This window comes from Streptomyces sp. BE303, from assembly GCF_036290945.1.
GTDB lineage: Bacteria > Actinomycetota > Actinomycetes > Streptomycetales > Streptomycetaceae > Kitasatospora.
In genome coordinates, this window is sequence record NZ_JAQYWZ010000428.1 from 1 (window position 1) to 56,986 (window position 56,986).

49 protein-coding genes and 3 pseudogenes (1 of these 52 cut by a window edge) are annotated in these 56,986 nt (G+C 70.8%); 21 read left to right on the forward strand and 31 right to left on the reverse strand.

Going from position 1 to position 56,986, the window contains the following annotated elements; all coding sequences use genetic code 11:
- Nucleotides 1-593 precede the first annotated feature (593 nt).
- From PUR56_RS08175 to PUR56_RS08205, 7 genes are all read right to left on the reverse strand, one after another.
- Nucleotides 594-980, reverse strand: coding sequence for a hypothetical protein (locus tag PUR56_RS08175; RefSeq protein ID WP_329877291.1), 387 nt, complete (start codon nt 978-980; stop codon nt 594-596).
- A gap of 446 nt (nt 981-1,426) precedes the next feature.
- Nucleotides 1,427-4,255 carry a hypothetical protein gene (locus tag PUR56_RS08180; protein ID WP_329875441.1) on the reverse strand — a complete coding sequence of 943 codons (2,829 nt, stop codon included), beginning with the start codon at nt 4,253-4,255 and terminating at the stop codon, nt 1,427-1,429.
- A 478-nt stretch (nt 4,256-4,733) separates the two neighbouring features.
- The gene (locus PUR56_RS08185; protein WP_443034458.1) at nt 4,734-5,795 is read right to left on the reverse strand and encodes a sugar ABC transporter substrate-binding protein; all 1,062 of its coding nucleotides are present in this window, start codon (nt 5,793-5,795) and stop codon (nt 4,734-4,736) included.
- 286 nt (nt 5,796-6,081) lie between these two features.
- Nucleotides 6,082-6,786 (reverse strand): FadR/GntR family transcriptional regulator, encoded by a 705-nt coding sequence (locus tag PUR56_RS08190; RefSeq protein ID WP_329875443.1) that lies wholly within the window; start codon nt 6,784-6,786, stop codon nt 6,082-6,084.
- Between the two features lie 293 nt (nt 6,787-7,079).
- On the reverse strand, nt 7,080-8,120 hold the full coding sequence (locus tag PUR56_RS08195; protein WP_443034459.1) for an ABC transporter permease: 1,041 nt from the start codon (nt 8,118-8,120) through the stop codon (nt 7,080-7,082).
- Complete coding sequence (locus PUR56_RS08200; protein ID WP_329948405.1) at nt 8,104-9,651, reverse strand: sugar ABC transporter ATP-binding protein; 1,548 nt, start codon at nt 9,649-9,651, stop codon at nt 8,104-8,106. Before PUR56_RS08200 ends, PUR56_RS08195 begins: the two co-directional genes overlap by 17 nt.
- A gap of 59 nt (nt 9,652-9,710) precedes the next feature.
- The gene (locus tag PUR56_RS08205) at nt 9,711-10,763 is read right to left on the reverse strand and encodes a sugar ABC transporter substrate-binding protein (RefSeq protein ID WP_329875447.1); all 1,053 of its coding nucleotides are present in this window, start codon (nt 10,761-10,763) and stop codon (nt 9,711-9,713) included.
- A gap of 531 nt (nt 10,764-11,294) precedes the next feature.
- On the opposite strand from PUR56_RS08205, the gene PUR56_RS08210 reads away from it, so the two are divergent.
- The 9 genes from PUR56_RS08210 to PUR56_RS08250 all read left to right on the forward strand — a co-directional run bounded on the left by PUR56_RS08210 (nt 11,295) and on the right by PUR56_RS08250 (nt 19,461).
- A complete protein-coding gene (locus PUR56_RS08210; RefSeq protein ID WP_329875449.1) occupies nt 11,295-12,146 on the forward strand; it encodes a fumarylacetoacetate hydrolase family protein in 852 nt (283 codons plus the stop codon).
- Between the two features lie 31 nt (nt 12,147-12,177).
- Complete coding sequence (locus PUR56_RS08215) at nt 12,178-13,521, forward strand: enolase C-terminal domain-like protein (RefSeq protein ID WP_329875451.1); 1,344 nt, start codon at nt 12,178-12,180, stop codon at nt 13,519-13,521.
- Nucleotides 13,518-14,276, forward strand: a complete 759-nt coding sequence (locus PUR56_RS08220) for an SDR family NAD(P)-dependent oxidoreductase (protein ID WP_329875453.1) — start codon at nt 13,518-13,520, stop codon at nt 14,274-14,276. Before PUR56_RS08215 ends, PUR56_RS08220 begins: the two co-directional genes overlap by 4 nt.
- A gap of 11 nt (nt 14,277-14,287) precedes the next feature.
- The gene (locus tag PUR56_RS08225) at nt 14,288-15,280 is read left to right on the forward strand and encodes an aldo/keto reductase (RefSeq protein WP_329875455.1); all 993 of its coding nucleotides are present in this window, start codon (nt 14,288-14,290) and stop codon (nt 15,278-15,280) included.
- Nucleotides 15,280-16,020 (forward strand): (Fe-S)-binding protein, encoded by a 741-nt coding sequence (locus PUR56_RS08230; RefSeq protein ID WP_329875457.1) that lies wholly within the window; start codon nt 15,280-15,282, stop codon nt 16,018-16,020. Before PUR56_RS08225 ends, PUR56_RS08230 begins: the two co-directional genes overlap by 1 nt.
- Nucleotides 16,017-17,474 carry a LutB/LldF family L-lactate oxidation iron-sulfur protein gene (locus PUR56_RS08235; protein WP_329875459.1) on the forward strand — a complete coding sequence of 486 codons (1,458 nt, stop codon included), beginning with the start codon at nt 16,017-16,019 and terminating at the stop codon, nt 17,472-17,474. Before PUR56_RS08230 ends, PUR56_RS08235 begins: the two co-directional genes overlap by 4 nt.
- A complete protein-coding gene (locus PUR56_RS08240) occupies nt 17,471-18,109 on the forward strand; it encodes a LutC/YkgG family protein (RefSeq protein WP_329875461.1) in 639 nt (212 codons plus the stop codon). The genes PUR56_RS08235 and PUR56_RS08240 overlap by 4 nt, the downstream gene beginning before the upstream one ends.
- Before the next feature lie 102 nt (nt 18,110-18,211).
- Nucleotides 18,212-18,523 carry an L-rhamnose mutarotase gene (locus tag PUR56_RS08245; RefSeq protein ID WP_329875463.1) on the forward strand — a complete coding sequence of 104 codons (312 nt, stop codon included), beginning with the start codon at nt 18,212-18,214 and terminating at the stop codon, nt 18,521-18,523.
- Nucleotides 18,520-19,461: an amidohydrolase family protein gene (locus PUR56_RS08250; protein ID WP_329948406.1), complete on the forward strand. Its 942-nt coding sequence runs from the start codon at nt 18,520-18,522 to the stop codon at nt 19,459-19,461. Before PUR56_RS08245 ends, PUR56_RS08250 begins: the two co-directional genes overlap by 4 nt.
- A gap of 255 nt (nt 19,462-19,716) precedes the next feature.
- Here PUR56_RS08250 and PUR56_RS08255 read toward each other — a convergent pair whose 3' ends face one another.
- From PUR56_RS08255 to PUR56_RS08270, 4 genes are all read right to left on the reverse strand, one after another.
- Nucleotides 19,717-19,887 (reverse strand): hypothetical protein, encoded by a 171-nt coding sequence (locus PUR56_RS08255; protein ID WP_329948444.1) that lies wholly within the window; start codon nt 19,885-19,887, stop codon nt 19,717-19,719.
- A gap of 382 nt (nt 19,888-20,269) precedes the next feature.
- On the reverse strand, nt 20,270-20,857 hold the full coding sequence (locus PUR56_RS08260; protein WP_329948407.1) for an SRPBCC family protein: 588 nt from the start codon (nt 20,855-20,857) through the stop codon (nt 20,270-20,272).
- A gap of 71 nt (nt 20,858-20,928) precedes the next feature.
- The gene (locus PUR56_RS08265) at nt 20,929-22,275 is read right to left on the reverse strand and encodes a carotenoid oxygenase family protein (protein ID WP_329948408.1); all 1,347 of its coding nucleotides are present in this window, start codon (nt 22,273-22,275) and stop codon (nt 20,929-20,931) included.
- 56 nt (nt 22,276-22,331) lie between these two features.
- Nucleotides 22,332-22,772 (reverse strand): SRPBCC family protein, encoded by a 441-nt coding sequence (locus PUR56_RS08270; protein WP_329948409.1) that lies wholly within the window; start codon nt 22,770-22,772, stop codon nt 22,332-22,334.
- 1,466 nt (nt 22,773-24,238) lie between these two features.
- Between PUR56_RS08270 and PUR56_RS08275 the strand changes: the two genes are divergently transcribed.
- Together PUR56_RS08275 and PUR56_RS08280 are read left to right on the forward strand one after the other, a co-directional pair.
- Nucleotides 24,239-25,204 carry an ABC transporter ATP-binding protein gene (locus tag PUR56_RS08275; protein WP_329948442.1) on the forward strand — a complete coding sequence of 322 codons (966 nt, stop codon included), beginning with the start codon at nt 24,239-24,241 and terminating at the stop codon, nt 25,202-25,204.
- On the forward strand, nt 25,201-26,211 hold the full coding sequence (locus PUR56_RS08280) for an ABC transporter (protein ID WP_329948410.1): 1,011 nt from the start codon (nt 25,201-25,203) through the stop codon (nt 26,209-26,211). The genes PUR56_RS08275 and PUR56_RS08280 overlap by 4 nt, the downstream gene beginning before the upstream one ends.
- Here PUR56_RS08280 and PUR56_RS08285 read toward each other — a convergent pair.
- Together PUR56_RS08285 and PUR56_RS08290 are read right to left on the reverse strand one after the other, a co-directional pair.
- Complete coding sequence (locus tag PUR56_RS08285) at nt 26,168-26,554, reverse strand: hypothetical protein (protein ID WP_329948411.1); 387 nt, start codon at nt 26,552-26,554, stop codon at nt 26,168-26,170. The two genes, PUR56_RS08280 and PUR56_RS08285, sit on opposite strands and share 44 nt — an antisense overlap.
- Before the next feature lie 50 nt (nt 26,555-26,604).
- Nucleotides 26,605-27,504 (reverse strand): ribosome-inactivating family protein, encoded by a 900-nt coding sequence (locus tag PUR56_RS08290; RefSeq protein ID WP_329948412.1) that lies wholly within the window; start codon nt 27,502-27,504, stop codon nt 26,605-26,607.
- A gap of 598 nt (nt 27,505-28,102) precedes the next feature.
- Here PUR56_RS08290 and PUR56_RS08295 point away from each other — a divergent pair.
- Nucleotides 28,103-29,056 carry a helix-turn-helix domain-containing protein gene (locus PUR56_RS08295; protein ID WP_329948413.1) on the forward strand — a complete coding sequence of 318 codons (954 nt, stop codon included), beginning with the start codon at nt 28,103-28,105 and terminating at the stop codon, nt 29,054-29,056.
- A gap of 243 nt (nt 29,057-29,299) precedes the next feature.
- On the opposite strand, the gene PUR56_RS08300 is transcribed toward PUR56_RS08295, so the two are convergent.
- The 10 genes from PUR56_RS08300 to PUR56_RS08345 form a co-directional block, all read right to left on the reverse strand.
- Complete coding sequence (locus tag PUR56_RS08300) at nt 29,300-29,755, reverse strand: ester cyclase (RefSeq protein ID WP_329948414.1); 456 nt, start codon at nt 29,753-29,755, stop codon at nt 29,300-29,302.
- Nucleotides 29,756-30,409: 654 nt separating this feature from the next.
- Complete coding sequence (locus PUR56_RS08305) at nt 30,410-31,705, reverse strand: ammonium transporter (protein ID WP_329875481.1); 1,296 nt, start codon at nt 31,703-31,705, stop codon at nt 30,410-30,412.
- Nucleotides 31,706-31,806: 101 nt separating this feature from the next.
- The gene (locus PUR56_RS08310) at nt 31,807-32,430 is read right to left on the reverse strand and encodes a helix-turn-helix domain-containing protein (RefSeq protein ID WP_329875483.1); all 624 of its coding nucleotides are present in this window, start codon (nt 32,428-32,430) and stop codon (nt 31,807-31,809) included.
- Nucleotides 32,431-32,456: 26 nt separating this feature from the next.
- On the reverse strand, nt 32,457-33,542 hold the full coding sequence (locus PUR56_RS08315) for an FAD-dependent oxidoreductase (RefSeq protein ID WP_329948415.1): 1,086 nt from the start codon (nt 33,540-33,542) through the stop codon (nt 32,457-32,459).
- Nucleotides 33,539-34,858: an FMN-binding glutamate synthase family protein gene (locus tag PUR56_RS08320; RefSeq protein ID WP_329875486.1), complete on the reverse strand. Its 1,320-nt coding sequence runs from the start codon at nt 34,856-34,858 to the stop codon at nt 33,539-33,541. The genes PUR56_RS08315 and PUR56_RS08320 overlap by 4 nt, the downstream gene beginning before the upstream one ends.
- A 15-nt stretch (nt 34,859-34,873) precedes the next feature.
- Nucleotides 34,874-35,548 carry a glutamate synthase gene (locus tag PUR56_RS08325; protein WP_329875488.1) on the reverse strand — a complete coding sequence of 225 codons (675 nt, stop codon included), beginning with the start codon at nt 35,546-35,548 and terminating at the stop codon, nt 34,874-34,876.
- Nucleotides 35,536-36,411, reverse strand: a complete 876-nt coding sequence (locus PUR56_RS08330; protein ID WP_329875490.1) for a class II glutamine amidotransferase — start codon at nt 36,409-36,411, stop codon at nt 35,536-35,538. The genes PUR56_RS08325 and PUR56_RS08330 overlap by 13 nt, the downstream gene beginning before the upstream one ends.
- Nucleotides 36,412-36,459: 48 nt before the next feature.
- A complete protein-coding gene (gene glnT / locus PUR56_RS08335; RefSeq protein ID WP_329948416.1) occupies nt 36,460-37,776 on the reverse strand; it encodes a type III glutamate--ammonia ligase in 1,317 nt (438 codons plus the stop codon).
- A 530-nt stretch (nt 37,777-38,306) separates the two neighbouring features.
- Nucleotides 38,307-38,678 (reverse strand): hypothetical protein, encoded by a 372-nt coding sequence (locus PUR56_RS08340; RefSeq protein WP_329948417.1) that lies wholly within the window; start codon nt 38,676-38,678, stop codon nt 38,307-38,309.
- A 99-nt stretch (nt 38,679-38,777) separates the two neighbouring features.
- Complete coding sequence (locus tag PUR56_RS08345) at nt 38,778-40,277, reverse strand: galactose-binding domain-containing protein (RefSeq protein WP_329948418.1); 1,500 nt, start codon at nt 40,275-40,277, stop codon at nt 38,778-38,780.
- Between the two features lie 711 nt (nt 40,278-40,988).
- Between PUR56_RS08345 and PUR56_RS43320 the strand changes: the two are divergent.
- The 5 genes and pseudogenes from PUR56_RS43320 to PUR56_RS08365 all read left to right on the forward strand — a co-directional run.
- Nucleotides 40,989-41,280, forward strand: a pseudogene (locus tag PUR56_RS43320) (ATP-binding protein); the annotation flags it as partial.
- A 119-nt stretch (nt 41,281-41,399) separates the two neighbouring features.
- Nucleotides 41,400-41,522 (forward strand): annotated as a pseudogene (locus PUR56_RS43325) (IS110 family transposase); the annotation flags it as partial.
- Nucleotides 41,523-41,536: 14 nt separating this feature from the next.
- A pseudogene (locus PUR56_RS08355) lies at nt 41,537-41,677 on the forward strand (IS110 family transposase); the annotation flags it as partial.
- Nucleotides 41,678-42,062: 385 nt separating this feature from the next.
- Complete coding sequence (locus tag PUR56_RS08360) at nt 42,063-43,217, forward strand: ABC transporter substrate-binding protein (protein WP_329875500.1); 1,155 nt, start codon at nt 42,063-42,065, stop codon at nt 43,215-43,217.
- A 114-nt stretch (nt 43,218-43,331) separates the two neighbouring features.
- Nucleotides 43,332-43,496 carry a hypothetical protein gene (locus tag PUR56_RS08365; RefSeq protein WP_329875502.1) on the forward strand — a complete coding sequence of 55 codons (165 nt, stop codon included), beginning with the start codon at nt 43,332-43,334 and terminating at the stop codon, nt 43,494-43,496.
- On the opposite strand, the gene PUR56_RS08370 is transcribed toward PUR56_RS08365, so the two are convergent.
- The 5 genes from PUR56_RS08370 to PUR56_RS08390 form a co-directional block, all read right to left on the reverse strand.
- Entirely contained in the window at nt 43,474-44,820 is a 1,347-nt protein-coding gene (locus tag PUR56_RS08370) for a cytochrome P450 (protein ID WP_329875504.1), read from the reverse strand. The two genes, PUR56_RS08365 and PUR56_RS08370, sit on opposite strands and share 23 nt — an antisense overlap.
- A 253-nt stretch (nt 44,821-45,073) precedes the next feature.
- Entirely contained in the window at nt 45,074-46,087 is a 1,014-nt protein-coding gene (locus PUR56_RS08375; protein ID WP_329948419.1) for a terpene synthase family protein, read from the reverse strand.
- A gap of 575 nt (nt 46,088-46,662) precedes the next feature.
- On the reverse strand, nt 46,663-47,049 hold the full coding sequence (locus tag PUR56_RS08380) for a GNAT family N-acetyltransferase (RefSeq protein ID WP_329948420.1): 387 nt from the start codon (nt 47,047-47,049) through the stop codon (nt 46,663-46,665).
- A 16-nt stretch (nt 47,050-47,065) separates the two neighbouring features.
- On the reverse strand, nt 47,066-48,112 hold the full coding sequence (locus PUR56_RS08385) for an SGNH/GDSL hydrolase family protein (protein ID WP_329875510.1): 1,047 nt from the start codon (nt 48,110-48,112) through the stop codon (nt 47,066-47,068).
- 422 nt (nt 48,113-48,534) lie between these two features.
- Nucleotides 48,535-48,804: an HPr family phosphocarrier protein gene (locus PUR56_RS08390; protein WP_329875512.1), complete on the reverse strand. Its 270-nt coding sequence runs from the start codon at nt 48,802-48,804 to the stop codon at nt 48,535-48,537.
- Between the two features lie 361 nt (nt 48,805-49,165).
- Between PUR56_RS08390 and PUR56_RS08395 the strand changes: the two genes are divergently transcribed.
- The 3 genes from PUR56_RS08395 (at nt 49,166) to PUR56_RS08405 (ending at nt 52,971) form a co-directional block, all read left to right on the forward strand.
- On the forward strand, nt 49,166-49,927 hold the full coding sequence (locus PUR56_RS08395) for a DeoR/GlpR family DNA-binding transcription regulator (protein WP_329875514.1): 762 nt from the start codon (nt 49,166-49,168) through the stop codon (nt 49,925-49,927).
- Nucleotides 49,924-50,883, forward strand: a complete 960-nt coding sequence (pfkB, locus tag PUR56_RS08400) for a 1-phosphofructokinase (RefSeq protein ID WP_329875516.1) — start codon at nt 49,924-49,926, stop codon at nt 50,881-50,883. Before PUR56_RS08395 ends, pfkB begins: the two co-directional genes overlap by 4 nt.
- A 96-nt stretch (nt 50,884-50,979) precedes the next feature.
- Nucleotides 50,980-52,971, forward strand: a complete 1,992-nt coding sequence (locus PUR56_RS08405) for a PTS fructose transporter subunit IIABC (RefSeq protein ID WP_329948421.1) — start codon at nt 50,980-50,982, stop codon at nt 52,969-52,971.
- Between the two features lie 272 nt (nt 52,972-53,243).
- Here the strand turns inward: PUR56_RS08405 and PUR56_RS08410 are convergent, their stop codons facing one another.
- Nucleotides 53,244-53,366, reverse strand: coding sequence for a hypothetical protein (locus PUR56_RS08410; protein WP_329875520.1), 123 nt, complete (start codon nt 53,364-53,366; stop codon nt 53,244-53,246).
- A 137-nt stretch (nt 53,367-53,503) separates the two neighbouring features.
- Here PUR56_RS08410 and PUR56_RS08415 point away from each other — a divergent pair, with 137 nt between their 5' ends.
- A complete protein-coding gene (locus tag PUR56_RS08415) occupies nt 53,504-54,721 on the forward strand; it encodes a S8 family peptidase (RefSeq protein WP_329875522.1) in 1,218 nt (405 codons plus the stop codon).
- Nucleotides 54,722-54,971: 250 nt separating this feature from the next.
- Here PUR56_RS08415 and PUR56_RS08420 read toward each other — a convergent pair whose 3' ends face one another.
- Together PUR56_RS08420 and PUR56_RS08425 are read right to left on the reverse strand one after the other, a co-directional pair.
- The gene (locus PUR56_RS08420) at nt 54,972-56,162 is read right to left on the reverse strand and encodes a glycosyltransferase family 4 protein (protein WP_329948422.1); all 1,191 of its coding nucleotides are present in this window, start codon (nt 56,160-56,162) and stop codon (nt 54,972-54,974) included.
- Nucleotides 56,163-56,168: 6 nt separating this feature from the next.
- On the reverse strand, nt 56,169-56,986 hold the 3' portion of the coding sequence (locus tag PUR56_RS08425; protein WP_329875526.1) for a phytanoyl-CoA dioxygenase family protein. It continues 148 nt past the right edge of the window; 818 of the gene's 966 nt are visible here — the last part of the coding sequence; the start codon falls outside the window, past its right edge — the gene reads right to left on this strand; the stop codon is at nt 56,169-56,171.

A 56,986-nucleotide genomic window follows, 5' to 3' on the forward strand; every position in this document is an offset into this window, starting at 1 on the left:
CCCTTCATCGCCACCGCCCTCGTCGCCGGCAGCCACTCCATCACCCCCGTCGTCCTCTACGTCATCGCCGGCTGCGCCGTCACCGCACTCGCCGTCCTCACCGGCCGCGAGACCGCCCACGGCGAGATCAGAGACACCTGACCCACACACAACACTCCCTCAGCGGGGAGCGCCGGATAGTGGTCTCGGCGGCAGAGGCGCCACCCACGTCGTTCGACAACCGGGTGTCGATGAAGGCGGACCCGGTCACCGTGGCCGTGCTGGGGCTGCCCTCCGGTCATCACGCATACCTGGTCGAACACCTTGAAGGAGTTGAACAGCAGTCAACCGGAGCCGGCAGGCCGATCGAGCGGACCTGGCGCCAGGGACCGACCCGGTCGAGGGTGGCGGCCTCGTGGTGCTCATCGGGGATGCGCTGCAGACCGCCGGGGAGATTAGCGCGTCGATGCCGAACCCCTTCCACACGCTCACCACCGCGCCGTCCACAGTCACGGTCCGCACGAAGCGGGCGGACGCGAGTTCGCGGTTGGCCGCCGTCGGCGACCCCGGGGGCAACCGAACAACTCGACAACTGTCGGGCGGACAGCTCCACGTCACGCTCTCAGGTTCAATAGTGGTCGGGAAACCGCCCGGCTGCCGACCGGAGCGTCGTATCGATAGGACCACCTGGGCAGGATTTCGACCAGACGGCAGCCGAGGAGGCGCAGCCGTTCGACGGTGGCCGCGGCCTGCCGGTCGTCGAGCGCGAAGACGAAGGGACCCGGGACCAAGAGCAGATCGATCCACCCTTTCGCGATGCCGCGTTCGAGCAGTTCCAGCTGGGGCAGGCCATCGCGGTATCTGCGTCCGTTATCGAGGTACACGAGCGGCTCCGGAAGGCCGTGCCGCAGAGCGAGCCCTTCCATCGCCCGGCGGTGGAATTCCATGCCGGACGGATCGCTGGGAAAGCAGCGCAGATAGACCGCGACCTGAGGGAACATGGGAGCTCCTTGGCGTGAAAGAGTAAAGGGATCACGATATTGCTCTAAAGGCTGGATGCGACAGCGCATTTCCGGGAGCTTCCTCATGGCGTGCATCAAAGCCAAGAATTCTGTATTTATATTTATCTTTTTTGCACTCGGTGCGCCGCAGGATCTCGCGGAGGCCAGTACCGTTGGTCGTTGCGGCAGCCGGCCGTCTGCGCAATGCCGTCGAGCGCGCGGGTACCGACTGGCTGCTCTCACGACGACAGGATCTGCGAGCCCTGCCGGTCCGGCGTCTGCCCGACTCGCGCTGCGGCGGCGATGTGGTGGAACTGCGTCAGTGGGAAAAGGCTGTTCGGGGGCGTCGGCCGGATGCGCCCGGTGAAACCGGGCGCATCCGGGTATGGAGAGTTCATTTGCCTGCAGCGCCCTGCGCGGTACGCACGGCGTGGGGACGATTGCGGTCAGGGGGTGATGTCGAACCCGTCGACGGTGGCCTTGGCCCCGGTGCGCTTGACGATCTTGATGGTGTGGCTGCCCGGGGTGAGCCCGTTCACGGTGTAGATGCTCTGCTGGGCCGTACGGCTGGCGGCGTAGGTGTTGACCAGGCCCTTGGAGACGCCGTCGACGTAGATCTCGACGTTGCCCTGGTCGGGGGCCTTGGGACCGATGAACGTCACACCGGTTCCCTGGAAGGTGAGGAGTGCGTAGCTTCCGTTCTCGGGCGTGGAGTGAACGTTGTCATCCCGGTCACCGTTGCCTCGGAAGCCGAAAGCGGTCCAGATTCCGCGGTAGTCGATCCTCCTGTCGTCGTTGTCGACCTTCGTGGCCGGGGAGAGGTGCTCTTCGGTGGTCCCGGCCGCGGCGATGATGGCCAGGGCCGCAGCGGGCCATTCGCCCCTGGAGACGAGGGTGGCCGGTTGGACCGTGCTGTTGGTGCCGTTGGTGGAGTACGCGGCGATGCTGGAGTAGGTGTCGTGCACGTTGATGTCGTGGATGGTGGGCGTCCACAGGCGCGTCCACAGAGTCTTGTCCGCGTAGCGGACCACGTTCTCGTAGACGTCCCAGTAGGAGCTTCCCTCGTCGATGTAGAGGTCCTTGTTGGCGGTGACGCCGATCGCGTTGTTGTAGCCGCTCACGACGTTGCCGGCCATGACGGACCTGCTGTCCGCCCCGGCGCCCTGGCCGCCGAGGACATAGATCGGGCCGCCATCCACGAGCAGGCCCATCACGTCGTGGACGTAGTTGTTGAGGATCTTGTTTCGGCCCGAGTAGATGGTTCCCTGGGTGCACGGCGTCGAGGCGGTCCACTGGGGACTGGCGCCCGCCTGGTTGGCCTCGGCGGCCTGCATGGAGCAGTCCGAGGCGAAGCCCCAGCCCCATCCGAGGGAGATTCCGGAGTACGGGGTGTGTCCGACGTCGTTGTTGGAGATTTCGATGTCGCGTCCGTGGCCGGCCCAGATACCGACAGATCCGGCGAAGTTCCGGGCAGGGTGCTCGACCCGGTTCTGGGTGATCGTGTTGCCGCTCGTCATGAGCACGGTGTCGGTGAGGTAGTAGTCGTCGACCTCGCCGACGGCCACGGCGTTGCTGCCGGTGTCGTGGATCCAGTTCCCGGTGACGGTGGAGTTCTGCGTCCCGTCCGCCAGATCGAGGCCTGATCCGCCGAGGGCGGCGAACTCGTTGCCTGCGAAGACAATGTTCTTGCCGCGATGGACCTGGACAGCTGCGGGGACTCGGACGTTCAGGTGGGTGTCCGGGTCCCAGATGACGCCTCCCTGGCCGTCGATGAACCCCTTGGTGTTGGGCTGGGTCCATGTGGTGTTGGCGAACGTGATGCCCTGGAAGGTGATGTCGTGGACCGGCTGGACGGCCTTGGGGATCACGGTGAAGGCGTCGATGCGAACCGTGCCGGCGGCCTGGTTGACGACCTTGACGGTGTGGGTGCCCTCGGTGAGTCCTCTGGCGGAGAAGAGGACCTGCTGGGCGAGGCGGGTCGTACCGCGGTTGGAGACGATGGTCGGAGTGCCGCCGTCGATGGAGACGGCGAGGTTGCCGCCGTCCACCATCTTCTCGCCGAGGACGTCGATCCCGACGCCGGTGAAGGTGTAGCTGAACGAGGCGCCCACCTGCTGGGTTCTGAGCGCGTCATGGTTCAGGTCTCCGAAGACCTTGCCTGCGGCCTGCCCTGCCGGCGGGGTGGGCGGGGTGTCGTCGGCGAGCGTCACAGTCCCGGTGGTGGAGGTGTTCGACAGTGTGGCGTTCACCGGGGCGAGGTGTCCCGGCGTGCCGGAAATGCTCACCAACTGCTCGACCGCGCCGACCTGGACGTTGGCGGTGGCCAGGTTCTCGCCGCTTCGCGGCTTGTAGTAGAGGAATCCGCCCGCGGCGTCGACGTAGAACTCGCCGGGCTGGTCGATGAACTGGTAGGAGTTCTCGAGCCAGCTGACGTTGCTGAGGGCAGGGGCTCCGGCGCCGTTGAAGGGGTAGCCCGGGAACGGCAGGTGCTGGTTGGCCCAGCAGGCCGCGTTCGTCTTGATGCGTACCTCGGAGCTCGTACCGCCGGGCTGGAATGGCGGCACGGTGCTTGCGGTGGCCGGAATGGTGACCGTGGTCGGGGTGATGCTCTCCAGCGGGCAGCGCAGCTGCTTCCAGTAGTAGTTGTCGACCACCTCGACCCGCTCGGGGCTGGAGATCTGCGCGAAGTCGATGCCGCTGAGGGCGGCGTTCCCTTCTGCCGTGTAGTGCACGCTAGTCCAGGCGCCGCCTGTGGCCGTCGGCCAGACCGCGTTGCTGAAGGTCACGGTTCTGGCCCGCTGCGCCGGCACTCCGTCGATGGAGACGTCCCTGCTGTTCCGGGCCGCGGCGTTCAGTGCGCCGGCAGGCAGGGTCGCCCGCCAGATCCCCTTGGTGGAGTCGAACACCGAGAACCCGGTGACCTTCTGGCCACCGCTGAACACCGGCTTCTCACCGGGCGCGGCCGTGTAGACGACCTGGTGGCCGTTGGTCCCGGAGTCCCGCACGTCCAGGGTGAGCGGCTCGCTCAGCGTGTAGACGCCACCGCGGAGCAGAACGCGGATGTCGCCCGACATCGAGCCCGCCACCGCCCGGGCCTTGTCCCGCGCCGTCGTCAGAGCGCACGGGGTGCTGCTGGAGCAGGTCGTTCCGCTACCCGTGGGCGAGGCGTAGAAGTCCGTCGTCCCCGCCGCCACCGCCGATACGGTCATTCCGGTGCTGATCAGGCTGCCCACCAGCAGCCCTATGGCCGGTAGGGCCATCCGTCTCTTTCTCATGTCTCTCCTCGGGTTGATGACCAACGCCCGCCACGCGGGCGATCGGCTGCTGGGTCAGTCCACCGGAGGGCGTCGCTGCGCGGGTTGATCTGCGCGCTTCCTGAACACACATCCGATGTCTAGGTAGGCCGGTACTGTATAGGCAATACGCCTGGTGAGATAGATGTTAAGCAGAACAGCTTTCGCCGTTACGATCGGATGTCTCAGGAACCCAGGAGGCGATGCCTCGGATCGGGCATGGCGAGAGCCATGGATCCACACCCGTTGTACTGCATCTTTGTTATCGAGCAAGCCACCTGGCGTGCTCTCTGACGCAGTCAGCCGTCTGGGGCGGTCTCGCCGGAATCAGGCCGCGTGGTCACGGCTGAACACGCTTAATGACCGGCGATCTCATATCACCGAGGACCTTGAATCACTCCAGTGTCGGAATATTCATCCGATGCCTTGATGCCTCGTGGGCGGTGTGGAGCCCGCAGGGCTAGCGCGTGGCTCGCCGGTTGGCCCACAAGGCGGGGTCGTCGACGTTGTCCCGCGTGACGAGGGGCGCGGGCAGCTGGTCCTCCAGACCGTTGGGCAGGGCGACGATCACCGAGCCGTGATCCGTCGGGCCCGGGCTGAAGTGACGGCCTACCGCGCCCTCCCGCGCGTAGTACAGCGCGTACTTGGCGTAGAGGTCGGCGGGCTGGGAGACGGTCGCGTCGATCTCGCCGGAGCGGATCGCGTCGAGCTCCTGCGGAGTTCCGTCGTTCGAGACGATGCCGATATGGCCGGCCTGGCCGGCCGGTTTGAGGAGGCCCTTCTCGCGCAGGACCGCCAGCACGGGTTCCAGGAAGACACCACCGGCCTGGAGGTAGAGGCCGTTCACGTTCTTCTCCCGCGCCAGTGCGGCACGCAGTTCCTGCTCGGCGATGTCCGCCTTCCACTCCGTGGGCAGCGCGATGACAGTGATTCCCGGGAACTTGGTCCGCATGCAGTGCGCGAAGGCCTCGGAACGCTCGAAACCATTGATCGATTCCTGGCTGCCCTGCAGTTCGACGACCTTCCCCTTCCCCGCGAGCTGCGCGCCCAGGTACTCACAGGCCTTGGTCCCGTACGCACGATTGTCGGCCCGCACGACCATGAACACGGTGCCGCTCTCGGGCCGGGCGTCGACGCTGACCACGGTAATCCCCCTGGCGAACAGCGAGTCCAAGGTGAGATCGAGGTGCTGGGTCTGCTGCGGCGACACGACCAGCGCCTTCGTTCCGCCGCGCTCGAAGGCATCCAGGTTGGCGGCCAGTTTCCCGGCATCGCCCTGCGAGGTGGTGGTAGCGGCGATCCGCGCCCCGGTCCTGGCCTGCTCCTCGGTGAGGTAGCCCGCGTACGCGCGCCAGAAGTCCGTGTCGGTGCGCGGGAGATCTATGCCGATGAGGGGCTCTTGGGGTCCGTTCTGATGTGTGTTCTCACAGCCCGCCGCGTTGGCGGCGAACAGGACGGCGGCCAGGCAGGCCGCAATGTGTCTGAGTCTGGAGGGCTCCATCCGGGTCATCACCTGGGCCATTCATCCGATGTACTGAGGGAGTCATGGCCGGGACCTTACGAGATGAATCGGGCTATAACAAGGCATTCAGCAGGCCTTTCGGCAGGAACTGTGCCGTTCACCCTTGGGCTCCATTGGTTTTCGTCCGATGTATCTCGCAACCAGCCGCGAGCGCGCACCCGCGTCCGGCAGCCGGAGCGCGGGCACGGGTCCGGCAGCCGGAGCGCGGGCACGGGTCCGGCAGCCGGAGCGCGGGCACGGGTCCGGCAGCCGGAGCGCGGGCACGGGTCCGGATGCGACCGGGCCGCTACGCCAACGGCGGCAGGGCGGATTCGGCCGAGCCCAGGGTGCCGCGGAGCCAGTCCTCGACACCGGAGATGTGGACGGTGGCCCAGGCGGTGGCGAGGTCGGGCCGGCGGGCGGCGATCGCGTCGAGGATCGCCCGGTGCTGCTGGAGGGTGCGTTCCACCGCGCCCTCCTCAGTGACGCCCCGCCAGATCCGGGCCCGGGTGGTCGGACCGGAGAGTCCCTCGATCAGGGAGCAGAGCACGAGGTTGCCCGCGCCTGCGGCGATCCGCTGGTGAAACTCGAGGTCGTTGGCGATCAGTTCGTCCAGGCTCGGGTCGTCGCCGAGCCGATCGAGGATGAGGCGCAGCCCGTCGATCTCGGCGTCCGGCATGCGGCGGGCGGCCATCGCGGTGGCGGCCGGTTCCAGGATCCGCCGCACTTCCAGGAACTGCAGCACGGTGTCGTCCTGGTGGAACTCGACCACGAAGCCCAGCGCGTCCAGGAGCAGGTTCGGCTCCAGGCTGGTCACGTAGGTGCCGTCGCCCTGCCGGACGTCGAGCACGCGGATGAGGGAGAGGGCCTTGACCGCCTCGCGCAGGGAACTGCGCGACAGGCCCAGTCTCTCGGCGAGGTCGGCCTCCTTGGGAAGTCGCGCCCCCGGGCGTAGCTCACCGCTGACGATCATGGCCTTGATCCTGTCGATCGCCTCGTCGGTTACCGGCATGTGCGTCCCTCCCGTTGGTTTGGACATCTGATGTATCAGTATGGCCTGGCCGTTAATCCTGAGCAGTGGGGATGACGGTACTCCCCGGGGAAACGCCACTGGGAGACGGTAGGGCTGCGGATTCGCAACGCTGAGGCCCTGGCGGCAGCCAGTTCCGTTTTGGCGTGCTCCTCGGGCATGCGGGGACGGTGAGGGCCAGGGGTCTGATCTATGGCCCGGTGCGGGGGGACGCCAAGTCGGTACGGCGGCCGGGTGGCCGTCCGTACCGTCTCGGTGGTGATGGTGGCGGCCCGCTACTCCTGCTTCTCGCCGGAGGCGAAGCGGGAAACGATGAGCGCGAGGATGATGATGGCGCCGTTGAGGAACTGGTTCCACAGCGGTGGTACGCCGGCCAGGGTCATGACGTTGACCACGAGCTGGAGGGTGAGGACGCCGGTGAGGGCTCCGAAGAGGGTGCCGCGGCCTCCGTTGAGGCTGACGCCGCCGATCACGGTGGCGGCGAAGACCTGGAAGATCCATCCGCTGCCCTGGTCCGCGGAGACGGAACCGTAGTGGCCGGTGAACAGGATGCCGGCGAAGGCCGCCAGAACGCTGCCGGCGATCAGGACGGCCCAGGTGATCCGGTCGACCCGGATTCCCGCCGCGCGGGCGGCCTCCGCGTTGCCGCCGATGGCGTAGAGCGCGCGGCCGTGTCGCAACCAGGCCAGTGCGGCGCCGCCGAGCAGGAAGAGCGTGCCGCAGATCCAGATGGCGGCGGGGGCTCCGAGCCAGGAGGCCCGGCCGAGGTAGGTGAAGGAGGAGGGGAGGTTCACGATCGACTGGCCCTGGGAGATCGCGATCTGCAGGCCGCGCAGCAGGGTGAGGGCGCCGAGGGTGACAATGAAGCCGTTGAGGCGCAGTTTGAGGATCAGGAATCCGTTGGCGGCGCCGATCAGGGCTCCGACCAGCAGGCAGAGGGGGACGGCGGCCCAGCCGGTGAAGAGGCCAAGGCCGTTGAAGCGGTCGCCGTGAGTGGGAAGCACCAGCCAGACGGCGATCACCGGGGCGACACCGATGGTGGACTCCAGTGAGAGGTCCATCCGTCCGGCGATCAGGATGAGGGCCTCGGCCAGCACCAGCAGGCTGAGTTCGGTGGCCTGTTGTCCGACGCCGAGCAGGTTGTCCGAGGTCAGGAAGGCCGGAGAGACGATGAAGCCGATGACGCCGAGGACCAGCAGTACGGGTAGCAGTGACAGGTCCCGGTAGCGGGCGAGGTCCAGGCCCGGCCGGGCGGCCGGAGGGGCGGTGGTCGTGGCCGTGGTGGAGTGGGGGTTCAGTTCAGTCACGGGGGGCATGGCTTTCCTTCGTGTCAGTGCTGGCCATGCCCTCCATGGCGGCGACCAGCTGTTCGTCACTCCAGCCGCGGGGGAATTGCGCGACGATCCGGCCGTGGAACATGACCACCACCCGGTCGCAGACCCGCAGGTCGTCCAGCTCGTCCGAGACGATCAGCGCGGTCCTGCCGTCGTCGGCCACCTTGCGAACGCTGCCGAGCAGGGACTCCTTGGACTTGATGTCGACGCCGTTGGTCGGCCGGATGGCGACCAGGACGTGCGGGCGGGTGGCGAGTGCGCGGGCGATGACAACTTTCTGCTGGTTGCCGCCGGACAGGGCGTCCACCGGTGCGCCGGGCCCGGGGGTCTTGATGTCCAGGTCGGCGATCATGCGTTCGGCGAAGGCCCTGGTCCGGGAGGGCAGGACGGTGCCGAGGGGGCCCAGCTGATTGGCGACGGTGAGGGTGGCGTTCTCGGCGACGCTGCGGTTGGGGACCAGGCCCTGGATGTGGCGGTCCTCGGGGACGAAGCCGACGCCGGCGGCCAGTGCGGCCGGGACGTTTCCGGTGCGGACCGGTCGGCCGGCGACGGTGATCCGACCCGCGGTGGGGCGGTGCAGGCCGGCGATGCTCTCCCCCGCCTGCACGTTGCCACTGGCGGCGGCGCCGGCCAGGCCGAGGACCTCGCCGGCCCGGGCCGTCAGCGTGAGGTCCTCGTACGCTCCTCGCAGGGTGAGACGGTCGAGTCCGAGCAGGTTCGGCGCATCGGGCGCGGGGCCTGAGCGCGGCTGCGCCCCGTCGTCGGTCGTGCGGCTCTCGCCGGTCATCGCCTCGACCAGGGTGTGGTGGTCGAGGCCGGCGACGGGGGTGGTGGTGATGTGCCGGGCGTCGCGGTAGACGGTCACCGTGGTACAGAGGTCGTAGACCTCCTGGAGGTGGTGCGAGATGAACAGGAACGCGACGCCCTGGCTCTGAAGTTCGCGGAGCTTGGCGAAGAGCCGGCCGATGCCGTGGGCGTCGAGCTTGGCGGTCGGCTCGTCGAGGATGATGAACCGGGCGCCGAAGGACAGCGCCCGGGCGATCTCGACGAACTGCCGCTGCTCGACCGTGAGTCGGTCGGCGCGGGCGGCGGGGTCGACGTCCACGCCGTACTCGGCGAGCAGGTCCGTCGCGCGTGCGCGCAGGCGCCGCCAGCCGATCGGGCGCAGTGTCCGGTCGCTCTGCCGGTCCAGGAAGAGGTTCTCGGCGACGGTGAGGGAGCCGATGACGGTGGAGCGCTGGTAGACGCAGGCGACCCTGGAGCGCCAGGCGTCGGTGTCGCCCGGGGCGGGTGCCGCCTGGCCGTTGAAGCGCAGGGTGCCGGTGTCGGGGTTCTGCAGGCCGGTGAGGACGGAGACGAGGGTGGACTTGCCGGCGCCGTTGCGGCCGACGAGGGCGTGGGACTCGCCGGGGGCGACCGTCAGGTGAGCGTCGGAGAGGGCGACGGTGGCGCCGAATCGCTTGCTGATGCCGTGTGCCTCGACGACCGGGGCCGTCGGGCGGCTGTCCGCCATGGTGAGGGGTTCCTTTCCGCTGGGGATCGCGGCGGCCGGTGCGGCCGCCGCCCGCAGGTTCACTTGCCGACGCCGTTGCCCCACAGGCTCGCGTCGTCGACGTTGTCCTTGGTCACCAGGGGGGCCGGGAGCTGGTCCTCGAGGCCGTTGGGCAGTTCGATGATCGTGGAGCCGTGGTCGGTGGGGCCGGGCTTGAAGGTCTTGCCCTGGGCGGCGGCGTTCGCGTAGGAGAGGGCGTACTTGGCGTAGAGGTCGGCGGGCTGGGAGACGGTGGCGTCGATCTGGCCCTGCCGGATGGCGTCGAACTCCTGCGGGATGCCGTCGTTGGAGACGATGGCGATGTGACCGGCCTCGCCGACAGGCTTGAGCAGGCCCTTCTGCTGCAGCAGGGCAAGGGTGGGCTGCAGGAAGACGCCGCCGGCCTGCATGTAGATACCGCCGAGGTCCGGGTGGGCGGCCAGGGTGGACTGGAGCTTGGCGGAGGCGACGTCCCCCTTCCAGTCGGTGGCCAGCTCGATCACCTGGATCCCGGGGAAGCTGGTCTTCATGCAGGCGGCGAAGGCCTCGGAGCGGTCGCGGCCGTTGATGGAGTCCAGGGCTCCCTGGAGTTCGGCGACCTTGCCCTTTCCGCCGAGCTGCTTGCCGAGGAACTCGCAGGCCTTGGTGCCGTAGGCCTTGTTGTCGGCGCGCACCACCATGAAGACCTGGCCCTTGTCGGGGCGGGTGTCGACGCTGACGACGGGGATCTTCTTCGCGGCTAGCTGGTCGAGGGTGGAGGCGATCGCGCCGGTGTCCTGGGGGGCCATCACGACGGCCTTGGCTCCGGTGTTCTGGAATACCTGGACGTTGGCGACCAGCTTGGTGACGTCGTTCTGCGAGTTGCTGACCGGCAGGGCGTTCAGGCCCTGGGCCGCCACGCCCTGCTTCACGTACTGGGCGTAGGAGTTCCAGAAGTCCGAATCGGCGCGCGGGAGGTCGATGCCGATGGCCGGCTTGGCGGTGCCGTCGGCGGAGGGCGTCACTTCGCTGCCGCGATTGCAGGCGCTGCCGAGGCCGCCCAGCAGGAGGACTACGGCTGCGGTGGCCGTGGTGCGGGGGATGCGAGCGTTCATGGTGCAGATCTCCTTGGCTGAGCTGGCCGCGCCACTGCGGGTGGCGTCGGGGAAGAGGGGTCGGATGCCCGCGCTGCGGGCGGGAGGCGGCGTCGGCGTGTGGGGGGGGCGGGCGGGGCCGGTGGCCCAGCCCTCACGCGGGTACCGGCGCCGCCGCCCGGCGCGGTGCCGGTGTCAGGGCGGACCCGGACCGCGTCGGCGGGGCCGAAGCCCCGGGCTGCCGAGAGCTCCAGCAATCCAGACGGATTCATCGGATGGCTTTCGGTGGAGAGGACTCTAAGAGCAGGTCGACATCGTTACAAGGGACGTGCTTCGACGAATCCCAACCGTAACCTCGACACCAGCGAAGATCTTCAAACTTGAGCCAACCCAGGGGCGAATTGCCCCGATGTGCCCGTTTCCTGCTCACGCGGTGCGCACAGGTTCTTGCGCTCACCGAGGGGCGATCGTATGGTCAGGCATCCACCAATTCATCAGATGTATTGAGGTCGCAGGTATGTAGGCCCGCCACCTCTGGAGGGGGTTCCTGTCGTGCAGTTTCTCCGTCTTGGTCCCACAGGCGACGAGACACCCGCGGTCCAGGCCGCCGACGGCCGCACGTTCGACCTGCGTGGCCTGACTTCGGACATCGACGCCGCATTCCTGGCCGGCGACGGCATCGCGCGGGTCCGCCGTGCGCTGGCGGAGGAGGCGTTGCCCGCGATCAACGCGACGGGTCTGCGGATCGGGGCTCCGATCTCCCGCCCGGGCAAGATCGTGTGCATCGGTCTGAACTACCGTGACCACGCCGAGGAGACCGGCGCCGCGATCCCCACCCGCCCGGTGGTGTTCATGAAGGATCCGACGACCGTGATCGGGCCGTACGACGAGGTGCTGATCCCACGGACCTCGACACGGACGGACTGGGAAGTGGAGCTCGCCGTGGTCATCGGCCGCCGAGCCCGGTACCTCACGGACGACGCGCAGGCCACCGATGTGATCGCCGGCTACACCATCAGTCACGACGTGTCCGAGCGAGAGTTCCAGCTGGACTTCTCCTCGCAGTGGGACCTGGGCAAGTCCTGCGAGACCTTCAACCCGCTCGGCCCCTGGCTGGTCCCCGCCGACGAGATCGCCGACCCGCAGGCACTCGGCCTGCGGCTGTCCGTCAACGGCGAACTCCGCCAGGACGGCAACACCAAGAACATGATCTTCGGCATCCCGTACCTGATCCGCTATCTCAGCCAGTACCTGGTACTCAATCCCGGGGATGTGATCAACACAGGCACCCCCGCCGGCGTCGCCCTCGGTCTGCCAGGCGCCCCCTACCTGCGCCCCGGCGACACCGTCGAGCTCACCATCGACGGTCTCGGCCTGCAACGCCAGACCTTCGCCCAGGCCTGACCTCCATCCTCCTCTCCCGAAGGGACCGACCGTGCCCCGGCCGATACCGCGGATCACTGCCGTCGACACCTACGACATCCGCTTCCCCACCTCGCGCGAGCTCGACGGCTCGGACGCGATGAACCCCGACCCCGACTACTCCGCCGCCTACCTCGTCCTGCGCACCGACGCCGGGGACGGGCTCGAGGGCCACGGCTTCACCTTCACCATCGGACGCGGCAACGAGGTCCAGGTCGCGGCGCTCGACGCACTGCGCCACCACGTGGTCGGGCGACCCGTCGCCGACCTGTGCGCCGACCCCGGATCGCTCAACCGCGACCTCATCGGCGACAGCCAACTGCGGTGGCTCGGCCCCGAGAAGGGCGTGATACACATGGCCATCGGCGCCGCCGTCAACGCCGTATGGGACCTCGCCGCCAAACGCGAGGGCAAGCCACTCTGGCAGCTGCTGGCCGACGCCGAACCCGAATGGCTCGTCTCCCAGATCGACTTCCGGTACATCGCCGACGCCCTCACCCCCGAGCGGGCCCTGGAACTGCTGCACGCCGCCCGGCCCGGGCGCGCCGAACGGGAAGCCCGCCTGCGCCTGCGCGGCTACCCCGGCTACACGACCTCCCCCGGCTGGCTCGGCTACAGCGACGAGAAGCTCACCCGGCTCGCCCTCCAGGCCATCGCCGACGGTTTCACACAGATCAAGCTGAAAGTCGGCGGCGACCTCGAGGACGACATCCGCCGATGCCGTGCCGCCCGCGCCGCGGTCGGCCCCGGTATCCGCATCGCCATCGACGCCAACCAGCGCTGGAACGTCGGCGAGGCCGTCGCGTGGACCAAGGCGCTGGGCGAGTTCGACCCGTACTGGATCGAGGAGCCCACCAGCCCCGACGACATCCTCGGCCACGCCACGATCCGGGCGGCCGTCGCCCCGGTCAAGGTCGCCACCGGCGAACACGTCCAGAACCGCATCGTCTTCAAGCAGCTGCTCCAGGCCGGCGCCATCGACATCCTGCAGCTGGACTCCACCCGGGTCGGCGGGGTCAACGAGAACCTGGCCATCCTGCTGCTCGCCAGGCACTTCGGCGTGCCGGTCTGCCCACACGCCGGCGGCGTCGGCCTGTGCGAGCTCGTCCAACACCTGTCGATGTTCGACTACGTGGCGCTCTCGGGCACCACCGAGAACCGGGTCATCGAGTACGTCGACCACCTCCACCAGCACTTCGTGAATCCCGCCACGATCAAGGACGGGCATTACACCGCTCCCTCCGAACCCGGCTTCTCCTCGACGATGTACCCGGAGTCCATCCACACCTACAGCTACCCCAGCGGCACCTTCTGGGCCGCCGACCGCCCCGAGCGTCGAGCGGAGAGCTCCTCATGACCAGCGCACTGCAGGGCCTGCGGGCCATCGTCACCGGCGGCGCCTCCGGCATCGGCCTCACCACCGCCCACCTGCTCACCGAACGCGGCGCCCACGTTGCCGTGCTGGACCTCGCACCGACCGGACTTTCCAGCCCCTTGACCGGCTATGCCGCGGACCTGGCCGACGACGCCGCGGTCCAGTCCGCAGTGGCCGACGCCACCGCCCGGCTTGGCGGACTCGACATCCTCGTCAACAGCGCCGGGATCGGCGCCGTGGGGACGGTCGAGGACAACCCGGACGAACAGTGGCGGCACGTGCTGGACGTCAACGTGGTGGGGCTCGCCCGCGTCACCCGCGCCGTCCTGCCGCATCTGCGCGTCTCCGCGCACGCCTCGGTCGTCAACGTCTGCTCCATCGCCGCGACCGCCGGCCTCCCCCAACGCGCGCTCTACTCGGCCAGCAAGGGCGCCGTCCTCGCACTCACCCTGGCGATGGCGGCCGACCACATCAGGGAAGGTGTGCGGGTGAACTGCGTCTCCCCGGGAACGGTCGACACCCCGTGGGTGGGTCGGCTGCTGGACAGCGCCGCCGACCCGCAGGCGATGCGAGCAGCGCTCAACGCCCGACAGCCCACCGGACGCCTCGTCACACCCCGCGAGGTCGCCGCCGCCATCGCCTACCTCGCGAGCCCGGAGTCGGCATCGGTGACCGGCACCTCCCTCGCGGTCGACGGCGGCATGGCGGGCCTGCGCCTACGCCCGGCCGGACAGTGAGGGGGCCGGTGATGGAGCTGGTCCCGCTCGGACGCACCAACACCGCCGTCACCCGGCTCGCATTCGGCGCGGCCGGCCTCGGGAACCTGTTCACTCCGGTCGGAGACGAGGAAGCGAACGCCGCCCTCGCCGCAGCATGGACAGCCGGCATCCGCTCCTTCGACACGGCCCCGCACTACGGCCTCGGCCTGTCCGAACGACGACTCGGCCGGTTCCTCCAGGAGCACCCACGGGACGGATTCCACCTCTCCACCAAGGTCGGCCGGATCCTGGAACCGGTCGAACCCGTAAGCGGGTCCGACGCGGCGAACGGCTTCGCGGTACCCGCGACCCACACCCGCCGCTGGGACTTCACCGCCGACGGAATCCGCCGCAGCCTGGAGGAAAGCCTGACCCGCCTCGGCGTCGACCGAGTCGACACCGTCTACCTGCACGACCCCGACGACCACCTGGACCAGGCACTGGGCGAGGCCTACCCAGCTCTGGAACGCCTGCGCACCGAGGGCCTCGTCGGATCGATCGGCGCCGGGATGAACCACTGCGAACCACTGGCACGCTTCGTCCGCGACACCGACGTCGACGTCGTCCTGATCGCCGGCCGCTACACGCTGCTCGACCAGACAGCGCTCCAGGAGCTGCTTCCCGCAGCCCTCGAACACGACATCTCGGTCGTCATAGGCGGGGTGTTCAACTCCGGGTTGCTCGCCGACCCGCACCCGGACGCCACCTTCGACTACACCACCGCTCCGGCCCCCCAGGTGGAACGCGCGCTGCGGATGCAGGAGGTCTGCGCGCGACACGGCGTGCCGCTGCGCGCGGCCGCGGTGCGGTTCGCGCTCGCGCACCCGGCGGTGGCGAGTGTCCTTGTCGGCGCCCGCACCGCCGACGAGATCACGGACGCCGGGCGGCAGTACGCGCGACGCGTCCCGGCCGCGCTCTGGGTCGACCTGCGCACCACGGCCCTGCTGCCGGACAACGTCCCCGTACCGGAAGGCGACCACTGATGCGCATCGCCCTGTTCCTCACCTGCATCAACGACACCCTGCTCCCCGACACCGGCCGCGCCGTGGTCACGGTCCTGGAACGGCTCGGCCATACGGTCGACTTCCCACAGGAACAGACCTGCTGCGGGCAGATGCACTTCAACACCGGCTACCGCACCGACGCGATGCCCCTGGTGCGGCACTTCGCCGACACCTTCTCCCACTACGACGCCGTCATCACCCCCTCCGCGTCCTGCGCCGGCATGGTCCGCGAGAACCACCCCCTCCTCACCGACCGGTACGCCTCGCCAGACCTCCGGCGCAAGGTCGCCGGACTCGTTCCCAGGGTCCACGAGTTCACCGAGTTCCTGACGGACGTCCTCGGCGTCACCGATGTCGGCGCCCGGTTCCCGCACAAGGTCGCCTACCACCCCACGTGCCACTCGCTGCGCGGGCTGCGCCTGGGCGACCGCCCCGAACGGCTGCTGCGCGCCGTGGACGGACTCGAACTCCTCGACCTGGGCGGCCGGGAGGAATGCTGCGGTTTCGGAGGCACCTTCGCGATGAAGAACGCCGCGACCTCCGCCGCGATGCTCGCCGACAAGACCGCAGACGTCACCGCCACCGCCCCCGACGTGCTGTGCGCGGCCGACAACTCCTGCCTGCTGCACATCGGCGGCGGCCTGTCCCGGCAGAACTCCCCCATCCGCACCATGCACCTGGCCGAGATCCTCGCCACCATCGAGGAGGACCCGCGATGAAGGACAACCACGGCCTGGTCTGGCTCGGCACCCCGCCCTTCCCCCAGGCCGCACGCACCGCCCTCGCCGACAGCCAACTGCGCGAGAACCTCAAACGCGCCACCACCACCATCCGCGACAAACGCGTGGCAGCAATCGCCGAACTCGACGACTGGGAGCAGCTGCGCGAGACCGCGGCCGCGCTCAAGGCCCGCACCCTGCGCCATCTCGACCATCACTTGGAGCGCCTGGAGTCCTCGCTGACCGCTGCGGGCGCCACGGTGCACTGGGCGGCGGACGCTCAGGAGGCCAACCGGATCGTCACCGAGCTGGTCCACGCCACCGGCGAGCGCGAGGTGGTCAAGGTCAAGTCGATGGCCACCCAGGAGATCGGTCTCAACGAGGCACTCGCCGAGGCCGGCATCACCGCGTACGAGACCGACCTCGCCGAACTCATCGTCCAGCTCGGCAAGGACAGGCCCTCCCACATCCTTGTCCCGGCGATCCACCGCAACCGCGCCGAGATCCGTGACATCTTCACCCGAGAAATGGCACGCTGGGGCCGTCCCGCCCCCGACGGTCTGAGCGACGATCCGGTCGCCCTCGCCGACGCCGCCCGACTCCACCTCCGCCAGAAGTTCCTCACCGCCAAGGTCGCCGTCTCCGGAGCCAACTTCGCCTGCGCCGACACCGGCACGGTCGTCGTCGTCGAATCCGAGGGCAACGGCCGAATGTGCCTCACCATCCCAGAAACCCTCATCACGGTCATGGGCATCGAGAAGGTCATCCCCTCGTTCGCCGACCTGGAAGTCTTCCTCCAGCTCCTGCCGCGCTCCTCCACCGGCGAACGGATGAACCCCTATACCTCCCTGTGGACCGGGGTCACGCCCGGCGACGGCCCCCGCCGCTTCCACCTCGTCCTCCTCGACAACGGCCGCACCGCCACCCTGCGCGACACCGTCGGCCGCCAGGCCCTCGCCTGCATCCGCTGCTCCGCCTGCCTCAACGTCTGCCCGGTCTACCAGCGCACCGGCGGCCACGCCTACGGCTCCGTCTACCCCGGCCCGATCGGCGCCGTCCTCACCCCGCAACTGGTCGGCGTCGAGCACGCGGCGTCGCTGCCCTTCGCCTCCACGCTGTGCGGCGCCTGCTACGACGCCTGCCCCGTCAAAATCAACATCCCGGAGGTTCTCGCCCACCTGCGCGCCGAGGCCGTCGAAGGCAAGCGCCGCAGTCGCCGCACCCCCACCGTCGAGGCACTCGTCATGAAGGCCGCGACCGCGGTACTCTCCTCCCCCGGCCGCCTGACCGCCGCCCAGAAGGCCGGAGCCCTCGGCGCAAGCGTGCTGGCCAGGGGCGGCAGGATCAGACGGCTCCCCGGGCCGCTGCGCGGCTGGTCGGACTCGCGCGACACCCCCGTACCGCCCGCCGAGTCCTTCCGTTCCTGGTGGCGCCGGAACCGGGAGACACCATGACGAGCCGCCACGAGATGCTGGCCCGGATCCGCGCCGCACTCACCGACGTCCCCTCCGACGAACGCCCCGAGGACGTCCCCGTCCCCCGGGCCTACCACCGCAGCCACGCCGACAGCGACCTGACCGAACTCTTCCTCGAACGCGCCGCCGACTACCGCGCCACCGTACGCCGCTGCGCACCGAGGTCGTTGCCGGAAACCATAGGCGCGGCCCTTGCCGCACACGGCGCCACCAATATCGTCGTGCCGGACGGCTTTCCCGCCGACTGGCTTCCCCACCTGCCGTGGCGATCCGACCGGCCCGCACTCACCCTCCCGGAGCTGAAAACCCTCGGCGGCGCCCTCACCACCGCGACCATCGCCATCGCCGTCACCGGCACCCTCGTCCTCGACAGCGGCCCCGGCCAAGGCCGACGCGCACTCACCCTCATCCCCGACTACCACCTCTGCGTCGTGCGGGCCTCGCAGATAGTCGCCGACGTCCCGGACGCCCTCGCCGCGCTCGACCCCACCCGCCCGCTCACCTGGATCTCCGGACCGTCCGCCACCAGCGACATCGAACTCGACCGCGTCGAAGGCGTTCACGGCCCCCGCAGCCTCGACATCCTCATCGTCGAGGACACCCCGGAGCATTGACCGCACCGACCCGCAGACGCAAGTCGCTCACACCCCCACCACCCGCGCACAGCCTTCGGCACGTTCATCGCGCGGGCCACCCCACACACCCATGGAGCCCGAATGAGGGTCGCCCTGCATACCCGCGTCCGCGCTGACCAGATCTCCGCCTATGAGCTGGCCCACCAACAGGTGCCCATCGAACTCACCGCCGCCATCCGGACGGCCGGCGCCACCTCCTGGACCATCTGGCGCAGCGGCACCGAGCTGTTCCACCTCATCGAGTGTGCCGACTACGCCGCACTGCTTGCCGGGCTGGAGGGTCTGCCGGTCAACATCGCATGGCAGGCCAGGATGGCCGAGCTGCTCGATGTCGTCCACGACTACTCCGTCGACGGCGCCGCAGCCGGCCTCCCGGTGGTGTGGGAACTATGACCGGCCCTGGGATCGTCGACGCACACCACCACCTGTGGGACCTTGCTGTCCGCGACCAGGAGTGGATCACCGGCGAGGCACTCGCCCCGATCCACCGCGACTTCTCACTCGCCGACCTGCACCTACCCGCCAGTCGGGCGGGCGTCACCGCAACCGTCCTGGTGCAGACCGTCTGCCTTCCGCAGGAGACCCCTGAGATGCTGGCACTGGCCGCCTCCGACGACCTGGTCGCCGGCGTCATCGGCTGGACCGACCTCACGGACCGCGGCATCGCCGACACCATCGCCCGGCTGCGTGAACTTCCGGGCGGCCGGAAGCTGGTGGGCCTGCGCCACCAAGTCCAGTCCGAACCTGACCCCGAGTGGCTGCTGCGCCCCGACGTCCTGCGTGGCCTGGCAACGGTGGCGGCCTCCGGGCTCGCCTACGACCTGCTCGTCCTTCCCCATCAGCTGCCTGCCGCCACCGAGGTCGCCACCCGTCTACCGGAACTGAGCCTCGTTCTCGACCATCTCGCCAAACCGCCCGCAGCCACCGGCGAGACCGAGCCCTGGGCCACGGCGGTCCGCGCACTGGCCTCCAGGCCCAACACCTTCTGCAAACTCTCCGGCCTGGTCACCGAGGCCGACTGGCAGCACTGGACCCTCACCGACCTGCGTCCGTACTCGGATACCGTGCTGGCGGCTTTCGGGCCCGAGCGGCTGATGTTCGGCTCAGACTGGCCGGTCTGTACCCTCGCCGCCTCCTACCAGGAGGTGGTGGACACCGCCCGGGCCCTCACCGCCGGCCTGAGCACCGCCGAGCAGCACGCGGTGTTCGCAGGTACAGCAGCCGTCGCGTACGGGCCCGCCTTGGCCGCACGCCCGACCGGCTCGGACCCGCGACCTCCGCCGAAGAGTGCGAGGGCACGGCGAACACAGTGTCGGGATGAGTGCATCTGACGTACGGGTTGGTCTCGGCCGAGCGGCGGCGGGCGAGAGGGGCGTCGTGCTGCGCAGCTCGATGACGGCCCGGACGCAGAGCAGCACCACCGTGACGACGGCGAGGCCCGCGGCCACGGCGAGGTGCCGGCTCCACGGATTCCGAGCGCCGGCGAGGAACAGCGCCAAGAGCAGCGCAGCGGCCAGGACCGCGGCTGCCACGTCCACGTGGGCGGAGCGGCCTTCGGGGGGTTTCGGGCATGGAGCGCCACGCGGTCACGAGGGCGGCGGCGGTGACGACCAGGCCGAGGCCGTAGGCGGCCCGTACCCCGCCGAGCTCGGCGTGCGGGCCAGCGGGTAGCCGACGCCGGCCCCGATGGTCGAGACCACCGAGATCAGGGCGATCACGGCCGCACTGCGCTCCTCGGGGAGGTGGGCCGGGGCCACGCCCATCATCAGCGCCGTCGGCCCGAGCCCGACGCCCCTCCATCACCCGGACCAGGGCGGTCGTCGCGGGCTGGGTGACGCCCCCGACCGCGGCCAGATCGGTGATGCGCCGCGGGCCGGTCCGGTCCAGGGTGGCCAGGGCGGCCTCGACCGCCGGGAGCCGGTGACGTCCCATTCGCCCCGCTCGTGGACACCCTGGAGATCCAGGACGCGGTGATCACCGCCGACGCCCTCCGCCTCCGGCACGATCACGCCCGCCACCCGCACGCCCACGGCGCCCACTACCTGGTCATCGCCAAGGGCAACCGGCCCGGCCTGCTCCAGGCCCTCCCGCGGCCCGGACCGGGTCTGCTGCCGGATCCGGGCGCGGGAGTTGCGTGGGCTATCGGGCGGCCTGGGCCTCGGCCTCGTGCTTGAGGTTGGTGACCCAGTTGTGCAGGGAGGTGTCGAGGGCGGCCTGCAGCACTGCCTTGTTGGCCAGGACGGGCTTGCCGGTCCAGGACTCCTCGGTGTGGACGAGGACACCGTCGCAGGTGGGGGTGAAGGTCCAGACGTGGACGGCGGTGATGCCCTGGGCCGGGCCGCCCCAGACCAGGCGCCTACCGGGCTCGACCTGCTTGACGGTGGAGGTGATGTCGAGGCCCTCGGTGCTCCAGCGGAACACCGAGCCGGGGCGCAGGCGGCCGGGGGTGTCCTTGGCCATCCTGGCGACGTTCGGCTGCCAGGTGGGCCAGTTCTCGACGTCGGTCTGGATCCGCCAGACGGTGTGCAGCGGGGCGTGGATGAGGATGTCGGTGCGGGTGATGACCGGGGCCTTCTCGTCGATCCGCACGTCCGCGGGGTGCCTCGCGGCCGATTCCGCCACCGTGGTGGGGCGACGGTCGGCGGTGAGGGCGGAGGCGGTGTGGGACGTGGTGAGGAGGAGTGCGGCGGTGGCGGCGGCGGTCATGACCGCGGTGAGTGTACGCATGGCAGTGCTCTTTCGTGGAAGGGTGGTGGTCTGCCGGGGCTCCTGGGCGGCGCGCGCGCCGGGACGGCCGGTCACAGGGCGCTGTCGGGGATCCAGGAGCCGTGGATGCCGGCGGTGACCCGGCGCGGGAGGTGGACGGTGGCGACCTGCTCAAGGCCGGAGGCGTCCAGGACCAGGAGCTGAGAGGCGTCCTGCTTGAGGTCGGAGACGACGGTGAGCAGGTAGCCGTCGTCCTCGCGGGTGGCGCCGGCGGCGGGGACGAAGACCGCTTCGCTGGGCAGCCGGGCGTCGCCGACCTGGTGGATGCGGCGCTCGCCGGTGGTGCGGTCGTACTTGACCACGCCGTAGCCGCCGAAGCCCCGCTGGTCGGGGAAGGAGACCGCGTACTGGTAGCGGTGCTCGGCGCCGAGGAAGTCCTCGTTGAGGGTGGGGAACTCGACGGCGAGGTCGTCGACAGCCTGCTCGTCGACGGTGCCTGCGGCCGGGTCGACGACCCAGCGACGGGTGTAGGAGCGGGTGTTGGGCTCGGTGCCGCGGCTGGGTGCGCCGATCCACCAGTTCCAGGAGAGCTGGAAGCCCTCGCGGTCGACGGTGGGGCCCTCCAGGACGATGCGACCGGCGGCGTCCTCGTAGGCGTTGGCGGCGTGGAGCATGTTGCCGGGTTCGATCGGGAACCAGCGGATCTTGTCGGCACCGTGCGGGCCGCGCGGCATGACGCCGATCCTGGCCGGCTGCGCGTCCTGCCAGGAGTAGGGGATGCCGGAGTGCTCGGTGGGGTCGAAGGTGACGGTGCCCTCGACGAACACCACGTGGTGGCGGGTGACGGCGAAGTCGTGCTTGAGGGAGGCGGTGGCGCCCGGGACCTCGGCGCTGTGCGTGATGTGCCCGTTCGGGTCGGCGACGTAGTAGACCAGGTAGGGCGGGAACGGGGAGGAGCCGAAGAAGTGGAGTTCGCCGGTGACCGGGTCGCTCTTGGGGTGGGCGGTCATGGCGCTGCGCAGCTTGCCGTCGAAGTCGTAGGGGCCGACGGTGTCGAGGTCGGGGGTGAGTTCGAAGGGGAGGTTGGCCTCACACAGGGCGAGCAGGCGCCCGGCGTGCTCGATGACGTGGGTGCCCGCGGTGCTCGCCGTCATGTCGGGGCCGTGCTCGGTCATGTAGGGCGCGCCGTCCAGGGCGGGGGTGTGGACCCAGCGATTGCGGTACCACTCGGCGCGGCCCTCGTGCAGCCGGATGCCGTGGACCATGCCGCTGCCCTTGAACCAGTGGGTGGGGGTGACGCCGGGCTTGGGGTTGTGGCTGTTGCGGATCAGCCGGCCGCTCAGCTCGGGCGGAAGGGTGCCCTCGACGGTCAGTCCGGTGGCGGTCAGTTCGTCGACGGCGGGGGTGTAGTGGCCCAGCAGGTAAGGCTTGTCAGTCATGATCGGGTCCTCTTGGTCTTCGGAGCGGCGATACGGCCGGAGCGGGGTTCAGGTGGTCAGGAGCGCTTTTCGGCACGGTTCTTGAGACAGGTGAGCCAGTCCTCCAGGGAGGTGCGCAGGGCGTGGCGGAGCTGGTCGGCGGCGGCGTCGACGGGGGCTCCGCTCCAGGACTCCTCGGTGTGGACGGTGACCCGGTCGCCGGTCTGCTCGAAGGTCCACACGTGGATGCCCTCGATACCGTTCGCGGGGCCGCCCCAGGCGATCCGGGTGCCGGGCACGAGCTCGTGGACGGTGGAGGTGATGTCCAGTCCGTGGGTGCGCCAGGTGAAGGAGGCGCCTTCGGCGAGCGGGCCCTCCAGGCGGGCCTGGTCGACATCGGTGTTCCAGACGGGCCAGTCGTCGATGCCGGTGTGCAGGGACCAGACGGTCTCCAGCGGGGCGTCGATCTCGATGGCCAGGCGGACGATGACGGGCGCGTTCTCGTCGATGGTGAGCACGGGTGGTTCCTCTCGGTCGGTGTACTGGTGGAGTGCGCGTTGGTCGGGTGGTCGGTGGCGGCCTCGGGCGGCCGGCCCGGGGAGCGGGCTGGTGTTCGGCGGCGGGGCCGCATGGGCCGCGGCGGGTCGGTGGGAGCGCCGACAGGGCGTGCCGGCCAGGACGGGCGTCGGAGAGTCCGACGCCGTCACGGATCTGCGGCAGCGCGACGTTCGCGATCGAGGTGGCGAGCAGGACGGTGAACCGGGCGCCGCTGCCGTGGCCGCGAGCGCGGCGCCGGGCCCGGCGGTGGCCCCGCAGTACTTCGTCACCGTGAACTCCCCCGCAGGGCGGGGAGGGTGCGGCTTCTCGTCAGACTGGTGTCCCGGGCTGTGGCAGGGTGCGGATCGAGGTGAGGCACCTGCTCGGCCACTCCGCTGGCCGGCAGTTCCTTGCCGTTCGGTTCATGTGGACAGCCTCCCCGTGGGCGGTGTCCATTTTCTCGGCCACCTGCTGTCCAGCGCTGCTCACCGCTGTCCGGCGGCGGCCGGCCCCGCAGATCGGTGCCGTACGGCTTCGGCCGCCGTGGTCGGCTGCGGCACGCAGGGTCGCGGCGCGGGCTCCTGAGGAGTGGGAGTTGGGTATCGGGTCGCGGGCCGGCGCGCGGTACCAGATCTTGCCGGCCCTGTCGTTGCCGATACCCGTGACCGCAGGGGCTCCACCACAGGTCGGGCTGCTCCCCCACGGGGCTCGCCGCTGCCCACGGCCAACTGACAGCCCCAGGTCCGCGCGGCCGCGACGTAGGCGTCCGTGTCGAGGGTCTGCCGGTCGTCCTGGGCTCCGTCGCCCCAGCCATGGGCGGCGTCCGAGGACGGCCTGCCGTAGTCCCGGCCGCTGTAGTCGTCGTAGGCCAGGTGGCGCACCTGGAGAGCGCAGCGCCCCGGTTCCACCGGCCCGAACTCACCCCCGGGTGGTCGCGGCCGGCGGTTGACATACCCCCGCCGCACCATCCACCATGCTTTCACTAATCAAGTAGTGAAATGGTGGTGGGGTGGAGTTCCACATCGACCGTCGCAGCGGGGTCGCGACAAACCTGAAGATCGTCCAGCAGACCACACAGGAGCTCCGGCTCGGCCTGCTGATGCCGGGCGACCGGCTGCCGACGGCGAAGGACGTCTCCCTGCTCTGCGCGGTCGATCCGAACACGACCCTCAAGGCGTACCGGGGACGGGAGCGGGAGGGGTCGGTCCAACTCAGGCCCGGTCCCGGCACGTTCGTCCTGCGTCCGCCGGCCCGACCTCCGGGGGCCGCGAACTCGCCGCTGCGCGAGGAGCCGGTCTCCCGGGCGTGGCGGGCGGCCACGGCAGGGCTGGAGCGGGAGGACGTGACCGCGCTGGTCGACTCCGTCCTCGGGGAGGCGTACGCCTCCCCGCCGGAGCCCGCCTCGGCGGCGGCCACCACCGCGGAAACCCCATACCGAGGAGCGGCGATGCATGAAGGTGCGGGTCAAAAAGTGTTCACGGGCGAGGCGGACGACGAGTCCGCCATCGAGGCGCGGGGGCTGGGCCGCAGGTACCGACGGGGTTGGGCGCTGCGGGACTGTTCGTTCCGGCTGCCGGCCGGCCGGATCTGCGGCCTGGTGGGCCCGAACGGGGCCGGTAAGACGACGCTGATGGCCATGGCCGGCAATCTGCTGGAGCCCACCGAGGGCAGTCTGCGGGTGTTCGGTTCCGCCCCGGCATCGGCGCAGGCAGGGGTGCGTACGGCGTTCCTGTCCCAGGAGAAGCCGCTGTTCGGCCGCTTCACGGTGGCGGAGACCCTGCGCCTGGGTCGGGAGCTCAACCCCACCTGGGACCAGCGCGCCGCCGAGGACATCGTCCGGGCCGGCACCATACCCCTCGCCGCCAGGATCAACACCCTGTCGGGCGGGCAGCGGACCCGCGTCGCGTTCGCCCTGGCCTTCGGCAAGCGCCCCGACCTGCTGCTGCTCGACGAGCCGATGTCCGACCTCGATCCCCTGGTCCGCCACGAGCTGACGGGCACCCTGCTGGCCGAGGCGGCCGAGCGCGGCACCACCATCGTGATGTCCTCCCACATGCTCGCCGAGATCGAGACCGTCTGCGACTACCTCCTGGTCGTCTCCTCCGGCATGCTGCGGCTGGCCGGCGAGGTGGACAGGCTGCTCGACGCCCATGTCCTGCTCACCGGGCTGCACGACGGGGGCGGGCCGCCCGCCGACCTCGCCCAGCACACCGTCGTCGAGTACCGCACCAGCGGCCGCCAGGCCAGGGCCCTGATCCGCCACGGCGGTGTGGTCGACGCGCGCTGGCAGTGCGATGCCCCCACCCTTGAGGAACTCCTCCTCTCCTACCTTCGATCGCCCGACACACCGCCCCTGCTCACCGAGAGCGCCCAGGTCCGCGGGCTGGCCCGGGACGGGGCGGTGGCGGCATGAGCACCATGGCCGGCACCTCTCCCTCCCCCCGCCCGACCGGGGCCGCGACCGGGGCGCGCCGCCGTCCGGCGTTGCACGGCCTGTCCTGGCTGGTGTGGCGCCAGCACCGGGCAACACTGCGGACCGTGCTGGCGCTGACCGTGGTGGGGGTCGCGTTCATCGCCTACCGGCGCGCCGGGATGATGGACCACCTGGCACGGTTCGACTGGCCCCACCCGACGGGTGACGAGTGGCGCAACGACTTCGGTCCGTTCAGCGGTCAGCTGAACGACACCGGCTTCCAACTCGGGCTCGTCCCTGTGGTCCTAAGCGTCTTCCTCGGTGCTCCGCTGTTCGCGTCCGACCTGGAGACCGGCACCGCCAAACTCGTCACCGGGCAGTCCGTCAGCCGGATGCGCTGGCTGACCGCCAAGCTCGGACTGGCCCTGGCGGTGAGCGCGGTCGCCACCGTGGCGCTGTCGGCCGCCTTCACCTGGTGGTACCACCCCGTCAAGGCGACCTCCTCGGACTGGACGTCCGGCGCCTTGTTCGACGCCACCGGACCCGTCCCCGTCGCGCTGACCCTCTTCACCGTGACCGTCGGCGCCCTGATCGGGATGCTCCTGCGGCGCTCCCTGGCCGCCATGGTGGTCACCCTCGGCGCGGCCGTCGCCATCAAGGTGGCCTGGTCGGCGGTCCGGCTGCCGCTGGGCACCGCCACCACGGTCGTCACCCGCGACGGGGTCGGCACCGACGCCTTCCCGGAGCTCCCGACGGCCGCCTACACCCTGGACCAGTCCTTCGTGACCTCCTCCGGGAAGCTCCTCGGCTGGGGCACGTGCAGCAGCCCGACGGAGGCCGCGCGTGACGCCTGTGTGAGCCAGAAGGGCATCGTCGGTTGGTCGGTGGACTACCTCCCCGTCTCCCAGATGCCGGTCATGCAGTGGCTCGGCGCCGGGATCCTGCTGGCCCTGGCCGCCGCCGTCACCACGTTCGTCGTCCTCTGGGGACGCAAGCGCCTGCTCTGACCGCGGATTCGGCGCGATCCGGCAGGCCGTGGCCCGTCCGCGCAGGAGCGCGGGCGGGCCAGGCGGTGGTAAAGGCCTGCAACACGTCGGTTTCCTTGTCCCGCCGCCGGTCGGGCCGGGTGAGCATGAGGCCGGCGAGGCGGCGTGGGCCGATCACCGGGCGGTCCCCGTCGGCGCGGCCCCGGATGAGGTAGCGGTTGAGGAGGTTGAGGCCGGCGCTGTAGCTCAGTTCCTTGATTTCCTGGAACAGCCGGCGGACCGGGACGGCAGGGTCTCTCCTCTGCTCGACCGCACGCCCCACGCCGCCCTCGGCCACCGCGCACGGCCGGGACTCGCCGTCCACTCGGCCGGCAGGACGGCCGGTGTCCGGCGCCCGGCGCCCGGCGTCCGGTGTCAGCCGTTGCGTTTGTGGCCGTTGAGTTCGATGTATCCGAGGTTGGCGATGAGGGCCGCGACGGTGGCGTAGTACCTGCTGTATCCCGGGGCGCCGATGGTGAATCCGTCACCGGCGGGATTGTTGAGCCGGGCGTAGACCCAGGCCGAGAGCTGGCCCCAGCTGGTTTCGAGGTCCGCGCCGAAGGCGCCGATCGGGGTCGACGAGCCGGACCTGATGTTCTGCCGCACCGTGTCGAAGATGTAGCCGAAGCGGGCCGCTTCGGCTGTCGCGCCGATGATGTCCACGAGGTAGGACCCGAGGGTCGTGGTGCCGGCCGCCGAACCGAGGAGCTCCTGGGTCCGGCGCAGCGTCAGCAGCCCGTTCTGAAGGTTCTGCGGGGTGAGCTGGCGACTCGCGCGGTTGCCGCCGCCGGGCAGGTTGGCGTAGCTGCCGTTCCACGGCAGCGGCTGGGCCTGCACGCCCAGGACCTGGTTGAAGGCGCCGGGGTAGCCGTCGGGGAAGACGTAGTGCCGGTTGCCGGTACCGTCGGGCTGTCCCGGCTGGTAGATCCCGGCCAGGTAGAGGGTGTTGGCCCAGTAGTACAGCGAGACGACGTACTGCCCGGCGTAGGTCACCCGGATCTGGATCAGCTGGTTGTAGGTCGTCGTGGTCTCGTCCAGGACCTGGTAGAAGTCGTGTCCGCTGACCCGGTGGACCTGATCGATCAGGTTCCAGTACCGGTCGTGGTGGCCTTGGCCGCCGTGTTCGAGGCCGCTGATGTCCCAGTCGATGACCGTCAGGGGACGGTCGGGGTCGGCGTGCGCGGCCGTGCCCAGCATGCCCAGGGAGAGGGCGAGTGCCGCGAGGACGCCGGCGAGGCGCCGGCCTACCCGTTGCCACTGAATGACGTTGAACACGCAGAGCTCCTTGTCGATGCGCGGGTCGGACCCACCACGGCCTGCGGTGGGGTGGGACCACGGGCGGCGATCACGCCGAGATGGTGCGGGACCATCGGGGTGCCGCAGGGCCGGGGCCCGTACGGATGCCGGTCGGGGCCGTGTCGTCGGGAATGCGGAGGGCTGCGGCGGGTTCGGAAGCGCCGCGACGAGGGCGGGCACGGTCACGGCCCCGACGGGAGCCGGTCGGCGTCGAGGGCCTCGACCTCCGCCTCGAAGCCGGGGTTGGCGGGGGCGATGACGCGAAAGCTTGGCCCGGTCGTGGGTGATCCGGTGTTCCCAGGCCCACGGGGTTCACGGCCGTCAGCCCGCGCGCACCGGAGCCCGGCAGGTGGGCCACGTGTGAAGCAGCATGGCAGAGTGCCCGTTCCCCGGCGTTGCCCTGGCTGCCAACGGTTTGCTCCTGGCTGCTGGATCCACAGCCCCACCCCCGGCGGCCGACCCGGCACGGCCGGTGCCCGGCATGCCCCGGGAACCGGGCGGGGCGGGAAGGCCCGGCTGACACGGAGCGGCCGGACGAGGATGATGATTCGGGCAGGGGTGCGAAGGGGGAGACGGTGTGCTGGTCCTGGACACGAACGACCTACCGCGCGGCGACAGAATCGCGGCCTACCGTGCCGTGGCCATGGACGAGGGCGGGATCGACGCCGTCGAGGAGGAACAGCCCGAGGAGACGGTCTGGAGGCGGGTCGAAGTCTGGGGCATCGGGTCCCTCACCCTGTTCGACAGCCGGGGCACGGGCATCGGCATCACCCGCTCCCTCAGGCAGGCGCGACGGGACTCGCTGGAAGCCGTCGCGGTGGTGCTCCACGTCCGGGGCGACGGCGCCTTCGCCTCCAGCGACCATCAGCGCCGCCTCGCGCCCCACAGCCTGTCGCTCCTCCACATGCCCGACGGGTACGCCTACTCATGGTCCGGGACCGGGGGCACGCTGGCCTTCATGCTCGACACCGCAGGGCTCACCGTTCCGACGGACACCGTGCGGGCATCGGTCCCCCTCCTCCACCACAGCCCCGTCGGCACGCTCCTCGTGAACCACCTCCACGGCCTGCACACCATTGCCGACCGGCTCACCGGCGGCCCCGAGACCGAGGCCCTGGTCAACGCCACCACCGAACTCACCCGCGCATGGATCGCGTCCGTCGCCGGCGACGACCGCACGCGCCGCCGGACCGCGCAGGAAACCCTTCTCACACGCGTCCTGGCCTACGTCCGGCTGCACCTGCGAGAGCCGGACCTCACACCGCAGCGCGTCGCCCGGGTGCACAACACCTCCGTCAGAACTCTGTACCGGCTGTGCGGGAGCAGCGGGTTCAGCCTCGAACAATGGATCATCCGACGCCGCCTCGAAGGAGCTCGCAACGACCTGGCGGCACCGGTCCACCGCCACCGGACGATCGAATCCATCGGCCGGTCCTGGGGGTTCACGAACGCGGCACACTTCTCACGCCGTTTCAGCCGTACCTTCGGCGTGACACCCAGCCAATGGCGCCGGATCTCCCGGACCGGATGAGCGGCACGGGTCCGGGCCACGGCCCCGGACCTCACCGCGCGATCGCTGCCTCTCCCCCCGCCGGTCGCCACCCCGCAGGGCACGGATCGGGGTACCGGTCGAGCAGTACAGGAGAGCACGAGGTGAGGTGTTCGCTGGCCTGGCCGACGAAGGCCATGTCGTCGTGGTCGTGCACGGCGTCTCGTCCCCGGCCCAACCGCTCAACCGCTGTCGCCGGGTGACCGTCGCGCGATGGGTGCAGATTCAGGCGGCTGCCCGTTCGCCGGTCTCTGCGGTGAACTCGTCGGGGTTGGCGTAGTCCGTCTCGCGCAGAATGAGGCCGTCGGGAGCGAGTTCGAAGAGCGCCATGTATTCGACCGAGTACTCGATCGGGTCGGTTCGGTTCTCGGGGAGAGCGATGTAGCCGGGGAAGTCCTGTTGCGGTGTTCCACTCGCCGTGAAGGTGACGGCTACCGCGTCCCCTTCAATGATGATCCTGTGGAGTTCGCAGTGCGTGTCCGGAGACGCTTTGTACCAGCCCTCCAGGTATTCGCGCAGTTCGGGGCGTCCCTGCAGCCGGGCTCCTGACGCGTGCTCTTCGAGGACGTCGTCTTCGGCGTAGGAGTCGACGGTCTCCTCCAGGTCCTCAAGATGGTTGTTGAACGCCTCGAACAACCGGGTGGTTGAGGATCTCGCGTCGGTTTGCCGGTTCTTCGTCATGACATCGTTCCTTTCGTGTCGGCCCCGTTGATGGCGTCCGCCGATCACGGCCAGCCCAGGGGTGGCGGTGACGCCTCCACCCCTGGGAGCACTGGCTCGGGCAGGGCCGACGGAAAGGGCGGCACCGCCGGGGCAAGCCGGTGCGAGGGCACCGAGCGCACCGTAAAGCCTGGCAATGCCGGCGGGACCGGCGGGACCGGCAACCCGGGACGACGTAACAACGGTGGTAGGGGCGGCGGGTCCGGCCCGGCTGCGGAGTTTCCCATCGACGGCTCTCTCCCCTCGGCGGGCGGTGTGGGAGGGACCGGCGCCGGCCGCGTCGGATCCGGCAGCGTGGGTGGAGCGGCGCCTGCTGAGGCCGGCGAGAAGGTCTCAGCAGGGATCGTGATTCTGACCTACTGACCACAGCGCTCTCGCCGCTTCCTCCTGGCATCGCAGGCCGACGCCACAGGTCAGCACGAGCATGGTCGGCGGGTGCGTGCGAGACCGACCGCCGCCCGCCGTTCCCCACCAACGCCGGAGTCCTGACAAACCCCGTGCCCCCAACCCGATTCCGTTGACGACCCCGGCTTGGGGCAGGCCCCGGCCTCCCCTCGGCGAGCCAACGACGTTCGGCACCTGTCGTGCCGCGAGACGGGTCAGGGGCGGGCCGCACTATCCCCTGGTGGCAGGCTCGGAGACCGGGGCCGCGCTCGGTGCGTGGGTGAGGTCGTAGGCGCTCTCCGCGTGCAGGTGGACGTCGACGCCTTCCTGCTCCACCTCGGGGCGGACCCGCAGGCCCATCGTCTTGTCGAGCGCCTTGGCGATCAGCCAGGTCACACAGAAGGAGTACGCCAGTACGGACACGGCCCCCATCGCCTGCTTGCCGAGGAGGGAGAAGCCGCCGCCGTAGAGCAGGCCGTCGACGGCGTTGGGGGCGTCCGCCGTGGCCAGGACGCCGACCAGCAGGGTGCCGGTGATGCCTCCGACGAGGTGGATACCCACGACATCGAGGGAGTCGTCGTAGCCGAACCTGTACTTCAGGCCGACAGCAAGGGCGCACACCGCGCCGCCGATGGCGCCGAGCGCGAGGGCGCCGAGCGGGGAGACCGCACCGCAGGACGGCGTGATCGCGACGAGGCCGGCGATCGCACCGGACGCGGCGCCGAGGCTGGTGGGGCGGCCGTAGCGGAGCTTCTCGACGAGGAGCCAGCCGAGCATCGCGGAGCAGGTGGCGGTGAAGGTGTTCAGCACGGCGACGGAGGCGGCGTTGCCGGAGGTCAGCGCGGAGCCGCCGTTGAAACCGAACCAGCCGAACCACAACAGGCCCGCGCCGAGCAGCACCAGGGGGAGGTTGTGCGGCCGCGCCTGGCCCCCCGTCTTCTGCCAGCCGATGCGTCTACCGAGGACGAGGATCACGGCCAGGGCCGCGGCGCCCGAATTGACGTGGACGGCGGTACCGCCCGCGAAGTCGACGGTGCCGAGCCTGTTGACGATCCAGCCGCCCACGACGTCCTTCCCGTCGAAGGCGAAGACCCAGTGGGCGACGGGCAGGTAGACCAGCGTCACCCAGATGCCGGTGAAGGCCATCCAGGCGCCGAACTTGATGCGGTCGGCGATCGCGCCGCATATCAGGGCGGCGGTGAGGGCCGCGAAGAGCGCCTGGAAGGCGGCGAAGACCGCAAGCGGGATGACCGCGTCCGGATCGTCCGCCGTCACCCCGCTCAGGCCGACATACTCGGTGACGTCACCGAGGATCCCGGCGCCGCCGATCGAGTCACCGAAGGAGGCCGAGAAGCCGTAGAGCACCCAGATGCAGCCCACCAGGGCCACTGACCCGAAGGTCATCATGATCATGTTGAGGATGCTCTTCGCGGCGACCATGCCCCCGTAGAAGAGCGCGAGGCCCGGCACCATCAGACAGACGAGTGCCGTGCTCGCGAGCATCCAAGCGGTACTTCCGGTGTCCATGCGCACGCTCCACAGAGAAGTCCAGCAGAAGGAAACTACGTTTCACGGCAGTAGACACACGGTGCGTTACGAATCCCTCCGCGGCCGATTAAGGCCGGGTTTCAGTGCTGGGGACTGTCCCCGAAGGCCGTCACCGCCAGGAAGCGGATGGGCAGCTCGGCCAGCCGTTCCGGGCCGTGCGGGGCCTCGCCGTCGAACTGCAGCGCGTCGCCGGGGCGCAGGGTGTAGGTGGACTTCCCGTGGCCGTAGACCATGACACCTTCGAGCATGTAGATGATCTCGGTTCCGGCGTGCTGGAAGAGCGGGAAGACCTCGCTGGACTCGGTGAGGGTGATCAGCAGGGCGTCCATGCGCTTGTGAGCGCCCCGCAGGGAGCCGAGCTGGGCGTACTCGTGGCCGATGCGGGTGCCGCGCCGGACAATGCGGGCGCCGTGCCCGGCGGGGACGAAGACGGCCTCGCGTTCGTCGTCCATGCCGCGGAAGAGGGCGGTGACCGGGACGTCGAGACCGCGCGCGAGCCGGGAGAGCGTGGTGAGGCTGCACGCGGTCTGAGCGTTCTCGATCTTCGACAGCATGGCCTTGGAGATGCCGACCCGCCGCGCCATCTCACCGACCGACAGACCGGCCGCCTGCCGGTACCCGCGGGCCCGGATCGCGATGATGCGCTCCAGGGCCGTGTCGTCGGAGTCCGCTGCGGGTTCGGTGTGCTCGGCGCGCTCTGTCACCGACGCATCCTATTCTGTTCGAACCCCTACGCCGTGCGGTCCAGGCGGAAGCGGGGGTGGGGCCGTGCGCGGCCGGTGGCGAGGTCGGCGGCCATCGCGCCGATGACCGGGGCGAACTTCGCGCCGTGGCCGGAGCACGCGGAAACGATGACGAGGGGGCCGTGGCGGTCGAGGACGAACTCGTCGTCAACGGTGGTGGTGTAGAGGCAGGTCGTCCCGGCGACCGGGTCGGGGTCGAGGCCCGGGAGCCGGTCATGGACGAATGCGCTCACACGGATCCGCGACGACGGGTCGACGATGCCGGTACGGGTGGTTGCCGTGGTGGGGGTGCCGCGGTCGTGTTCGGCGACCTTGACCGCGGGGAGGGCGCCGCCGTCGGCGCCGGAGGGCAGGCCGAAGACCTGCATCGACGCGTCCTTGCAAACCAGGACCGGCCAGGCCACGGACGGCTCCCGTTGCCGGAAGTGGAAGACCTGCTGCTGGGTCACCTTGAGCGGCGGCAGCGTGACGGGCAGTTCGAGGCCGGGCAGCCACGCACCGGCGGCTACGACCACGGTGTCGCAGGTGAGCTCACGTCCGTCGTCCGTACGCAGCACCACCGCGCCCGGTACGTCGATGCCCGTGACGCGTACGCCGGACCAGATGTCCGCACCGTGCTCGGTCGCCCTGCGCACACACGCCGCGACGGTCCGGTCGGCGTCGATGACACCTGCGTCCGGGTGGTACAGCGCCGGGCCCGTGAAGCGGATGGAGGGCCAGCGTTCCGCGGCGGCCGGCGCACCGAGTACCTCGCAGCGCACTCCGGCCGCGCCCAGCGCGGTGGCCAGGCTCTCCAGGTCACGTCGCTCCCCGAAGTCGAGGCCACCGGTGTTGCGCAGCAGTGGAGTTGCGCTGTCGTGCTCCAGTTCGCACCACTGCTCGGCCGCCTTGCCGGTCAGGCCGACGTAGAAGGGGTCGGCGTAGGCGCGTCGGAAGATCCGGGAGCTGCCGTGTGAACTGCCGTGCCGGTGGCCGATGTCGTACGCCTCGATCAGGGTGACCTCGTGGCCGCGGCGGGCCAGTTGCCAGGCGGTGGCGGCGCCCATCAGGCCTGCGCCGACGACGGCGATCACAGGCCCTCCCCGGGGATCCACCGGGTGCCGACGAGCGGGACGCGGGCCATGGCGGCGGACTCGATGGTGAGGGCGACCAGGTCCTCGGGTTCGAGGTGGAGGAGGTGTGCCTTGCCGCAGGCGCGGGCGAGGGTCTGGGCCTCCATCGTCATCACGCGGAGGTAGTTCGCAAGTCGCCGACCGGCCTCCACGGGGTCGAGGCGGGCGGAGAGTTCCTCGTCCTGGGTGGAGATGCCGGCGGGGTCGCGGCCGTCCTGGTAGTCGTCGTAGTAGCCTGCGGCGGAGCCGAGCCGACGGTACTCGGCGTCGTACTTCGGGTGGTTGTCGCCCAGGGCGATCAGGGCGGCCGTGCCGATGGCGACGGCGTCCGCGCCCAGGGCGAGCGCCTTCGCCAGGTCGGCGCCGCTGCGGATGCCGCCGGAGACGATCAGCTGGACCTCACGGTGGGCACCCAACTCCTGCAGTGCCCGTACGGCTTGGGGCAGGGCGGCCAGGGTGGGGATGCCGACGTGTTCGATGAAGACGTCCTGAGTGGCGGCCGTGCCGCCCTGCATGCCGTCCACGACCACGACATCGGCACCGGCCTGGACCGCGAGCCTGACGTCGTAGTACGTCCGGGCCGCGCCCACCTTCACGTAGACCGGCTTCTCCCAGTCGGTGATCTCGCGCAGTTCGAGGATCTTGATGGCGAGGTCGTCGGGGCCGGTCCAGTCGGGGTGGCGGCAAGCGCTGCGCTGGTCGATGCCGACGGGCAGCGTCCGCATGCCGGCGACCCGTTCGGTGACCTTCTGGCCGAGCAGCATGCCCCCGCCACCGGGCTTGGCGCCTTGGCCGAGGACGACTTCGATGGCGTCGGCGGCGCGCAGGTCGTCGGGGTTCATACCGTACCGGGACGGCAGGTACTGGTAGACGAGGTGCTGGGAATGGCCGCGTTCCTCCGGGGTCATGCCGCCGTCACCGGTGGTCGTCGAGGTGCCCACCTCGCTGGCGCCACGGCCGAGCGCCTCCTTGGCCTGGGCGGACAGCGCCCCGAAGCTCATGCCGGCGATGGTGACGGGTGTCTTCAGCCGCAGCGGGTGCGAGGCGTGCCGGGTGCCGAGGGCGACGTCCGTGCCACAGCTCTCGCGGTAGCCCTCCAGCGGGTAGCGGGACATGGACGCGCCGAGCAGCAGCAGATCGTCGAAGTGCGGAACTCTGCGCTTGGCGCCTCCGCCGCGGATGGCGTAGACGCCGGTCTCGGCGGCACGCTGGATGGCGTGGATGGTGGCGCGATCGAAGGTCGCGGACTCGCGAAGGCCGTGTGATGCGGGTTCCATGCTCCTCGAACTCCCTCAGTACGATGCCGTGTTGTCGACCTTGAAGTGGTACAGCTCGCGGGCCGATCCGTACCGGCGGAAGTCGGCCGGATCCTCGCCCCGCCCGGCCGCGCCGAGCAACTCGGCCAGTTCGGCCTGGTGTTCGGGCCGCATCTCTTTCTCCACACAGTCCGCGCCCAGTGACCTGACCGTCCCGCGGACGTAGATGCGCGCCTCGTAGAGGGAGTCCCCCAGGGCGTCTCCCGCGTCGCCGCAGACCACCAACCGCCCGGCCTGGCCCATGAACGCGCTCATGTGGCCGACGTTTCCGCCCACCACGATGTCCACACCCTTCATGGAGATCCCGCACCGGGCGGAGGCGTCCTCGTCGATCACCAGGAGGCCGCCGTGGGCGGTCGCGCCGGCGGACTGGGAGGCGTTGCCGCGCACACGCACCGTGCCGGACATCATGTTCTCGGCGACGCCGGTCCCGGCGTTCCCGTGGACGGTGACGGTGGCCCGCTGGTTCATTCCCGCGCAGTAGTAACCGACGTGGCCTTCGACGTCCACGACGAGTTCCTCCCGGATTCCGCAGGCCACGGCGTGGGCGCCACGCGGATTGAGGATGCGCCAGGCCGTGGCCGAGGGCGTGTGCAGAGCCCGGTTGAGCTCGCGCACCGGGGTCTCGGCCAGATCGATCAGCGTTGCCATACGTACACCTCTTCCGGCTCGGGTTCGAAGATGCGGGCGTTCTCGATGCCCGGCAGGACGTCCAGGGCCCGGTACTCGGAGGCCATCGCGACCCACCCGTCGGTCTCGGCGACGAGGGCCGGCTTGCAGGCGATGGCGTCGCGGACGACGGCGAAGGAGTCGCTCGTGGACACCAGCAGGGTGTAGAAGCCGTCGAACCGCTCGCACAGCAGCCGCAGCGCCTCTTCGAGGTCGGCGCCTTCCGAGAGCTGGTGCGCGATGAAGCGGGCACCGACCTCGGAGTCGTTCTCGCTGTCGAACTCCATGCCTCGGGCGCGCAGTTCACGGCGGATGGTGGCGTGGTTGGCGAAGGAGCCGTTGTGCACCAGGCACTGGCCGGGGCTGACCGAGAACGGGTGGGCCCCCTCGGGCGTCACGGCGGACTCGGTGGCCATCCGGGTGTGGCCGATGCCCTGCCGGCCGGTGACCGACGCGAGCCCGAAGGACTCGGCCAGTTCCACGGGGTTCCCGGTGCCTTTGAGTACGGCCATTCCGATGCCGGAGCCGATGACGGTCGCCCGCGGGAGCGCGTCCGCGACGGCCGCGAGCAGCCCGGCGACGGGGAGATCCGCGTGAACGACCGTGGTGGCGTCGGCCGCGAGGGCCACGGCGCCCGGCAGTGCGGCCCGCGCGTCGGCCGGCGTGACGCCGAGCAGCGAGACGACGGCCCGGCCCGGCGGGGACAGGCGCGGGTCACCGTAGACCGCGACACCGGCCGAGTCCCGCCCGCGTTCGACGACCTGCCCCAGCATCGCGGTCAGGAGCTCACCGAGCCGGGGTTCGAGCGAGGGCTCGCGCAGATGGAGCCCCACGATTCCGCACATCTCAAATCCCTTCAGAGAACGGCGAAGCGGACGACGTTCGGGGACCGGTCAGAAGGCCGTCAGATAGCGGTCGAGCTCCCAGGGGCCGACCGTGGCGTGCCAGTCGAAGAACTCCTCGCGCTTGAGATCGGCGAAGTACCGGCTCACGCCGCTCCCGGCCACGTCCAGGGCGCCGCTGACCACGTCATCGGCCTGGAGCGCCTCCACGGCGTGCAGCAGGGTCGGCGGGAGCTCGGGCCCCTCCCCGCCCGCGCCCGGCTCGCCGGGGTCGAGGCCTCGGTCGATGCCGTCGAGGCCGGCGGCCAGGGCGACCGCGGCGGCGAGGTAGGGATTGGCAGCGCCGTCCCCGCCGCGCAGCTCGATGCGATTGCCGTCGGGGACCCGCACGAAGCGGGTGCGGTCGTTACCGCCGTACCCCGCGATGCGCGGTGACCAGCTGGCACCCGAGCGGGTGGCCACCGCGCCGGTGCGCTTGTAGGAGTTGACCGTCGGCGCGATGACGGCCTGCAGGGCCCGCGCGTGCTCGACGATCCCGGCGACGAAGGAGTAGGCGAGCGGAGAGAGGCCGAGGCCACGCCCGTCGGTGGCGTCGGGGAACGCGGGGTCGTCACCCCGCCAGAGCGACAGGTGCAGGTGCATGCCGGTGCCGGTACGGTCGGCGAACGGCTTCGGCATGAACGTGGCGGTCATGCCGCGCTGTTCGGCCAGGACCGACACCAGGTACCGCATGGTGATGACCCGGTCGGCGGTGGTGAGGGCGTCGGCATGCCGGAAGTTCTGCTCGAACTGGCCGTTGCCGTCCTCGTGGTCGTTGGCGTAGTTGCCCCAGCCGAGGGCGTTCATGGCCGAGGACACGGCGGTGAGATGGTCGTACATCCGGGTGAGCCCGTGTGCGTCATAGCAGGGCCGGACGGCCGTGTCCCTGGCATCGGCGACGCTCAGCACGCCGTGCGCGTCCCGGCTCACCAGGAAGTACTCGACCTCCGCCCCCACCGAGAGGGACAGCCCCCGCCCCGCGGCCCGCTCCACCAGCCTGCGCAGGATGACCCGCGGAGCGTACGGCCAGGGCTCCCCCTCCACATGCGGATCGCAGTGGACCAGGGCCAGACCGGGCTTGACGAACGGAACGGGCGTGTAGGAGGACGGATCCGGCCGTGCGACGACATCGGGATCGCCGGGCTGCTGGCCGAGCGCACCGGCCGCGTATCCGGCGAAACCGACGCCCGCGTCCCGGAGTTCCTCCACGGCCTGGGACGGGACGAGCTTGGCGCACGGCTTTCCGGTCAGGTCGACGAAGACGGCGAGCACGAACTCGATGCCGTCGGCACGGACAAGCTCGGCGAGATCGGGGACGGCGGTCGCCATGGGTCCTCCCGGAGTCTACTGCGGTGAATCACCGTTGCCTGCCAGTAGACGACCCTGGCATTACGGAGGGATTTCCGCCATGGAAGCTCCCTGTAAGCCCGAAGCCGGACGTTCCAACCCTGCGCGGACGGCCGCCGGGGCAACTGCACGGCCTCCGCGGCCGGGTCGTCACAGTCGCCCGACGAACGACCTTCCGGCCGTGGGAGAACCGAAGGACCGAGCCACGGAGCGTCGCGCTCACGCTCACCCGGGCATCGCCGGCCGGCGCCGCTCCGGGGCCGCACCCGCCCGGCAACGGTGCGCGGCCGCTCCCGTGCCGGCGGGCCAACCGGATGCCACTCCACCGGTACATCCCTCTACCTCGGCGCCCCGAGCACTACCCCGGCGCTGCCTGAGCCGACCGCGCGGACAGCTCCGACCACCGCCAGTCAAGACCTTCAAGGCGGTAGCGCCCAAGATCAAGGCCCGCTACCCGGGCACGATTTACGCCGACAGCTGGGACGGTTGGAGGAGCGTCTGGGGCCAGGCCATCACCACCGACCCGGCGGGCCTGCCCTACGCTGGTTCGTCACGAAGGTGAAGTACGAGGTGCTGTTGGCGAAGCTGCCGAAGGCGACCAGATGCACGTCCTGCGGGCCGGCCGACGCGGGGTCGGCCGGCGCGGTCTCCGCGACCGGCACGGCCGGAGCCGGGACCAGCCCGGCCTTCAGCCGCACCGGTTGGTTCGGGTTCAGAGCCACCACGATGAAACCGGCGTTCCTCAGCAGCCTGGTCAGCCCACGGGCGTTCGTGTGCCCATCGGTGTCGTCCAGCACTGCCGCGATCAGCCCCGTGTGGGAGAGCGAGTGCGCCACCGCGGTGGTGCCGGTCAGGGCGGCCCCGTGCCGGGCCGCACCCCGCACATGAGTACCATGCGGGGCACCCGCCGAACAACGCGGCGCCCTTCCAAGGGGCTGCGGAGCGGGCCCCTGGCCCGCTCCGCAGCGGCGTCCCGCTCGACGTCAGCCGGTGGGGACGTTGACCTGGACCTCGGCCAGGGTGAGGTAGTTGGTGCCGGCGAGCTGGATCCGGACGTACCGCCCGTCAGCACCCACCGGAACGGTCAGCTTCTTCGGTGCGCTGCCAGCGACATAAATCGTCCTGACCGTGGGATCGGCCTTGATGGCGTCGAGGCTGCGTCCGGTGAGATCGGTGGGCGACACCATGACGTAGAGGTTGGCGAGACGATTGGGGCCCCCGTCCGTCCGGTTGAAGACCTCCACGGACCGGATCGGACGCCGCACGCCGAGGTCGGTCTGCCACCAGGGCTGCGCCTCCGAGGTGGTGGCGCTAAGGCTCGCGGTGGTGGAGACGCTCAGGTCTCCGTCCACCGCCAGGCCCGCCGGGTGGGGCCCGACCACCGTCGTATTGGTGGAGGACTGGGTGGCGGGCTTGCCCAGCGCCGCGTTGACGGTGGCCTTCACCGGCGCGCCGTACTGCCTGTCGGTGAAGACGGTCTTCCACTGCTGGTCGGCGAACCACTTGTGCACGTCGGCGCTGTAGTGCTTCGTGTCGGTGAAGATCCCGAAGTTCGGCGCGTTGGTGGGCTGGTAGAGAGGCGTACCGGCCGCCGAGGTGGCGTTGGCGGCGTCGAGCAGCTTGTAGGGGCCGGACGCGGAGATGACTGTCAGCGCCTGTGTGGCGTGCTCCGTGGACGCCAGGTTGTAGGCCTTCGAACGCGGACGGTAGAGGAAGAACGGGGCTGCGGTGTCACCGGTGATCGTTCGCAGCGGGTCGAAGACCTTGAGGAACGCCTGCTGGATGTGGCTGGTGCTGATGGTCGACGCGTTGCCCGCCTCGGCCTCCCACTGGTTCCAGTGGATACCGATGACGCGCGGTTGCTTGCCGGCGGCCTGCAGGGCCCGCAGACCGTTGGTGATCGTGTTCATCGCCAGCGGGAACAGGGCCTCGACGTCGCTCGGGTCACGGCCCGGCCACCACCGGGTGTTCGGGCCGTAGTCCGTGTCGGTGTCCTGGATTCCCTGGCTGCCCCAGGCGATGTGGATCACGTTGAGGTCGGGCAGCGTCGTGCCCCCCTCCGTGGCGCGCTGCCAGCGCAGTGCGGTCGCCGACGCGACGTTGTAGTTGAGGCCCCCTACGTGCTCCTGGCCGAGGTTGTTGCCGACACAGGTGTACTGCGACCAGGTGGCACTCGTCGCCCCGGCCACCCGGTTGTTCGTCCGGTTCAGCCCCTTGACGCGGTTGAGGGACTGGCACTTCGCGCTGTCGGCGGCGTCCAAGGGTGCACCCCACCCCTCCGCATTGCTCTGCCCGAGCACGATCAGCACCGGCGCGTCATTCGCGCCGTACGGGTTCGGGACGGTCTCCGCCGCCGACAGCGCGGGGAACACCGCGGCGGATCCCGCCAGCAGGGCGAGCGCGGCCACGAGCGAGGTGACCGGGCGGACGGGGGTGGGGGCGGTGCGCCTGAAGGGCGCCCGGAAGGCGGGTCTTCTGAACATGGGTGGATGCTCCTTGCAGCGTGTCCAGCGGGGTGGTCGTCGGGCCGTTGTGGGGGCATGCGAAGGGGTGGCCGTGGCGCGGTCCTGCCGGCGTGTGGGATTTGGTGGAGCCGTTGCCGCCGGCGGTGTGGATTCGTCAGAGGGACGGTGGGCCGGCAGACCCGGACGGCGCGGACGTGATGGTGTCCACGTGCCGGCCGCCGGGTGCGTGCGGTGATGAGTCGTGCGTCGCCCGTCGGCAGAGCCGGCTGGCACGGCGCGAACCGGGCGCCTCCATGACCGTTCGTCACGACCCCTGGACACCAGGGGCTCGATCGAGGAGTCGGCCGGTCGAAGGGCCCACCCTGACGTGAAGGTTCTCGACGAGACTGGTGGGTTCCCCGGTGGTGGTGACCGGGCGTCAGTAGAGAGCCCTCTCTCATGAACAGGGCCGGTCGACACCCGCGAACGCGTCGCCGAAGTACTCGGAATCGAGGGGCTCGAACACGGTGAGCACATGACACCCCTGGAGCGGGACCACCGTCAAGAGGTGGAGCCGCCGAGATCTCCTAGTGGCCTGGACCATTCCGCGCGCCGGTGAGCGAACCCTGGGGCCCGATTCCGTTCGACCGTTCGGCGCACCGCTCACCGCAGACCACGACCGCTCACCGCACACTCCGACGCGACGGCTAGCGGTGCGCGCCTGCACGAGGTTGGACGCGCCGCAGGGGCGAGTGCCGGATCTCCATCTCCGCCCAGGACGCCGGCGCCGAGGCGGTGGTGACCATCGAGGACGACGGGGTCGGCATGGACCCGGCCGAACTGCGGCGCATCCTGGCCGGGGAGGTGGGCGGGATGTCGGGCATCGGTCTGGGCACCGTCGACGAACGCCTGCGGTGGGTCTACGGCGACGGTCACGGGTGGTCATCGAGACGGCGTTCGGGGCGGGCAAAAGGTCACGGTCCGGTGCCCGAAGTTCCGGGCAGGTGTGCACCGGGTGGCCCGAAGCGGCGTCTGGCCGTGATCGGACTGCCGGCCAGGCAAGGTGCGGGGGTTTCTCCCCGGGTGGGATCGGCCGCACCGCGGGTGACGCCCCGGCCCCGGCCGCGACCGCGCCGGCCGCGCAGCGGCGGAGCCGTGACGGACGCGGGACGCACCATGCCCCACACTCTGCGCTCGCTGGAAGTCACGGACGAGATCACCGCCGAGGCCACCGTCCTGACCGGGTTCGACCAGGACCTCGCCGCCGAGGCCACCCGCACCACGGCCACCCGCACCACGACAAACAACGAGCCCGCGGCAAAACCCACACCCAGGCACTCCTTCGCCTCGCCCGCCAACGCATCAGCGTCCTGTTCGCCATGCTCCGCGCACGCACCCTCTACGAGTCCCGGACCCCAACCGTCACCCTCGCCGCATAACCACCCCAAACAGAACCAAAACCGACACCACGTCCAGCGCGCCGTCCCTGACCTAAGGACATCGAGGCACCCCCCCGAACCACCCACCCCGGCCCTCACCCCACCCAAACACCCGCCGCCCGACCGCCCGACCGCCCGACCGCCCGACCGCCCCTCCGAACGACCCGCTCAGGGCCTCGGTCGGCGGGCACGCGATCGGGACGTGGCTCTCCGAGCCGCGGGCAGCGGCCCAGGTGCGGACGGGCGAGCCGGGTCCGCTCACGGCGGAGCGGCGCCGCGCGTCGGAGGAGATCGCCCCCTTCCGGAGTAGCCTGAAACCGTCGGCTGCCCTGTCAGCGAGCCCCGGTCACCAGCGGTGCTCGAGGCGCTTCTCTCCGGAGGTGTCGTGGCTTCCCCCCGAGCACTGGCCCTGACTCTCTGCCTCGGCCTCGTGGCGCTCGGCGGCGCCGGCTGCGGAAGTGAGGGCCCGCCCGCGCCGGTGGCGCCGAAGGTGGCGGCCTCCGCCGCCGAGGTCGGCGGCATGGACGCACTCATCCGGGCGGCGCAGCAGGAAGGGGTTCTGACCGCCACCACGCTGCTGCGGCACTGGGCGAACTACGGGGGTCTGATCGACGGGTTCGAGGAGAAGTACGGGATCAAGGTCACCGTCGACAATCCCAACGGTGACAGTCAGGACGAGATCGACGACATGAAGCGCTACCGCGGTCAGGAGCGGGCGCCCGACGTGCTCGACCTCGGGGACTCCTTCGCCGTGGCCGCCGCCGAGGAGGGTCTGCTGGCTCCCTACCGGGTCGCCGCCTACGGGCAGATCGCGGCGAACCAGAAGGACCCGCAGGCCCGCTGGTACAACAGCTACGGCGGGTACGTGTCGATCGGCTGTGACGCGGCGCGGGTCAGGACCTGTCCGGTCTCCTTCGCCGAGCTGCTCAAGCCGGAGTACAAGGGCATGGTCGCGCTGAACGGCGGCAGTCCCAACACCGCCGGTTCGGCGTTCGCCGGCGTGTACGCCGCGGCTCTCGCCAACGGCGGCTCGTTCGACGACATCAAACCGGGCATCGACTTCTTCGGCCGGCTCGCCGCGGTCGGCAACCTCAACACCGGCAACCCCGTACCGGAGTCGATCGTCAAGGGCGAAACTTCGATCTCCATCAACTGGGACTACCTCAACCTGCAGCACGTCGACGCCCTGCGCGGCCAAGGGGTGGACTGGAGGGTCTCCATCCCCTTCGACGGCAGCTTCTCCCAGTACTACGCGCAGGCGATCAACAAGGACGCCCCACACCCGGCGGCGGCCCGACTGTGGGAGGAGTACCTCGCCAGCCCCGAGGGCCAGAACCTACGACTCGTGGGATTCGCCCGCCCCGCACAGATGGCCGCCATGGCCAAGGACGGCACCCTCGACACGAACCTCGCCGCCATGCTGCCGACCGTGGAGGGCACACCGTCCTTCCCCGACCCGGCACAGCTGGAGAAGGCCCGCAACGTCGTCAAGGAGAACTGGGACAAGACCGTCCCGCCGCAGCCCGCCCCGTCCTCCTGACATCGCAGACCTCCCGTTCCGGGCACGGGTAGCCCAGGACGCACCAGCGGTCGTCGGGATGTCCCCCGGGTCGCGATCGCCCCGGTCGTCCGCGTCATCCGTGTCCTGGAACGCATGGTCCCCGACCACGGCCTGCTCTTCGACCGCCGCGCCCACAACCCCGGCCCCGCCGGCGGCGGCGAGACCGGCACCGTCAAGCTCGACGCCATGGCGATCCGCATCACCGACTTCATCGCCTGGGCCAACGCCGAACGGGTCATTCCAAGGTCGGGTGGGTGACTCGGTCGGACAGCGTCAGGCGGAGTCCGTCGGGGCAGATCGCGGTGTGCAGTTTGGTCCGGACCACGGTGCCGGGCAGGTGGCCGAGCTGCCACCGGCGGACGATGGAGGCCACGGCAACCGCGGCTTGGGTGGTGGCGAGGGAGTCGGCGATGCACTTGCGGGCTCCTGCTCCGAACGGGAGCGAGGCGTGGAGCGGGGTGGGTGTCAGCCAGCGGTCGGGGTCGAACGCCTCCGGTTCGGTGTAGAGGGTGGGGAGGTGATGGATGAGGTAGGGGCTGTAGATGATGGTGGTTCCTGCGGGGATCCGGTACTTTCCGAGCTCGGTGTCGGCCCGGGCTACCCGGGTGAAGATCCAGCCGGGCGGGTGTAGGCGAAGCGTTTCGGAAACCGTCCGCCCCAGCAGATCGAGCCGTGCGACCTCCTCGACGGCGGGAACGGTGCCGGCGAGGGAACGGACTTCCGCGTATACGCGATGTTGGACGTGTGGGTTGAGGGCCAGCTCGTGCAGGACCCATGAGATCGTTGCGGCGGTGCTCTCGGTCGCTCCGAGGATCACGGTCATCATCTGGTCGACGACCTCCTGGACCGAGAACCGGTCCCCGTGGGTCTCGTCTTCCGCTCCCAGAAGCACGGAGAGCAGGTCTCCGGTCCCTGCCCCGGTCCCGGCTGCCTGTCGGTGCCGGATGATCCGGGTGGCGTTGCTCTCCAGGCGTGCGCGCGACCTCCAGTACCGGCGGTTTCCCGGGAGGGGCAGACGGGCGAGGGACGCCGGCAGCACGGTGCGCAGGGTGAAGCCGGCCAGGATGTTGGCCACGTCCTCGCGCAGCTCTTCGAACGTCTCGTTCGGCAATGAGCCGCCGAACAACGAGGCGACCGCGGTCCGTGCGGAGAGCCGCATCATCTCCGGGAACACGTCGAGGACGTTCTCCTCGGACCAGGAGGACTGGGCGCCGGCTACCTGGTCGGACATGATCTGCGCGTACAGGGGGAGCCGGGCGTGGTGGAACGCGGGCTGGAGCAGGCGCCGCTGCCGGCGGTGCTCGCTGTAGGGGCAGCTCGCCACGCCGTTCCCGGTGACCTCGCGGACCCGCTCGTAGAAGATGCCGCCCTTGTCGAAGGTCCGGTCGTTGACGAGGACCTGGTGGGTGAGCTCCGGATCGCAGACCAGTGCCCCCTTCAGCCCGCCGATCCTCACCCATGCCACGCCCTGCTCGGCTGGCAGAGAGCGCAGGAAGCCGAGGGTGTCGCGCAGGATGGGCAGTGCGTGGCCGATCACGGGCATGGCGCCCGGAGCGTCCTCGATCGTGCCGTTGTCCTTCATGGGATTCTTCCTCCGGTTGTCCGCGTGTTCTGCGGGACGTGGCCGCCCAGGTGCTTCCTGGGAGGCCGGGTCGCGGGAGCGCGCGGCTTTGCGATCGTCCGTCGCGGTCGGGTGCCCGTCTGGGGCGCCTTCGGATCTCGTGGCCTGTCGCCTTCGGTTCTGCGTCGACTCCTGCCGCGCGGCTTCCTCCGGGAACGGTGCAGCCAGCTGGTGCCGGTGGCCTCGGCGTGAGTGCCTGATTCGGCGTTGTCCTTCAAACAGGTCGCGTTCGCAGGGCGGCTGTGAGGGTCCAGTCGGGCCGCCGGTCCGTCACCCCGGAGCCCGGGATGTAGTCGGCGGTGTCCACGTAGCGGGGGGTGGTCAGCGGGTAGTCCCAGTTGCCGCGCACGAGGTGGCGGTAGCCCTCGACGACCCGCGCGACGTCCTCTGCCGCCTGACGCGTGTTCCCGGGAAGCATCCGCAGCTGGCCGGGGACGGCGGCGAGTGCCGCCTCGAACTGGTCCAGAAGACCGTCGGCGAGGGTGTTGACGACATCGGCGGCCTTGTCCGCGCCGCAGCCCAGCCACTTCTGGGCCATCAGGACGGCGTTGTGCGGGTAGCCGAGGGCCCTCTCCTTCTCGAAGGAGCACACGTCGTTGTAGATGCCCACCCACTCGGCGGCGAGGTTGCGGGCCCGCCGCATCGCGGGAAGGAAGCGCACCGGGGTGGGGAGGTCTATGTCCCGGACGTACTCCACGAAGTACAGGAAGTTCAGTTCCCCGACGCTGTACCTCCGGTGCACGAGGTAGTCGTGCAGGGGCATCAGGCGTCCCGCACGGCTCGCCCTGATCTCGATCGGGTACCGCTCGATCCAGCGGACGTTCTCCTCGGCCAGCAGCCGGCGCCAGGCCGGGGAGCGCCCGGCGCCGAGGTCGCTCAGAACATCCACCATCGCGTGGGCAGCGACGCTGCGGGGGGCACGTTCTCCCAGGCTGACGGCGATCAGTTCGGCCGTGTACTCCACCACCGCGGCGACATCCTGGTCGGTGATGGCGTCGTCCAGGACGTCGTCGACGTGGAAGGCCCACACCATGTACCGGTTGGGCGCGACAAGGTGCTCGAAGTCGGCGTGCGGAAAGTACAACGAGGTGCAGTAGTGCGGGCGGGTGCGTGCCATGTGGTCGCGCATGGCCTCGGTGGGCAGGAGGTTGAAGCGGTCCGCCCATTCCCACTGGTCCTTCTCCACGGCGGCCATGGCGGGCGAGGCGCCGTACTCCGGCAGGGGCATGCGGCACAGGGGGTAGGGAGCTTCGATCACTGGGGCCCTCCCGGAGCACTGTGTGAGATGCCAAGGTTCGGCGGGGGGGGTGACGATTCAGGGACCGCACGGCCGCAGTCCCTCGCGAACGAGCACTGACTGCCCCGGAGTCCGGCAGCGGATTCCATGCCACGAGGGGCGCACGGGGGCACTCCGTCGCGGCGGCATGCGTTCCCCCTGTTCGCGGCGGGCCACCGGTGCGGCACTCAAAGCCGTGGCCGGCTCCTCAACCCGAGCCGACCGCCGCGCGGGGCCGAAGGGGGCTGTCCGCCGGAGCGGGCACGCCAAGAGGGGGTGTTCTCGTACAGCTGCGGCGGACGGACACGTGGCGCTCTGTGACCGATCCTTTCCCGGAGGAGGCGGAGGAGCGGGACCGCGTACGGCCGCTGGTGGAGCGCGGCGAGGGCTCGTACCGGAGTTGGAACTGCGTGGGTGCTTTGCCGGGTCCGGGGCGGGTGCGTGGGATATCCGCCGGAGCGGGGAAGGCTCATCAGAGTTGCCGGCAGTAGACGGTGACCGGGAGAGGGGTGCACCCGAGCTTTTCGTTACAGGGCTCTGGCAGGGGCGTGGAAGGGGTCTCCTCCGGTACTGATCTCGACCACCTCGGCTCCGAGGGTTCGCATCTGGTCGAAGGCGTGTTCGCACAGGGCGGCGCCAACATGGTGCCGGCGATGTTCGGCTGGGACGGCGAGGATGGTGACGCTGCCGTCCCCGCGGGCCGGGTCGACGCTCCACGCGATGTAGCCCGCGATGCTGTCCTCGGCCTCGGCGACCGCGACGTACGCGTGGCGCTCGGGTGAGTGGAGCTTGGCGACCTGTTCGCGGTATTCGTCGCGCCGGTCGCGGATCTCGCTCCGGTGCCGTTGATCCGTCTTGCCCTGCCAGGCGTAGTCCGCCCACGCGGCGGCGGGCACCTTCACCCGCCGAGCCACGTACTCCCCACCGCAGTCAGCCTTCGACAAGGGCGTCGAGCACGGCGCGTTCGACGAGGGGGGCGGCGTTGATGTGTTCCCTGGCGTTGGGGTGGAGCAGTGTGGCGCGTTTGCCGATGGCGGCGCAGTCGAACGGCAGGCCACCGGGCGGCTGGGTCGGCCAGTAGGGTGCGGCGTCGCCGCAGATTCCTTCGATCCACTGGGTGTCCTCGGGTTGGCACACGTCGTGGCCGATGCTGGAGGTGTAGAGGTCGACGTAGCGGTCGCCGTGCGTCGCCGCCTCCCGGTGAATGATCTTGTTCAGGGCCTTCAGGGTGTCGTCGCGCAGCCAGTCGATGTCGGCGGGGCTGATCGGGCCGACCTGCGTCGGGCCGCCGCCGCAGGCGCTGCCGCGCTCCGGCAGGATGGCCGGGTAGCCGACCGTGATGACCTCGGCGTGCGGTGCGGCGTGGTGGATCGCGTCGAGCATCCGACCGTACTCGTCGCGGATCCTGGAGAGTTTGGCGTCGATGCCCTCCACGCCCTCGGGTGGATTCGTGTAGTACTGCCTGCACGACCGCTGGGCGAGGCTGAGCTCCAGGCACTCGCCGAAGGGCAAGCTGATCGCGCCGATGCCGACGGTGACGACGTCGGTGCGATCGCCGAGCCGGGCGCGGCGGATCTGGGGATCCACCATCGGCCACCTGGCGGGATCCCCGTCGGGTGGCTGCACCTGACTGGTCGGCTGCTGCCTCTCCCACGCGACGTTGCCGACGGCGGCATTGTCGCAGCTGACGTCGGTCAGGTTCACGGGCCTGTCGAGCGGGCGGGCGGCCAGCGCCCGCCGGACGAGGTCGGGGTAGGAGCCGGTGGTCCGGTCGCACCCGTCCCGCGAGGAGCTGCCCAGCGGGGGCCGCGGGTCTCCGACGAAGAGGCCGGCGGTGTACGAGTCGCCCAACGCGGCCCACTCGTAGCGGTCGCCTCTCCCCTCGGCGGCGACCGAGGGAAGGAGCGCGGTCACCGCCAGCACGGCCAGTCCCACGACCGGCACTCGCGCGCGCAGACGGGTTGCGGGGTGTCGCATGGTTCCTCCGTGGTCACAGGATGAGACCAGGTCAGGACACGGCTCCGGACGACATCTGGTTCGTATGCGGGTATAGCGCCTCGCCTCGGTGACGGGCACGGAATTTCGGCATTGATCACCCGTGCGGGGCAGTTGGTAGTGCAGATAGGGGGAGATGAAGGCGAGCGGGGCGGCCCGGCCGCGGGCGGGCGGGCGGGAACGAGGACGCGGCCGTGGCCGCGGCGTGCAGCCCAGATCAGGACGTCGCGGACGTCGTAGCGGGTGCCGCGGCCCTCGGCCGACCCCCGGCCGGCCACGCTCTCGGTGACATCGGTCAGGGCCGGCCCGGCGGGTCACACCCGGGGCCCCTGTTCAGGCGCCGGTGACTGTCCGAACGGCGCCGGGCTGACGGCCTGTTGCCGTAGCGGCCGTGCGCCGGCCGTTCAGGTCGTGTCCAGATCGGTGGCAAGGAGCCCGGCGAGTTCTTCGAGGGCGTCCTGCGCCTGGTCGCCTTCGGCGTGCAGTTCCAGGGTCTCACCGTGACGGGCGGCGAGTGCGAGGACGGAGAGCAGGCTGCGGGCGTCGACCGGCGTCCCGCCGGGCTTGCCGACGCTGACCTTGACCGGGTGGCGGGCGGCGGCCTGCACGAACAGGGAGGCCGGACGCGCGTGCAGTCCGTTGCGAGAGCCGACGGTGGCGAGGAGTCGAGGCATCGGAGTTCCTGGGAGTGTCTGGGAGTGTCCGGGAGTGTCTGGGCGACCTGCGGGGAGGGCCGCTGCCGCAGGCCGAGGGGGCGGCGGCAGGCCGCGGCCGGGGGGTGAGGCGCGGGCTGCCGCCGCCGTACGCCCGGCTCCGCGATCGGGGGCGCGCCGCGGGCCGGGCGGTCGGTGTGGTTTCACATCCGCCAGTGGGGCGTTTCCATTGGTTTTACGCCCGAATCGGCCATCATGTCAACACATTCAGGCATGCGAACTGGCCGACAGGGAAAGGAGATGAACCCTTGATTTCTGGCGCAGGAAGCGTATGGTCAGCCTTAACCAGGCTTAAACAGACATGAAACGGACCCAATCCCACATGTACGCTCCGGAGCGCCAGCAGCAGATCCTCCGCCTCGCCCAGCAGCGCGGCCGGGTCGACGTGCCCTCGCTCGCCGAGGAGTTCGGCGTCACCCAGGAGACCATCCGCCGTGACCTGAGCACCCTCGACCGGGCCGGCCTGCTGCGCCGGGTGCACGGCGGCGCCCTGCCGACCGGCGTACTGAACCTGGAGCCGGGCCTGGCCGAACGCGACACCACCGCGGCCGGCGAGAAGGAGCGGATCGCTGCCGCGACGCTGGCCCTGCTGCCCACCGAAGGCAGCGTGCTCCTGGACGCGGGCACCACCGTCTCCCGGCTGGCCGCCCTGCTGCCGCTCGACTCCCCGCTCACCGTGGTCACCCACGCGCTGCCGATCGCCGCGCGGCTGGCCGACCACCCGGCGCTCACCCTGCACCTGGTGGGCGGCCGGCTGCGGCACCGCACCCAGGCCGCGGTGGACGCCTGGGCGCTGCGCGATCTGGCGGACGTCCACGCCGACGTCGCGGTGGTCGCCACCAACGGCTTCTCCCCCGAGGTCGGGCTCTCCACGCCCGACCTCGCGGAGGCCGCCGTGAAGCGCGCCATGGTGGCCGGCGCCCGCCTGACAGTGCTGGTCGCCGACTCCAGCAAGTACGGCGCCCGCCATTTCGCCCGCTTCGGCTCGCTCGAAGACATCGACATCCTGGTCACCGACACCGGGCTGACCGACGAGCAGACCGCCGCGATCGAGAACCACGGACCGAAAGTCATCCGCGCATGATCGTCACCATCACCCCGAACCCCAGCCTGGACCGGACCTACGAACTCCCGGCTCTGGCCCGCGGCGAGGTCAACCGGGCCACCGGCGACCGCCTCGACCCGGGCGGCAAGGGCGTCAACGTCTCCCGCGCGCTGACCGCGGCGGGCCACCGGACGGCCGCGGTCCTGCCGCTCGGCGGGCTCTCCGGACAACTGCTGTCCGAACTGCTGCGCCGCCAGGGCATCGAGGTGGCCACCGTCCCGGTCGCCGGGGAGACCCGGATCAACGTCTCGATCGCCGAGAACGGCGGCACCCTCACCAAGATCAACGCGCGGGGCCCGGTCCTGACCGCGCAGGAGTCCGCGGCCCTGCTGACCGCCGTCCGCAGCGCGCCGACCACATACACCGCCGACGGCTCCAAAGTCGAGTGGCTGGCCTGCTGCGGCAGCCTCCCGCGCGGCCTGGACCCCACGTGGTACGCGGACCTGGTCGCCGAGGCCCACCTCGGCGGCGCCCGAATCGCCCTGGACACCTCGGGACCCGCCCTGCTCGCCTCGCTCGCCGCTCACCCGGACGTGGTCAAGCCCAACCGGGAGGAACTGGCCGAGGCGGTCGGCCGCAAACTGCTCACCGTCGGCGACGCCGTCGACGCGGCCCGCGAGCTCCGGAAACTCGGCGCGCAGCAGGTCCTCGCCTCGCTCGGCGCGGACGGCATGCTGCTGGTCGCCGACGAGGGCACCTGGTACGGCACCGCCCCCGTCGTGGCGGTGCGCAGCGACGTGGGAGCCGGCGATGCCTCGCTGGCCGGCTTCCTCGGCGCCGGCGGCTCGGGCCCCGAGGCCCTGGCCGCGGCACTGGCGCACGGCGCGGCGGCCGTGCAACTGCCGGGGAGCGTCATGCCGACCCCGGCCGACCTGGACCCGGCCGCGGTGGCCGTGACGGCGGAGATCCCGCTGAAGCGGCTGCTCGACGGTTGAACCGGCTCCGGCCGGTGAGATCCACACCGGAGCAGACCACATCCCGGGGGCAAAGGAAACCACACACGCACCACCCAGCACCGAAGGACCCGAACGATGAGCTACTCCAACGCCGACCCCACCGGCAGACTGATCACCCCCGCGCTCGTGGACCTCCACCTCGCCCCCTCGGACAAGGCCGAGGCGCTGCGCGCGCTGGCCCAGCGGCTGGTCGCCGAAGGCCGGGTCACCGACCTCGAAGGCTTCCTCGCCGACATCGCGGCCCGGGAGGCACAGGCCCCGACCGGTCTCGGCGACGGCATCGGTATCCCGCACTGCCGCTCCGCCCACGTCACCCGCCCCAGTCTGGCGTTCGGCCACAGTGCCAAGGGCGTCGACTTCGGCGCCCCGGACGGCCGACCGGCCGACCTGATCTTCATGATCACGGCCCCGGACGGCGCGGACGACGCCCATCTGCAAATCCTCGCCGCGCTCGCCCGGCGACTGATGGAACCGGAGTTCACCGGCGCACTCCGCTCGGCGGACAGCCCGGCAGCGGTTGTCGCGCTGGTCGACGACAAGGAGAAGCCGCAGGCCACCACGGTCTCGGGTCCGGTGGTCGCGAGCCCGGTCGCGGCCGCCGACCGCGGTCTGCGGCTGGTGGCGGTGACCTCCTGCCCGACCGGCATCGCGCACACCTACATGGCCGCCAAGTCCCTGGAGCGGGCAGCGGCCCGGGCCGGCGCGCAGATCCAGGTGGAGACCCAGGGCGCGGCCGGCTCGACTCCCCTCGACCCGGCGATGATCGCCGCCGCCGACGCGGTGATCTTCGCGCACGACGTCGAGGTCCGCGACCGCGAGCGCTTCGCGGGCAAGCCACTCGTGGACGTCGGGGTGAAGGCCGGCGTCAACCGGGCCGACGAACTGGTCGCCCAGGCCGCCCGGCTGGCCGAACCGGCCGGAGCCGCTGCCCCGGCGCTCGCGCAGAACTCCGGCCCCCGAAGCGAACACTGGGCCTCCAGGCTTCGCAAGTACCTGATGACCGGGGTCAGTTACATGATCCCGTTCGTCGCGGCGGGCGGGCTGCTGATCGCGCTGGGCTTCGCGATCGGCGGCTACGAGATCGCCTCCGCGCCGTCCGTGGTCGGCGGCTTCGACTGGACCTCGCAGGCCAGTTGGGCAGCGATGCTGTTCCAGGCGGGCAAGGCCGCGTTCGGCTTCCTGGTCCCCGTCCTCTCCGGCTACATCGCGTATGCCATCGCCGACCGGGCCGCACTCGCGGCGGGCGTCGTCGGCGGCGCGATCTCGGTGGCGGTAGGTGCCGGCTTCCTCGGCGGCATCGTCTCCGGGCTGGCGGCGGGCTTCCTGGTGCTGTGGATGGTCAAGTGGAAGGTTCCGCAGGCGATCAAGGGCATCATGCCGGTCGTGGTGATCCCGCTGTTGTCCGTCGCCGCCGTCGGGTTCCTCATGCTCGTCCTGCTCGGCTCTCCGATCGCCTCCGCCATGACCGCAGTCACCGACTGGCTCAACGGGCTCTCCGGCACCAACGCGATCCTGCTCGGCATCCTGCTCGGCGCGATGATGGCCTTCGATATGGGAGGCCCGCTCAACAAGGTCGCGTACACCTTCGCCGCCGGCGCCCTCACCACGGCAGGTTCGGCCCCGGATGCCGGCAGCCTCAAGGTGATGGCCGCCGTGATGGCCGCCGGCATGACCCCGCCGCTCGGCCTGGCCCTGGCGACGGTGCTGCGCCGCAAGCTGTTCACCACGGAGGAGCGTGAGAACGGCAAGGCCGCCTGGGTGCTCGGTGCCTCGTTCATCACCGAAGGCGCGATCCCGTTCGCCGCGGCCGATCCGCTGCGGGTGATCCCCGCCAGTATCGTCGGCAGCATGACCGCAGGTGGCCTGTCGATGGCCTTCGGCTCCACCTTGCGCGCCCCGCACGGCGGCATCTGGGTGCTTCCGCTGATCGGCGGCCCGCTGCCCTACGTGGTCGCCGTCGCCGCCGGCATGGTCGTCACGGCGGGCCTGGTGATCCTGTTCAAGGGCATCCAGCCGCGGGTCCCGGCCGTTTCCGCGCCGCGCGAGAAGGAGTTGGTCAACGCCTGAGCCATCCACCCGGTGCGGGAAGGCGACCGCGAGCGGCCCGGAGCATCCCGATGCTCCGGGCCCTCCCATCGTCCACGTGCAGGCCCGGCCGGGCCGGGGCGCGCAACGGCAGCGCCGGTACCACCAGCGATCATCGTCGTCACGATCAACCGAGGCGCGGCCCAGGTGGTCCGAGCTCCGCCGGGACGGCGACCACCGGATAGCCTGCCGGCGCGCCGCCGTCCTCACCTGGGCCGGGAGCGTCCCCTGCCGCCTGCCAGGTGCGGAGGCCGTCAGCTGGTGCGGAGCCGGTGGCCGGGCGGGCCACGGCGGACGATGGCGGGCGCGTCCGTCGCGCCCGTGTGGTCCAGCACCGCGCCGCAGCTCCCGGTGAGGTCGGTCGTCGCCGTGCCCACGTCCGCCCCCTTCACTCCCACGGGTTGTCCGTAAACCAGCACCGGCAGGTCGCGGCGGGCAGCGGAACCCCCACGTTCGATGATGCGGGGTGCCCGGGTCGTCCGGCCCGGCGAGCCGACCCGCTCGGAGCGATACCGTGCCACTCCCCCTGTACCGGAGCGCGGCGGCCCTGCTGCTCCTCTCAGCCGTCACCGCCCCCGCCGCACACGCTGCGCGACCACCCGCCGACGCCGTCGGCGTCGAGCGCTCCACCACAGCCGTTCCCGGGCAGTACATCGTCACTCTCAAGCACGGCCGCGACCCCGGCGAGGTCCTTCGGGCCCTCGGCATCACCCCCAGGTTCACCTACACCGCCGCGTTGAACGGCTTCGCCGCCGTCCTCTCCCCGCCCCTGTTGCGGGCCGTACGGGCCAGCCCCGCCGTTGAGGCCGTGGAGGAGAACGCCGCCGTAGGGGTCCCCGTCCCGTCCCCCGAAGCCGGCAACGACGCCGACGACGAGGCGGGGCGACTCGATCGCGCCACCCGAATTCCGGCCGCGACCTGGGGTCTGGACCGCATCGACCAGCGGACCCTGCCGTTGGACGGGCGGTTCACCACCCACGGCCGCGGCGCCGGCGCCACCGCCTACATCCTCGACACCGGAATCGACTACGACCACCCCGAATTCGGCGGCCGCGCCGCCGCTGGCTTCGACGCCGTCGGCGACGGCAGGAACGGTCTCGACTGCCACGGCCACGGCACCCATGTCGCGGGCACCGTCGCCGGCCGCACCTACGGCGTCGCCCCCGCCGCCCGCCTCGTCTCGGTACGCATCGTGGACTGCACCGGCAACGGCGACACCGCCCAGATGATCGCCGGCCTCGACTGGGTCGCCCGCGACGCCCGGCTCCCCGCCGTCCTCAACGCCTCCGTCGGCGAGGAGCGTTCCACGGCCCTCAACAACGCCGCTACGGCCGTTTCGGATCGCGGTGTGCTGCCGGTCGTCTCCGCCGGCAACGACGGTACCGACGCCTGCACCGCCTCCCCCGCCTCGGCGAAGCGGGTCGTCACCGTGGCCGCCACCGACCGCCAGGACCGACAGAGCGGCTTCTCCAACCGAGGCCCCTGCGTCACCCTCCACGCACCCGGCCAGGCCATCGAGTCCGCCCGGTCCGGCGGCGGCAGCTCCACCCGCAGCGGCACATCCATGGCCGCTCCCCACGTCACCGGCACCGCCGCCCTCTACACCGCCGAGCACCCGGACGCGGACCCCGCCGAGACCTCCGCCTTCCTCCGACGGACCGCCACCGAGAACGTCCTGACCGATCTAGGCGCGGACACTCCCAACCTCCTGCTGTTCACCGGCGCCCTGTAGCCCGACCGTCCGGCCGGGCGGCATTGCCCGCCGCCCGGCCGGACGGCGACGGGAGCAACCCACGTGCGGGCACGGCTTGTTGGACGCCGCGCCAAGGCGCCCCGGTCGGTGGAGTCGGTCCGCGGTGGCGACCTTGAGGACGCCGAGGACGCCGGGGACGCCGGGGCGCGCGGCGCGGGGCGTTGGTCGATCCGTCCGGGTCGGCGGTGCCGCGAAACCCCTGGCGACCGGCAAGGCACCCAGGGCGCGCTCAAGTCGAGGGCATCGCCGACCGCCCCGGGTTCGGTCTCCGCGGGCGGCCTGCACGGTCCGCAGCCGGCTGGAGGTCCAGACCGGCGAGGACCTGGTCGGCCCGGTGTCGCCAGGTGTACCGGTCGAGGACCTGGCGGCGCCCCCGGTCGCCGAGGGACGCGCGCAGCGCGGGGTCGGCGAGGAGCGTGGTGAGCGCCTGCTCCCAGGCGGCGGGCTCGTCCGGTGGGCGGAGCAGGCAGTTGACGCCGTCCTGGAGGACCTCGCGCAGGACGGGGAGGTCGGAGGCGATGACGGCGCGTCCGTGGGCGAGGTACTCGAAGAGCTTCAAGGGGGACGCCCATCGGCCGGTCTCCGCGAGTGCTCCGGCGGTGTACACCTTCCTCCGGTAGGGCGCGAGGACCACGTCGAAGAGCGGGAAGTAGGCGGGGACCGCGCCGGGCGGGACGTGTCCGTGGAAGTGCACGTTGGTGAGTCGGCAGGGCCGCTCCCAGCGCGCCCGGTCCTCGGGGGTGCCGCCGACGAGGTGGAAGTCCACCGCGGGGAACCGTCCGGCGAGGCCCAGGATCAGGTCGATACCGCGGCCCTCGTAGAGGTGGCCGACGTACCCGACCCTGGGTGCGCCGGGACGGCCCGGCAGCCGTGGCGCCGGTGCGGGGGACGTGAGGGTGGTGGGCGGGTCGGCGCAGTCGGGTGCGACGAGGAGCGGAGCGGTGTCCCGGGCCGCGTGGGCGCGGCGGAAGTCATCGGCGAGGGCGTGGGTGATGACGACGATCCGGACGAGGTCGGGCCGTTCGAGCAGTTCCTGCTCGGCCCGGCGCAGGTCCGGCTCGTCCCGGAGGAGGTGGGTCTCGTAGACGAGCGGGGCGAGGGCGGGTGCCTGGCCGAGGCTGTGGACGTCGCGGCCGTAGATCAGGTCGGGGGCGGGGCCTCGGAGCAGCAACTCGGAGACCTCTGCCGCGCGATCCCGGTATCCGGCCGCCCCGCCGTCGGCGGCGGGGACGGTGCGCACGGGGAACCGGTGGCGGGTGCCGTAGTAGGAGTGGGGGTCGCCGGCCGGGTACGAGCCGGGCAGCGCGTACAGGGTGACGTCGTGCCCGGCCTCGGTGAAGGCGTCGCACATCCGCATGACGTGGATGCCGTTGGCGTAGACGGAGGGGATGCTGCCGCCGTGCAGGTAGGCGATACGCATGGGCGGCTACTCCTCGGAGGACGCGGGCGGCTGGGGGAGCTCGTACGCGGGCGGGCGCCGCAGGGCGGTGCGCAGCAGGTGTCTGGCGTAGCCGGTGGTGGCCCGGGAGCGCAGCGACGCGAGTGCGGGCAGGCGTCCGCGAAGCAGGCGCGGGTCGTGGTACGGGATCCAGCCGCTGCCCTGCGGGTTGAAGCGCGGTGCGCCGACGCTGATCCGTTTGGTGATGATGTAGCGGGTCTCGTCGGTGGTGTTGGTCTCGGAGCCGTGGACGTGGTCGCCGGCGAAGACCAGGATGTCGCCGGGGTCGAGGCTGACCCGGACGGGGATGCCGCGGTCCTGGTCGGCGGCGAGGCGGAAGCCGGTCCGGCGTACCGGGGCGCGGTAGAGGTCGGGGTAGATCAGCAGGCCGTTGCCGGGCCGGACCCGGCCGAGGGCCATCCACAGGTTGACGGAGTTCAGGGCCGTGTTGAACCACGAGTCGACGTGGAGGGCGTGGGGCACCATGAAGCCTGCGAGCGGGTCGAGTTCGGTGCGGCCGGCGACGGCGGTGTGTGGCAGCATCAGGCGCACCCCCAGGTGGTGGCTCACGTAGACCCGGGGGCCGTCGGGGTCGGCCTTCGCGGCGAAGGCCAGGGCCGCGTCGGCGGCGAGGGGCCGCAGGCTCGCCTCCAGGCCGGTGCGGAAGGCCGTGGCCTGTTCGACGGTCGCGATGGTGTGCAGTGCCTCGATGCCGGCGCGTCCGACGGTGGTGCAGGCGTCGGCGGGAAGATGGTCGGCGGCGGTGCGGGCGGTGGCGCGGAGCAGTGGTTCCAGCGCGTCGAGGT

Excerpts from the sequence above, each read along its gene's own strand:
- PUR56_RS08175 (WP_329877291.1), bottom strand. The coding sequence starts at position 980 with ATGTTCCCTCAGGTCGCGGTCTATCTGCGCTGCTTTCCCAGCGATCCG.
- PUR56_RS08180 (WP_329875441.1), bottom strand. The coding sequence starts at position 4,255 with ATGAGAAAGAGACGGATGGCCCTACCGGCCATAGGGCTGCTGGTGGGC.
- PUR56_RS08185 (WP_443034458.1), bottom strand. The coding sequence starts at position 5,795 with ATGGCCCAGGTGATGACCCGGATGGAGCCCTCCAGACTCAGACACATT.
- PUR56_RS08190 (WP_329875443.1), bottom strand. The coding sequence starts at position 6,786 with ATGCCGGTAACCGACGAGGCGATCGACAGGATCAAGGCCATGATCGTC.
- PUR56_RS08195 (WP_443034459.1), bottom strand. The coding sequence starts at position 8,120 with ATGCCCCCCGTGACTGAACTGAACCCCCACTCCACCACGGCCACGACC.
- PUR56_RS08200 (WP_329948405.1), bottom strand. The coding sequence starts at position 9,651 with ATGGCGGACAGCCGCCCGACGGCCCCGGTCGTCGAGGCACACGGCATC.
- PUR56_RS08205 (WP_329875447.1), bottom strand. The coding sequence starts at position 10,763 with ATGAACGCTCGCATCCCCCGCACCACGGCCACCGCAGCCGTAGTCCTC.
- PUR56_RS08220 (WP_329875453.1), top strand. The coding sequence starts at position 13,518 with ATGACCAGCGCACTGCAGGGCCTGCGGGCCATCGTCACCGGCGGCGCC.
- PUR56_RS08225 (WP_329875455.1), top strand. The coding sequence starts at position 14,288 with ATGGAGCTGGTCCCGCTCGGACGCACCAACACCGCCGTCACCCGGCTC.
- PUR56_RS08230 (WP_329875457.1), top strand. The coding sequence starts at position 15,280 with ATGCGCATCGCCCTGTTCCTCACCTGCATCAACGACACCCTGCTCCCC.
- PUR56_RS08235 (WP_329875459.1), top strand. The coding sequence starts at position 16,017 with ATGAAGGACAACCACGGCCTGGTCTGGCTCGGCACCCCGCCCTTCCCC.
- PUR56_RS08240 (WP_329875461.1), top strand. The coding sequence starts at position 17,471 with ATGACGAGCCGCCACGAGATGCTGGCCCGGATCCGCGCCGCACTCACC.
- PUR56_RS08245 (WP_329875463.1), top strand. The coding sequence starts at position 18,212 with ATGAGGGTCGCCCTGCATACCCGCGTCCGCGCTGACCAGATCTCCGCC.
- PUR56_RS08250 (WP_329948406.1), top strand. The coding sequence starts at position 18,520 with ATGACCGGCCCTGGGATCGTCGACGCACACCACCACCTGTGGGACCTT.
- PUR56_RS08260 (WP_329948407.1), bottom strand. The coding sequence starts at position 20,857 with ATGCGTACACTCACCGCGGTCATGACCGCCGCCGCCACCGCCGCACTC.
- PUR56_RS08265 (WP_329948408.1), bottom strand. The coding sequence starts at position 22,275 with ATGACTGACAAGCCTTACCTGCTGGGCCACTACACCCCCGCCGTCGAC.
- PUR56_RS08275 (WP_329948442.1), top strand. The coding sequence starts at position 24,239 with ATGCATGAAGGTGCGGGTCAAAAAGTGTTCACGGGCGAGGCGGACGAC.
- PUR56_RS08280 (WP_329948410.1), top strand. The coding sequence starts at position 25,201 with ATGAGCACCATGGCCGGCACCTCTCCCTCCCCCCGCCCGACCGGGGCC.
- PUR56_RS08300 (WP_329948414.1), bottom strand. The coding sequence starts at position 29,755 with ATGACGAAGAACCGGCAAACCGACGCGAGATCCTCAACCACCCGGTTG.
- PUR56_RS08305 (WP_329875481.1), bottom strand. The coding sequence starts at position 31,705 with ATGGACACCGGAAGTACCGCTTGGATGCTCGCGAGCACGGCACTCGTC.
- PUR56_RS08320 (WP_329875486.1), bottom strand. The coding sequence starts at position 34,858 with ATGGAACCCGCATCACACGGCCTTCGCGAGTCCGCGACCTTCGATCGC.
- PUR56_RS08325 (WP_329875488.1), bottom strand. The coding sequence starts at position 35,548 with ATGGCAACGCTGATCGATCTGGCCGAGACCCCGGTGCGCGAGCTCAAC.
- PUR56_RS08330 (WP_329875490.1), bottom strand. The coding sequence starts at position 36,411 with ATGTGCGGAATCGTGGGGCTCCATCTGCGCGAGCCCTCGCTCGAACCC.
- glnT (WP_329948416.1), bottom strand. The coding sequence starts at position 37,776 with ATGGCGACCGCCGTCCCCGATCTCGCCGAGCTTGTCCGTGCCGACGGC.
- PUR56_RS08345 (WP_329948418.1), bottom strand. The coding sequence starts at position 40,277 with ATGTTCAGAAGACCCGCCTTCCGGGCGCCCTTCAGGCGCACCGCCCCC.
- PUR56_RS08365 (WP_329875502.1), top strand. The coding sequence starts at position 43,332 with ATGGTCCCCGACCACGGCCTGCTCTTCGACCGCCGCGCCCACAACCCC.
- PUR56_RS08370 (WP_329875504.1), bottom strand. The coding sequence starts at position 44,820 with ATGAAGGACAACGGCACGATCGAGGACGCTCCGGGCGCCATGCCCGTG.
- PUR56_RS08375 (WP_329948419.1), bottom strand. The coding sequence starts at position 46,087 with ATGCCCCTGCCGGAGTACGGCGCCTCGCCCGCCATGGCCGCCGTGGAG.
- PUR56_RS08385 (WP_329875510.1), bottom strand. The coding sequence starts at position 48,112 with ATGCGACACCCCGCAACCCGTCTGCGCGCGCGAGTGCCGGTCGTGGGA.
- PUR56_RS08390 (WP_329875512.1), bottom strand. The coding sequence starts at position 48,804 with ATGCCTCGACTCCTCGCCACCGTCGGCTCTCGCAACGGACTGCACGCG.
- PUR56_RS08395 (WP_329875514.1), top strand. The coding sequence starts at position 49,166 with ATGTACGCTCCGGAGCGCCAGCAGCAGATCCTCCGCCTCGCCCAGCAG.
- pfkB (WP_329875516.1), top strand. The coding sequence starts at position 49,924 with ATGATCGTCACCATCACCCCGAACCCCAGCCTGGACCGGACCTACGAA.
- PUR56_RS08405 (WP_329948421.1), top strand. The coding sequence starts at position 50,980 with ATGAGCTACTCCAACGCCGACCCCACCGGCAGACTGATCACCCCCGCG.
- PUR56_RS08420 (WP_329948422.1), bottom strand. The coding sequence starts at position 56,162 with ATGCGTATCGCCTACCTGCACGGCGGCAGCATCCCCTCCGTCTACGCC.